The sequence below is a fragment of the Paenibacillus sp. RRE4 genome (assembly GCF_031844205.1).
Taxonomy (GTDB): domain Bacteria; phylum Bacillota; class Bacilli; order Paenibacillales; family Paenibacillaceae; genus Paenibacillus; species Paenibacillus xylanexedens_B.
The window spans coordinates 115,344-173,014 of record NZ_JAUZUT010000003.1; the positions used below are offsets into that span (position 1 = coordinate 115,344).

Here is a 57,671-nt window from a genome sequence, read left to right on the forward strand (position 1 = left end):
AAGGCGATGGCGGCGATAACGGCTATGCTACATTCTACGAAACGATTGGCAGTGTAATCATGGGACGTTCCTCGTACGAGGCAGTGCTTACCATACCAGGAGACTTCCCTTATGCAGATCGCCCGACTTATGTGCTTTCTCGCTCAGAACAGCCACCTGCACCGCATGTGCAATTCACAACCGAGAGCGTAAAAACACTCATTCCCAGGCTGAAACAGTCTTTCGAGGGAGATGTATGGATTCTAGGCGGCGGCCAGCTTGTTCAGTCTGTGATAGAACATCAGTTACTGGATGAAATTGAGGTCGCTATTATCCCGAAAGTACTGGGTGAAGGTATTCCGTTATTTCCAAACGGCACCGTCCCCACCTTGCTGAAAACGATTCGTACCCAGACGCTTGGACAGATCATTTCCATCCGTTATGAGGTGCAACGCCATCTTGCAACAGAGGCTAACCAAAATTAGTCGACCAGACTGATTAGAGTCAATAAAACAGCTCAAAAAAGACCGTACAGCGTCCCGCTGTGCGGTCTTTCGTTATTTTACGCATAGAATCATCATGGAGACTGCCATAAGAAGAATCTATATAAGCTGAACTATTCATTTACAAAAATCTGTCATCGGAGTGTTCCGTGTAAAAAATGTAGTTCAACTTGTATATTATAGAATTCGCCGAATGTACTCTGTTAAAACATCAGCCGCCCGGCGATGTGATCGTTCGCCAGGGTGTGTTCTTGCACCTATCGTTTCCTCGGTCGTATTCGGAAGCTGAAGGATTGAAACAGCAGGATCTCTTGTCTGCTTGTGATAGGTATCTACTGCTCGGTAGATTGCGGGCAGCAAAGAAGCTCCGAGCATGCCATACGCCCAGACGATATGGGCTTGCGGGTTGTTTTTCCGCAGCTTAAACAGGAACTGCTCCACGGCCCTCTCAAACTTGGCCAAGTCCTCCTCATGATATGTTCCATCTTCGTTGAGGCGTTGCTTGTACACTTGTCCTGTGATCGGATCTGTCCACGCTGGAGACTGGAATGCGCCATCATCATTGCTACCCAGATTGACTACAATAATATCAGGTTGCCAAGAGCTAAATTCATATGGCTCTAAAGCGCCAAGTTGCTCATTTCGCTCCCCCTTCAGCAGACCACACACCTGTTCATAATACTCCGGAATATTGCCATTCGGGTTGTTGTCCCAACTGCTCAATACGCCCCATCCGCTCTGAGAGATGACATGATACGCTGCATCTAATGCTTCAGCTGTCAAAAACGTATAATTGTGCAGTGCACTGAACCACATCGGTATCCAGTCCTCTTCTGTCTTTGCCCCAATCGCACCTTCTCCCGAGGTGATGCTATCTCCGATAAACTCGATTTTAAGAGCTTTCTCTTCTACAGGCAGGAACGCGCCCCCCGCCTTCACCGCGTGAAACTGCAGACTGTGCCCCGGGTCAACACTCATCGCCTGTACATCCTTGATGATACGCACATTTTTGACCGCATTAGGATTCATGCCACGAAATACACAGATCCAGGTTCTGCCCCTGATTAACATCTGACGGCTTACCGGAACACCATTGATAACAATACTGATCCAGGGCTCAAGCAGATCATAGGACGACTCGATTTCAACCCAAAATTCCGCACCCCGTACGTTAAATTCGACTGCACTGCCTGTCCAAAACAAGTTCAATGATGACCGCCCGGCCGTAGTTCTACCGTGTATTTTTACATGCTGTACATCCGAAATGGCAATGACCTCTAATTCTCCATTGGAGCTGTTACTCATAGGAACCCTCCTGTTCAATTCATGGTTATAATCTTACTTATCGGGCACTACCACCCGGAATGGCGCGTGCCCTGTTTCCGCATGAAGAAGCTGTGTGGGTTTACGCAGACGCAGACTGCAGATCAGTCTAAACACGGCCCGTTTCTGTTCCACCTCCACCAGCGTAACATCGATCCATAAAGGAACCAGCGGGGCATACCAGCATAAGAGATCCACAGCCTCATCCACTGTAAATTGTCGATGCTCTACATTCTGCGGAGCAAGCACCACCAGTCGCATCATCTCGTCTGCACCGTTCAGCGATTTGTGCAGTTCGGAAGCAGGCTCAATGAGCAAGCCAATCTCTTCATACTCCAGTTGGTCCCGCTCCCTAATCTCTTCGATGGCCTGTAGCAGATGTGCTCGGAAGATCACTTTATCCATCTGAGTTATTCGCTCCATAAACCCATGCCCTCCCTGGTCGTGATATGTACTGACGCTACTGATGAATCTATATATATGTTTAAATGGACACTCCAACTTATAAGGGCTTTTATAATTATTATGCACAACAGCAAAAATCCCCTGCAAGCAACCCTGTTCAAGTTCATCATATCAGATGTGCTCAAGTCCATGGTTTGCCCGCAAGGGATATGTTCTTTTATTTTTGACTATCGGAGAAAAAAGGTAGCCTTTTCTGGCTTCTCTTCTGCGCGTTACAGCACCTTACCCAGAAATGCCTTGGTTCGTTCATGACGCGTATTCTGAAAAAGTTCCTCCGGCGTGCCTTCTTCGACAATATAACCGCCGTCCATGAAAATCACCCGATCCGCGACCTCACGGGCAAAGCCCATCTCGTGTGTCACCACAATCATCGTGATCCCTTCATGCGCAAGATTTTTCATGACTTGCAGCACTTCCCCAACCATCTCGGGGTCCAGAGCCGAGGTTGGTTCATCAAACAACATCACACTCGGATTCATCGCGAGTGCGCGCGCAATGGCTACACGTTGCTGCTGTCCACCGGACAGCTGATCGGGATAGGCATCTTTTTTCTGAGACAGCCCTACCTTACCAAGCAGTTCCATTGCTTTTTTCTCATTTTCGGCTTTGCTCAGCTTCCGGATATGTTTGGGTGCCAGCATGATGTTCTCCAGCACGGTCAGATGAGGAAACAGATTGAACTGCTGAAATACCATGCCTACATTGGTGCGAAGCTCGTCGATGTTGGTCTTCGGAGAGGTAACCTCCACCTCGCCAATCATGACCTTGCCTGACGTGACCTCCTCCAGCAGATTGAGGCAGCGCAAGAACGTACTTTTGCCAGACCCCGAAGGGCCGATTACACATACCACTTCTTGTTCCCGAATCGTTGTGGAGATATCCTTCAGCACCTCGTTCGCACCAAACTGTTTCCTCAAGTTCTCGACAGTAATCATCGGATTGCATACCTCCTTTCAATAAATCGGGAAGCCCGGGATAACAGCACGATGATGATCAGATAGAATATGCCGACAACGCCCCAGATTTCAAATGCCCGGAAGTTGGAAGAGATAATAATTTCCCCGGTCTGCGTCAACTCTGCAATACCTATGGCTGATAACAGCGACGTATCCTTGATGGTAATGATGGACTGGTTTACAAAAGTAGGAATCATACGCCGGGTTGCCTGCGGTAGCACCACAAGCCACATCGTTTTGAAACGACTTAAGCCTAGAGATCTTGCGGCTTCATGTTGCCCTTTGCCAATAGACTCAATCCCTGCACGGAAGATTTCCGAGATGTATGCTCCAGCATTCAAGCTAACCGCAATAATTCCTGCCGTCATGGCTGGGATACGCATATCCAGAAACACCGGCAGACCGAAATAAATGAAATATACCTGCACCAGTAGAGGTGTGCCACGGATGATATCCACATAAAGCGAGGCCACCAGTCGCAATAACCGATTCAGGGAGGTGCTCATCAGGCCGGAGATCAGACCAATCACCATTGCAAAGATGAGCGAGATCACAACAATTTTCAACGTAACGACCGTTCCCTCTAACAGAAGAGGCAGTGCGTCCAGTATGACTTGCCAGGAGGAATTCATCCGTACCACCGTTCCTTTCTACTTTGCTGCTGTTCCTAGATATTTTTCAACGATCTTGTCGTATTCCCCGTTTGCCTGCAATTTTTTCAATCCGTCATTAATCTTCTGCTGCAATGCAGCATCGCCTTTAGCTACAGCAATCCCGTAGAAGTCACCGTTCAAGCGGTCGCCAACGATTTTAAGCTTGGAATTGGGGTCCACAGCGATTTTATAAGAAACCACCGGGAAGTCTTCAAGTGTCGCGTCTGCATTTTTATTCGCTACTTCCTGATACATGGATGGGCTATCATCAAAATATTTCACGGTTGCGCCATAGGTCTTCGCGTATTCATCAGCGAGATTCGCACCTGACGTTCCCTTTTTGATCGCAATCGTTTTACCTTTCAAATCCTGTGGGCTTTTAATGTCGTTGTTATCCTCATTCACGATTAAGGACAATCCGGCTTGATAATAGGGTTCTGAGAAATCTACAACTTTTTTACGTTCATCCGTGATGCTGATGCCTGCGATTGCTCCGTCCAACTGATTTGCTGTGATGGCTGGAATAATGCCTTTGAAATCCATCGGCTTGATCTCCACCTCAAAGCCTTCTTCTGCCGCGATGGCATTCATCAGGTCAATGTCGATCCCAACGTATTTTCCATCCTTCTGAAACTCAAACGGAGGATATGTTGCATCCGTACCGAAAGTATATTTTGTTACTGCCGTTCCACTTGCAGACTGGGCACTGCTGTCTTCTCCCGATTTTGCTGCGCCGCAGGCACTAAGTGCCAGAGCGAGAACTGAAGCCATAACGATGGATGCTACCTTTTTCATGGAAAAACCCCTTTTCCTGATTAGATTGGGATCGACCGAATCGATCATTTGTATTTATGTACGTATTGTATTTCTACACCTACACAAACTTACGCAATCCTACACATTTTATTAACAACATATGAAAAATAAATTAACACAATGTTGTTTTTGACTACTTTTTTGTACAAAAATCTAAATATTTATATAGAATTTGCTTATCTAATGTAATATTATATAACACAAAATAAAAAAGACCCTCGAAAAGGGCCTCTAGAATTCTGAATTGCACATACCTTGCGCTGTGATATGAATTTCATTCACTTAGTGTTTTAGCTATTGATTTTCTCTACCGTCTCCATGTAGAACACTTGCAGGAATTTCTTGATGTTCACCTTGCTCTTGTTGTCGCTCGCCTGCTCTTCTTCCATCGCCCTCATCTTCATACGCACGTCCTGAAAATCAAAATAAAGCGGCGCATAATGTTCGAATTTATGATTGCTGTAATCCGTAAGTCCGATGGACGCCAGATTTGTCAGTGCCGTCAGAACCGTTCTACGGATGCGTTGCTCCATCGCCTTGCACTCCTTCTCCACTTCCTTGGGCGTTAGCTTGTACTTTTGAGCCACAGCTTCATAGGATTCCTTCAGAGGCGGCAACTCGGAGGCCTGCTTTTGCTCAATAGCATACTCCATCAAAGCTACGATATCTTTGCTCCCACTCTCACCGATAATGCCCAGATCCATTAATATGCTTCGCGCTGAATCACGCACCGTTCGGGTCTGAGCAGGAGCCGGGGCCTCTACCAGATTGAGCCGAGCCATGGACTGTTTGATCTCCTGCACATAACGCTCATACTTCCATTGCTCATTCACTTTATTGAGCACATGTTCTACTTCGACCCGGTTGATCGGTTTGTGAATGAAGAACTCAATCCCCTTCTGGTAGGCCGCTTCCACCATCTCTTTGTTGACGACCTGTGAGATCATAATCAATTTGCCGCCATAGCCGCTCTGCTTCAGGTTCGCCACGGTTTCAATCCCGTCTTGATCTGGCATCAACAGGTCGATCAATACAACATCGGGTCTGAGATCCAGAATCATACGCTGTCCTTCCAGACCACCTTCGGCCATGCCCGCCAGCTCTAAGGTTCCACTATTCTCAATAATATCCTGTAGCATGCTGCGGCTCACCACATCATCATCCACGATCAGGATCGAAAGTGTCATGGGCATCGGCCTCCTTCATTAGATTGACCCTGGGGATCGTGACTGTGAACACAGTACCTCGTCCGGATGGAGCACCTGCTACCTGAATCTGTCCTTCTAGCGACTGAACGATATCACGTACATGGGACAGTCCAATCCCTGTGGCAGCAATGCCAACTTCGTTAAACTTGGTCGTATAACCGGGTTCAAAAATAACCCCGTGCTTCGCTTCAGGTACACCTTTTCCCGAATCGGTCACCTCAAAATGCACATCCGCATCCTGTTCAAACACCCGTACTTGAATCATGCCCTCGTGCTCAATCGCCTCAACGGCATTAGCCAGCAAGTTATTCAAGACCGTAAGTAGCGGAATATAGTACGGTGACTCGCCTTCAAACTGCTGTTCGATTTCGATCATTACCTGTTTGTGCAACATCTCACTGTATTTGCGATTGGCCTTACCTGCAAAATGCACCACTTCCGACAGACTCATATTAACCGTCTTCTCATTATCATAAAGCTTCAATAATCCGGCCAGAATGCGCTGCGAATCCTTCTTCACTTCATGAATCTGTTGAGCAATGCCCAAGGTTCGCTGGCTGTATTCGTTCATGTCCTGCTCACGCAGATCCCGATATAGCTCATAACTGTTAGCCGTGATGCCTTCAATGGTATTCATCGCTTTTTTCAGGTAAAAGACCTCACCGTACAGTCCCGAATTCACGCTTAACATCTGTTCCATCCGCTTTTCCTGTTCTGCATGCAGGAGCCTGATCTGTCTAACTGCAAAACTGTTATACAGCCCAATGACAAAGTAACTTCGCAGACCGCCCACAATTAGCAGATACAGCCATTCACGCATATAAAAAATATTTGTCCCGCTTAGCACACCTCGCACGAATAACTCGACCAGGTTAGAGGAAAAATCAATACCGGTGATAATGCCGCTGAGCAGTAGCGGAGGAATCTCATGAAAACGGCGCTTGATTTTACTCAGCCCATAGGCAAATACCACATAATACAAACCCGCTCCCAGGTTATCCCGCAAGCTTTCGAGCATGGATAAGTTGTGTATATGATGAATCAGGTCAGCCGATTGGAACGCTATGCTCGCTAGCCCCGTCAGAATCCCTGTTTTTATATAAGATAAATGGGGCATAATCATCAGCAAAAATAAAAGAATGCTGACCCCGAGGCCGATCCGGAAATAATCTTCCCGAAAGGGATTAATTTTGAACTGTGCGCCTACGGACGTAGCCAAGGCAACGGCAACCATCTGCACATTCTCGTTTTTGACCCAATTGCGCATTCCTTAATCCACCTACTATCGCAACGTTCACAAGCCCGCAATATCAAGACTCGCGCTTCTGATGTTAAATATACTAACATACGAAAGAAACATTAGGAATAATTAAAATTTGGGCAATAATATGATCTTTGATACAAAGTAACCTAAAAGAGATGGAGGGTTTACCTGATTTTAATTTTTCACAATTTAATTGTATAATGTATATAATGACAGGTCAGAGACCTGTTTTTCAGAGAGGAAGATCGCACATGTCAGATGTTAATCAAAGTTTCGGACAAGCCCTAGTGAAATCCCTGGTTGGAGAACGCGGACATATTCGTATCGCCAAGGCACTGCCGGATATTGATGTAGAGCTTGCAGGACGTACACATGAGGCCATGCCTTATACCATCTACCAATTGGTCAAACATATGCATTACTGGCAGAATTTCATGCTAGAGCATGTGGAGGGACGTAAGCCGCAAATGCCAGCGAATGTGAGCGAGAGCTGGCCCGTGGAGACAGGCCCACAAGATGAAGCGACATGGAAAGAGGATATTCAGGCGTTCCTGAGCGGTATTGATCAAGCGGTATCCATCGCAGAAACGGCCCAGTTGAATGATCCGTTGCTCTATTTCCCAGGAGAAACGAAAGGCGGATTATTGCGTAACATTGCCTCACACAACTCCTATCACCTGGGCGAAATTGTGTTGCTCCGCCGTTTCTATGGCGCATGGCCGCCTCCAGGTGGCGGTTTCCCGGCATAATCGTACAGCACAGATCAACGCTTTATCTATCCTGCATTGTAGACGAGAAGCCGCAAGGGTCCAGCCCCTGCGGCTTCTCGTCGATGTGAATTAAACTTCCGGTCGCATTAACCCTTGAATAAACGTCTCAAAGTTCGGTGCGAGGGGAGTAATTTTACGATGTTCTTTATCTACGTACACGACCTCTGGCTCACCATCATTGCCGAAAGAACGGTAGTCCAGCATGACAACCCCTGCTTCAGAAGGTGATTTGGCAATGACCACACCAATTTCGGGATACCCATCACGTTCAATCACAGCCCAGCTACCCTCTGCGCCGCATAGCGCATGGCGTTTCTCGCGGCCGATACCTAATATCCCCTCAATCTCGACATACCCGGTCTCTCCCGAATCTTCATTCGTCACCGGGAAAAAACGGTTATACGGAATGCCGCCGTTATGTTCCTTCATCATCTCAATATACGAGACAGGCAATCGGAATACCAACTGTTCCTCCACCGATTCAATCAAGCCATCACTTGGTGGATCGGACACATACTGCTCCAGAGCCAGCTCGCTATCATTCCAGAACTCACCCGATACCGGGACGGGTGGATCAACATGCACTACAGGTATCGATGAGATTACCGCAGGTGACTCTTCGGCAGCTTTCTTTTCTAACGCGTGATCTTCATACTCTTCACCCGTAACGTCCTCATCACTTTCCTCGTGTTCATCTTCCTCATCCCTGTTGCGGATCCATTCCAGAAACTCCAGTGTATCTTCATCTCCCGGTTCCAGCTCGTCGGATCGTTCAAAAGCTTGCTCTGCCTTGTCGTATTGTTCCAGATAGTAATAAGCCAGTCCAATCCGGTATTGCCAGAGCGGGTCATCTGCTCCCTCTTCGGCCACGGTCAGGAATTGCTCCACAGCTTCTTCATATCGCTCCAGATTGTTTAAGGCCCGGCCCAAGTGATTCACCAGCTCATAGTCTCTCTCTTCTGCAGGAATCTCCTGCACCGCTTCTACAATCTTCTCGTACTCATCTTGCTCATGCCAAGTTTCCAGCTGTTCCAGTAACTCTTCGTTCATCATCGTGCCTCCGTTCCTTCTTCTCATCGTTATGTATTGAAAATTATACCACTATACGGAACCGCTTCTCCAGCGAAGAAGGAAACGGTCTACACCCCTATGGCGTTTAACATTGAAAAGCATAAAAAACGTAGCCCGACCTCATGTTATCCATTCAGTCAGGCCACTCGGGCTATAGCTTCCTCAGTTAATCCTTAGATAGTTAATCATTAGATAGTTAATCCTTCGTTAATTCAGCAGTTCCACGCAATCGTACACCCAACCTGCACTTAACCAGTTGCCCAAATCGCTCGAGCCGCTGATCGGTGTAATGGTAATTGTATTGGCACCGTTAACAAAGTGTGATGCGGGAATATTCCAGCTAAAGGTAGTGTTATTGCCCCGGTATGTGCCGATGGTGAAACTACGAGAGTTTGGCTGAGCGGAAGGAGCTGGATTACTTAATGTGCGGCCATTAATAGTTACACTTGGTCGCCCATTAATGTATGCAGCCGTAATACCGATGTTCAGCACATGTGAGGAAGATGCCTGTGCTGCATTCAAGTTAAAATTCACCGTTGTAGGCGAGTTCTGACCCCGGAATTGAATAGCCGGAAAACGGTTCGTTGCACTGCCTGGAGTATACGTCACCGGCCCCCAGCTTGGGTTGCGACTGTCGGAAGGATGACGAATCGGAATCGTCTGTCCGTTCAGGAACTCCCGTGGTGTCCCATCCCAGTTCCCAATCCGCCAGATGCTGGAGGCCTTGCTCGGATCATTGTTGATGGTGCGGGTATTCACCGTTGTAGTTTGTCCCGCATTCACGTTCACATTTTCCGTGTATACGGCAAGCTCACCTTTATACACCGTCATGGTATATGTTCCCGGAATCATGCCGTACTTGGTAGCAGACCCGCTGGCCGATGCATTTGCCCAATACTGAGCGTTGCTGTTCGCAAATCCAATCGTGTAAGCGTAACCTGCCTCCATGCCCGAAAGTCCATTCAACACCACATTACCTCGACTGCTCACCCATCCTTGCAGATTTAATCCTGACATCCAGCTAAAATCAGGTGCGGCAGGTGTTCCTCCAGTTGTAAAAATAAGTGCATACGGCCCATGCAAGCCGAGACGCCAGTTCTCCGTCTGGGCATGTCCCGAGTTCATGTAATTATAGACTTCCGTTTCAGAGCCGCTTTGGAACTGAATATCACGGAAGAAAGGCCCGCCCGAGCTTTTCTCCCGGTTGCCGTACGCCATGAATACACCTACTCCGTTGCCCGTTACCCCTCGGACAGACAGATCTTTCGCCTGATCGTTACCATAATATTTGGAGGCCGATTGCCCATTCGAGAATCCGAATACATCCTGACTTTCAATCGCCCCCGTATTACCCCGGTTGTTCGAGTTCACCGGCACACCGGTCAGCACACTCCCATTGCCGCGGAAAATATAACGAAGCTCACCAATAGAAGGCTGCGCCGTAATATGGGTGGCCATATAGATGATGTTCTCACCGCCGCGCGAAGCATAATAATGCGTTAATGTACTGGTAGAAACAGTGATTAATACCGTTGAACCCGAAGGTGATTTATTCCACGTCACATTCGCGGAAGACCCCAAACCTGAACCAATATGTGATCCTCTATTACTGTTCAGCTCCGTTCCGTTCATCTTGGCCGAGATGATATCTCCATTCGTTTTGTTGACCACATACACAAGCCCGGACCCGGTATTTACCTCGATTCGGGAACCATTGTCTGTCACCTGAATCGTGGCTGCATGGCTTTTTGAAGCAGGAAAAGCAAAAACGGAAGCAACCATGGCGATGAACAGCAACATACTCGTCCACTTTTTTACCAAACGTTGATTCATGTGAATATCCCTCCTGATCACACTTTTAAATTGTGAAGCGCTTACATTTTAAAATAAAAAATGGTCCCCATCTTTTTAATAGATAGGGACTTATAGATTACCGTCTGACAGTCTATACCCGAATTATTTCTTTCAATTTTTCTTCCACATTGTCAGATTGTTCGAGGCATAAGGTGAGTAATCAGCTTGATGTTTCATTAAAGGAGCCGTTCCCCATTTTGAGATCACTTTTAAATATTTTGCACTGGCTAACGGGCCGCCAGCCTGATACACAACTCCAGAATGTTCACCATTATCATAGTATACACGCGTTCCAATTACTGCATTAATAAGACTTGTAACACTTGAATAACTACCATCTGACATATAAGCAGATGGATTATTCATCCAATAAGTATTGCTCGTAGATTCAGAATACCAAGCATATGAATGGCAATTATATTTACTTGTGGATGTTGAAACAAATGTAGCATTTGGATAAGCGTTAATATAAGAAGTATTTAATTGAGTTCTTTGAGTGGAGCTTAATTCTTCACCACGGATAATTACTGGAACAGTCGTACCCTTTGGAGTTTTTACGCTGCTATTAGTTGCAGCCAGGATCAACTCTTTTGCTGCACTTTTATTTGTCACAGAGTTCCATATTGGTCCATCTGTCAGAAGCACGCTTAACGTTAACTCTTGTAGTGATGAATCACCTTTTGACAGCTTGTTGTTTACTTGAAGTTTTTTCACCAATTCATTCCCGCCATCAGGACGGTTAAGCAACTCTTTATAGGCATCTGATTCTTCAGCTAATGCCTTGAGTCCTGCCTCATATGAATCGTACGCATAGATGTGTATAACAAGAGGATAATCAAGAACGGCATTGACAACTTCTTCTGTTGTCATTTCTTTTAGGACATCGCTTGGAATTTGAGTGGCAGCTAACATTTCCTGCTTATTTGATAATTTTGCCCAGCCCGGATTTTCAGGTGTTAGATTATATTCAAAGGATTGAGGAGAATCTGTCTGTGAGTGGTATTCATTTGCAAAAACATATCCGTTAAGTGAAAATAATAACAGAACTGCTAACAAGATGCTGACCGTCTTTTTCATGTTTGATTCCTCCTTTAATATTTATAAGACACATTCATGTTGTAACTTATTCTACCTCCTTATCAGAAATAATTAGTTGTACTCGACTACAAAATCATTATACAACCTATTTGATCCATTTAAGTGTATTTTTTGTAATAATTTTTCTTTTTCTACAATTTTTTAGAATAACCTATCAAAATAGTGTAGATCCATATTTGAAAAAAGAGAAAGTTCACGAAATGTGAACTTTCTCTCTGCTATGACGTTGATATTTTAATTCATTGATTACAATTACAGACCTGCGATCAACGATTTGATTGTGCTGTCACTTTCCAGTGCACGGATAATGATCGTTACCGCTTCAGCGCGAGTAGATTTACCATTAGGCGCGAACTCGGAAGCCGTCAATCCATTGACCAGCTTCGCGGATGAAGCAAGTTCAATCGCTTCAGCAGCCCAGTTTCCGGCTTTTACATCGCTGAATTTAGTTGGAGCATCCGTAGCCAGCGCGTTCAGATCGAGAACACGGGCAATGATAGCAATCATCTCGGCACGAGTGATCGTAGCATTCGGCTTGAAGGAGCCATCTGTGTATCCACCTATTACACCCTTATCTGCCAAAGCCCCGATATATCCGGCAGCCCAGTTAGAACCTGCATCTTTGAAGCTATTTGCTGCTTTATTCTCACTAAGTCCAAAAGCACGTGCAATCATTGCTGTAAATTCAGCCCGTGTTACAGGAGCATTCGGCTTGAACGATCCATTCTCATAACCGTTAACGACACGCAGTTTCAGGGCAATGTTAATATTTTCATTAGCCCAGTGACTCGTGATATCACGAACGGCGAATGATTGATTCTGGGTTGCCGCAATAGCATCGCTTACTGTTTTCAGCAAACTATCCGGGTTAACAACTCCAGACTTGAACGGACTTGTCGTTGTACCTGGATTAGGCTGTGTTCCCGTCGATGGCGTCGTTGTACCTGGTACAGGTTGTGTGCCTGTCGATGGTGTCGTTGTACCTGGGCTAGGCTGTGTGCCTGTTGAAGGTGCAGTCGAAGAACCGCCGCCACCATTTCCTGGTGCAGTACCTGTGTTGGTTGTATCTGTGATAACTAAAGCAATGCGATTGTTTTCATATACAACTTGTGTGCTATAATTTGACGGTAGTCCTTGGACTTTAACGGAGGTGAATTGACCCGTTCTTTGGTTCGTACCATGAGTAACTAGTGTGAACGTACCCGCACCCGGTACATAACCATTATCAAAATTCACATCCAACTCTCCAGCTGCCTGAATCGAACCTTTCACATCAAGTACATCTGAGGCTGTCGCTACATTCAGCTCCAACACCCCTGTTGATCCTTGAGTGAAGTTTCCTTCAATGTTCCATTTTCCGTATACACTTTCGGTCACTGTACCGCTGTTATTTGTAACGTTACCTGTACCAAATGCCGAAGGCGTATCGCCTTCCAATGTACCTCCGTTGATCTCTGTACCACCGGAATACGTGTTGTTACCTCTTAATTTCAGGGTACCGCTACCTTCTTTCGTCAATTTACCTGTACCGGAAATATCGTTTCTCCACACATCCTGTGCATTAAATCCACCTTTAGCAGCATCCATCGTTACTTTCACGTCATGATTGAACGCGCCGTATCCATCTGCAGCAGCAAACAGGTTAAGACGTCCCCATCCTTCTGGATCATCCAATACCGGATAACCGGAAGCAATAGCTGTTGTCGCCAGTACTGCACGACGTTGCTGATCGGACAAGTAAGGCTGTCTGGTTTCAAGCAACACTTCTGCGCCTTTAGGTACAACAACAGGTTCGTTCGTTGAATCGATCTGCGGGAATCCATATGTTAAACGTTGAGTGTATTCTTCTTTATTCTTTTGATAATCCGTGAACCGATCTTCTGCTGTTCCATTTTGTTTCAACAGGATATCATGTGCCTGCTTGTACGCATCTTGTTTCAACTGTTGATTGTCTGGATCATTCAAAGCCGAAGCTGCGAATGCCGTCGCCAATACACGTCCTCCCATAACATCAAGCGGTGAGTGCATGCCGGCTACAACCCGGTCATCTCCCATTTCAGATGCACGTGTCATTAATTCCTGAAAGCGCTCAGGAACAGAATATGCCAGTGCAATTGCTGCAAGGTAGGAGGCATTGGTGTGACCACTCGGGAATCCGCCATCAGATTCTGGAGTACTGCTTCTCACAGCTTTAAGTGTAGGTACAATAATGGATAAATCATCTTTCCAACGGAAAGGTCTCATATATTGGTAAAATTTCTTGGCTTGTTGTGTTGAGGCATAGTCCCCCCGCACTTTGCCAACCAAATCTACCATTTTCCCAAGCTCAGAATCGGAGTTTCCTCCTTTGTTGGAATCATTCGTATCTGTAAACTTCGTTGTCAACGCTTCTTGCGGAATATACGTAATAGAAGTGACCGTTCCGGACATCCCACGATATACGTCAGTTAATGCACCAAGCCCTTCAACTGCTCCATACGTCTGGTTTCTTCGATCTGTATAATAAGCTTCCTCTTCATCTTTTGCGGTACGCGTTTTAGAAAGGTTTTCCACGTAATCAATATTGTAGTCCAATACCTGTTCATTCAGCTTGGTACCGTTATTCCAAGCCGATCCCGGTGTCCATAGTTTAAGAAACTCCGAGAGAGTACCTATTGCCGGGTTGCCATCAAGAGTCATGCCAGCACCCGTGTTATTTTTGTACGTGTCTACAAAATATCCCCACTCTGGTTGAGGTGGCAATGGAATGGTTGTCTCATCTGATGCAGCGAGCACGTTGCTTGCGGCAAAGGTATTGGATAAAAGAACGACTCCCATCGCTGCGGCGAACAATCTCTTCTTGTTGCGTTTGATCACTTTCGTTTTCAAATTTGTCGACTCCCATCGTTTAATAGTTGGTCTCGGTACGGTCTCAATGTAGCATTGGGGCCGCAAAACCAGCAATAAAACAATTTCGTCATTGTATCAATTTCGACGCAATATCATAAATCCTCAACATTTTACATGAAGTTAATATAAATCGTGAACCTTGCAGAATGTGGGTAGTGTATAATTTGGGCCGGGAGGAATGTTTGATGAAAAAGTGGAGCTCTGCATGGGCGGGACTAGCCCTGTCATATGGTTCAATCGTCATCGTTATTGTGCTGCTGATCTGCTCATTTTTCTATATCTATTTCTCACGCAGTTACAATGAAGAATTAAGAAATAAGAATCAGCTGATTCTTGAAAATACAGCACGTACTATTGAAGGAACTGTACTCAAGCGGGTGCAGCAGATGTATGTTGACCTATCACTTAATAAATCAGCCAACATTCGTCTCTTTGCCGATCAGGAAGATCGAAACGGATTAAATCAGGTGGTTGATCTGCAAGAACTGCTCAAAGCCAAGGTTGCCGCCAATACCGATATTGTTCAAGGCATTCATCTCTATTATCCTGCACGTAATATCATGCTCTCCTCGCTCTATGGACTACGCTATAATGCGGATCAGAGCGAAGGGTCTGAGTATTATGCGGACTGGCTTCAGGAGATGCGCACCAGTAAACATAACAGCCTGTGGACGCCAGTACGTCATATTCCAAAGGACATTTTCTCCAGTCAGACAGGCGAGAATACCAATGGTTTGTTTACGTATGCGCACAGTTATCCTTTTCGCTCAACAGGGGAAACCAGTGATGTCATTATCGCCATAGATGTCAAAGAAGAGGCCGTGAATACCATCATTGAGAATATGATGCCTTCCCAGTATCAACATACCGTGATCGTTAACGCTACCGGGAATGCAGTGAGTCGATTGCAAGAACAAACCTCCGGACAGTCTGATATGTACACCGCAAGTCTGAAAAAGACGCTTGAGCTGGGCCATGCCAAAGGTAGCTTCGACGAGAAGATTGGAGATGCACCATATGTGGTTTCCTATCAAACGTTACCATCCACTCAGTGGATGATCTACAGTGCTACGCCATCCAGCTATTATTATGAACAGTCCATCATGATCCAGAAACTTATTCTTGGGATCTGTCTCATTGCGCTGTTGATCGGGCTGATCTTATCCGCTGTGCTTGTACGTGCCAATTATAGTCCGATCAAACGACTAGTAGGCCGCATTAAGGATCTTTCAGGAACTGCATCTCATCAGGTTACCAATGAATTTCGCCTGATCGATAATGCCTTTCTTCATCTCAAAGAACAAGTGAATCATCTCGAAGAGACTGTACATGCGAACAGTGCGGCTGTAAGGCACAAAGCTGTGCTTAACCTTTTGCAAGGTAATCCGGAACACAGGCCATGGAAAGAGGAACGTGCTGCTCTCGGTATCGCAAGGCAATACAAGGAATACTGCTGTATGCTGATGAATACCGGTTCAGCGATTGCTGAAAGTGGCTCATCCAAACAGCCTGAGACCATTGCCAAACTGATGCATGGGCTGGAGTGTCTGTCCTTGCAAGATAGCCGTCTCATTGCAGAAGAACTACCAGATAAGCGATTTGCCGTCATTCTCTGTACCGATGTGGCTTCAGAAGCATTATTGGACAAGTTCTCCCAGCTACTGCTCGCAGAGACACGTCAGCAGCTACAACCAGACATTCAGCTGTCTACAGGCTGTTGGGTCAAGGATCTAAGCGATATTCATCAGAGCTTCAACGAAGCGCAAGTCTTGATGAAATATGCTTATCTTCTGCCAGAACTGCACATTCTGAAAGACTATTCCCTGATTCAGCGCGAGCACAGTCTGGATGAAATTCCTCAGACCCTGCTTGCCAAGTTCAGAGACAAACTCCAGAGCAGGCAGCTTGATGAGGCTGTAAGCACCATCGAACAAGTGGTTGAACTTATGCGGGAAGGAGAATTCCCTGCGGATTATTGCCATTTTATCCTGTCAAATATGGTGTTTATCTACTCGGATGCAGCCAAGAACGTGCGGTATAAGCACCCGCTGCAGTTCGGACACCCTGATCTGTATCACGAATATACCAATCTGCATGATATATTGGCATACCGTAGCTGGCTGACAGCATCGATCACTACATTTATAGAAGAAACCGAGAATCGCAACAGCGATCGCGCCGTCTCCACCATCGAACTGGCCAAGCAATATATTGAAGCCAACCTTTCGGAAGACCTCTCACTTGAGGCTGTTGGAAGCAAAGTATTCCTTAGTCCCAAGTATCTGAGCAAGCTTTTTAAGGAAGAAATGGGTGTCACCTACACCGACTATGTAACATCAAGGCGGATGGAGCAGGCCAAGCTGTTGATTGAAAACAACAACATGACCATTGACCGGGTCGCAAGCTCGGTTGGTTACGGCACAACCGCCTATTTCATTAAACGTTTCAAAGAAATGTACGGCTGTACACCGGGCAATTATGTACGCAATCTCTCTTCGGCAGCAATATCCGAGGTCGGATCATAAGGATGAGGAGGATGGATCGGATGAAGGTGAAGGAACAGCAGGCAGGAGCGAAAGTTCCTTATCGCTATCGAGTGTTTCTGACTACGGCACTGCTGACGTTGGCGGGCGTTATTCTTGGCGGCTGTAATCTGCTGACCGGACCCAGTGCTGTAGTCGAATCAGAACTGAACGGCACGCCATCCTCTCCTTCGGGCAAAGCCAAATATCATATCTCGTGGACATTGCATCAGAATCTGCCCGTTCCGCAAGATGCCGAGATGTTGAAACAGGTGGAAGAGCAATTTGATGTCGACCTGGACATCTGGAATATGGAAAACAACAAATATGAGTCGCTTCTCGATATGAAGCTGGCTCAAGGTAACATTCCCGACCTCTTCCGTATCCGTCAGCCGCAGGATTTGTTGAAATATCAGCAGCAAGGGGTGCTTGCCGAGATTCCGGTAGAGACGTTGAAGCAATATGCCCCAAATCTCATGCGTATTATCCATGAACAAGCCCCGGCCTATGAACATGCAGGAGTTATCGACGGGAAGTATTACGGCATTCCTGTCATCAATCCAACGAACATCTACCGTACACCTGTGGTATATCGGCAGGATTGGCTGAACAAGCTGGGTTTGTCCGTTCCGCAGACGCTGGCGGAATTCGAGAAGGTTATCTATGCATTTACCTTTGATGATCCTGACGGCAACGGCATCCAAGACACGTATGGTTTGTCCAGCGAAGGCATGAATGTGGTATTCGGAGCCTTCGGTCAGATTGTTTTTGCAGATCAGCTATACTTCGGCACGAAGGATGGGAAGAAAGTTATTGGTGCGTTACAGCCCGAAATGAAGGAGGCACTGACCTACCTGCGGAAATGGTACGAGGACGGTGTAATTGATCCCGAGTTTGTCACTGGCGAGAATAAGGGCGGTTACAAACATCTGTCCCATGCGTTTATTAACGGTAAAATCGGGATGACCTCAATGGGTAACTACTACCACTGGATTCAGGATGGCGATTATGAGGATTGGCACGTTGAACGTGACGGTAAAGTGGTGAAGAGCCCAGTCCAAGCCACTTTTAATGTAAAAGAATTAACGGCCAAGTTCCCTGAAGCTCGGGTTACTTTAGGCCAACCCTTCATGGGACCTCACGGACAACGTGGCTCCAAAGGCAATGACATGTTAATGAGCTTCACTGCCATCGGAGCGGATGCAGTCAAGGAGCCAGGCAAGCTGGAGATGATTCTGCGTATTTTGGATGAGGTTAGTGCAAGCCCTGATCCAGATAAAGCAACAAGCATGACCTATGGCGTGCAAAATAAACACTGGGTCTGGACACCAGCCGAGCCCCGGAATGTCGTCATCATGCCGCCATATGACACCATGTTCGGGTATCAGAATACGATTGGTGCCAATATCGGTATGACGGTTCCGCTGAAAGAGACGGGAGAACGGGAGCAATGGGCTTCGACACTACACCTCGATCAGAACGGCATTTATAATGCGCTGGAGGTCGCCACACCCGCACTGTCTAAATATAGCGATTCGTTGATCCGATTGAAGAACAAAGCCTATATCTCATTTATTACAGGTGAGCGACCACTCCGTGAATTCGATGAGTTTGTACAGGAGTTCATGTCTGCAGGTGGTGCAGAAGTGGTGAAAGAAGCGAATGCGTGGAAGCAGTAGGGAATGCGAATTGGAGGGAGTTTCTCGCATGCGTGCCGGGGCGGGTGTCAAGGGAAAGTGACGCAACAGGATTGAAAGGTGAAAAAAAAACATTCAGTGAGATTTAAGACACGACTTAGGTAACACGCTCAACTCTAACGATCACCAGTAACCTTATTGGCCTGATTTTCGCACATTTAGAAATGTAACGATCACCAGCGACCCTATTCTAGCCAAAATGAATCACAGACGACAGTTTTCCGCTGAAAAAACGCAAATAGCGTCATCTGTGATCGTTAGATTTTCAAACAGGCTCAAATGCTCCAAATAACGTTATCTGTGATCGTTAGCCGCTGTCCAAAGCTACGGGGACGGGAGCTCAGCCAACTTATGCATCTCTAGACCAGCTGAGGGAGAAGAAGCAATAGACTACACAACATCACCGTCAGAATTGCAAAACAAACTCCAGCCCACATAACATATTCTTTGGGTGCCTGAGGATTAATCACTTTACACATAAAGTAAATAAAGAAATAGCTAACCAACGCAAACAACACCAGAATGACAGGGGTAATGGTCATATTTCACGCCCCTCCTTCTTAGCCACCGTCAAATATGCCCAATCTTCTCCACGCTTGATCGGACTGTTCACATTTTCTTGAAACTTGATGACGACCTCGTCATACTGCTGTTTCTGCACTTCACTTAGACTCGCAACGTATCGCTGTCTTGCCTGTTCAAATTGTGCACCTGTCCCATAACGATAGTAAAAATAAGGGCTGAAAATTCTATTTGCCTCTATCACTCCTTGAGGATCAGATATCAGTTGCTCGATTAATGGAATCTCGTGTTGCTTGATATAATCCGTCATGGATAGGAGGCTGTTCCTAAATGCCTCTTTCCCGAATAATTCACACCGCTTTAGCTCCGAATGCTCATAGTAACTCTCCAGTAGACCCGTGTATGACTTATGCTTGATATGGGTAACTTTACAATGCAACATGACTTCTATACTCGCTCCTGCTGTATTATGTCTATTGGCCTGCAAATAGAAGGATATCAACAATTCCTTCGTTTTCTTCTCAAGGGCCTTGCGGGATTTGACAATCTTGAAGCCAGCGAGTGGCAACAAGTCCTGCAATGATTTTAATGTGAACTCGATCAACTCCGTGGAAGATGACTGCTCGTTAAATGCATACTGGCCGAGAATGGAATCCACGCTTGTATTTTGACTTGAGTTATTATTCATGTAGATCAGGTCACTCCTTTGGGCAGTTCTTTGAAAAGAAAGCAACAACCCCTTATAGTCACGCCAAGGTTACTATACAATGGAACTCATCGTCAAATGAAGTCATGTTAACATGACTCTCCCATTATCTGTTCTTCTCATTTTCTGGTTAGCCCAAAAAGAGCAGCCTTATGACTGCTCCTTCTTCTCCAGTTGCGATAGTTGTGCTTGCACATACATACTCATAGACTCTCAACACAACATATCTCTTCAAAATGCCATTTCACTCCAGCCCATGTTGGGTCTGCAGATCAAGCCAGATACTCCGCCATAATCTGCTCGATATCATACGGTGTCACACCTTCATCGACCGCATAGATCGTATCGGCCTGCTCCTTCGTATCCACCAGTTCACCTCTCGCCTTGGCATGCATCATGAACAAGTCATACAGGTGAGGTTTGCGTAATGAAGTCATCGCCTTCCCCATCAGTACGATGCCTCCCCGATTGCCTTCCACATTGTTGTAATAGTCCGGGTACCTCGTCAGCGCCAGATCCGTCCAGATGATCGTACGGTCGACCAGATCCAGAATGACGGGAATTGCAATCTGCGTATCAGCCGTAATATCGATCTTGTTCTCCACCGTGGAAGGCTCATAGATTTCGCCCGATCCGGGTTTCTTGCGCATCATCCAGCCTGCAAAACATTCCGGCAAATTACAGTACGGATGGCTGGTAAAGGAGTGAAGTGTGGTCACCACATACCTTCCGCCATAATTCACAATCGAAGCGATATGCAGATCAATAAACTCACTCGCCCCATAAGGTGCAGTCACAATATCCCCGCTGTGGACAGCCTTATATTTAACAGACTTCAGATTCGTATATGAGATATGTTCAACATAGTTCCAGTCCTTGTCATACATGATCGCAGACAGGTCAATATCCACACGCCCTGTAGGCGTGCCGTCGACCTCGCCCTCTTTCCACCAGCTGAAGAAACGAATCGTGTCGCCCTCCCCCATCGGAATACGGCTTCCTCTCACAATCGTACGTAAGGCTTTGCTCGCGGAACGCTGTGAAAAAGGCACCAGATAATGCTGCAGCCGCTCATCGACATACGTCTTCCCGAGCGAAGGGAACGTGGCGAATCGTGTGATCAGAGCCTGCTCGCATAATTGCACCACTTCCTGACAGACAGCTTTGTCAAGCTCCGGTAGCTCATTCGGGATGCCAACCGCCTTGGCCACATTGCCTTTCGGAAAAAAGACCCGCATTTTTGACGCTTCATTCCGCTGTGCAAAATGCTGTCTCACCTGCAATAACACCGGCGTGGACACCTGAGCAGCCACCTCTTCAAAAGCAAGCAGCACATATTCTTCATTGTCTGTAATGCGTAGCATATGATCCAGCTTCCGTGCAAATTCACCCGGACGCTGAGACAACAGGTCGATCAGGCTCCAGATATTGCGATACTGGAGTGCCAGTTCAACGCTACCGTTAAAGGTTGAGAACGGCTTGTTATTTCGCAATACATCGAAGGCGGCCTGGCTACGCGGATACCGTAGCTTGTATTCGGATGGATGCAAAATTTCGCCCAGCCGAATCCAGCGATCCTTGTAGCGCAGCATATCCTCCGTGATGGAGCCGCATTGCTCCAGCAGGCTGAGGAGCAGGCGGCGCTCACGACGTTTAAATTTACGAAAAGGCGTGGCGGTTGCCAGACTGACGTCCCCCTCCGACCAGGATACAGCCAGTCGGAGCACATCGCTTGCCGTTTTAAAATAAGACCCGATACGTTCCATGCTTGCCAGTTCATATTTCAGCAACACCGCAACGACAAATCCCACATTCTCCTTATATGGAATCTCCGCAGGCAGTATGGTCTCGACCTCACTCGGATCAGCGTATTTCAATGCTTGTTGGATATCTTTTTTGTCGGTATCCGAGATGGAGCCTTTCGCTTCGATTAACTGACGGATCAGCTTCTGGAACGCTTGCTTGCTCCCCAGATCAATGATTTTCAGCTTCGTTTGCTCCACGAAAGGAGACCGCACACCAGCAGCCATAGCCGAAGGTTCGAAATCACCCAGCGTATGATGTGTCAGGTAATAAAAAACGGCGTTCAAGTACAGCTCCGCTTCGTCCGCTTCCATCACCTGCTCCGGGAATCCCGCATACATTGGTTTGTACTGCACATGGGCACCGACCATCACTTTCAGGTCTTTGACCAGCTGATCGACCATTGCTGCAAATTGTTCTTCGGACAGCGTCCGTAGTGCCTGCATCAGCTCAGTGGAGAAGGTAAACCCCAGTGATTCTATATTTTTGAGCACAGTCGCGAGAACTTTCTTGGGCAATGGCTGTTGCCGCTGTTCGCTCGGTTGAATCATCAATTTGCGCGCTCTGCGCACATAGATACTATTCATTTTTATATTGCTGTAATCTACGGAATTATTATTCATGATCAAAGAGTCCAGGAGAGCCATATCCCTAATTAACATTTGGTGGTTAGCTTGAGAAGGAAGGAATATGATAGCCTGGACGCCTCCTCTCTGATTTGAAATCTTCAGGAGAGCGGCGACCCTAGAATCTCCAATGATGTGTAGAAGGAAGGACCGCCATAGCCTGAAGGCCAAGAGTTCGAAGTGCCGAAGTTCGTCACCCGAACCTTTGGTGAACTCATCATCTCAGATTTTGGCATCCATGAGCAGGGCGAAAGTATTACGACATGATTTATGTGGAAGGAGTATTCAAATAGCTGTCGAATAGGGTTCAATACTTATTTTTGAAATGAGGTTATCTGAAAATGAAACTCCACACTTTATATAATGATTATATTCGTATGAAGTTCTCTCTCCCTTTGGAACCCGTAGATGGTGACATGATAATGGCATTTGGTCAATATGAGGATGACAGTGCAGCTTTATTCTTTAATGATCACCCGGAGGAAACCTTCTCAGGCTGGATCGTCCGATTACGCCCGAAAGACCCCTACTATGGATCAAAGCCGGACTGGAAGCCCGTATTAGCTGAAACGTTTGAGCAACTTAATGTATATGATGAGATGATTCTATACTACCTGTTGTTCACGATTAATAGCACACTATCCATCAACACACACAACACCTACAGCGAGATGAATGATGTGATGAAAAAATATAGCTTCCTCCAGCTGTCCCATCTGCATGACACAACTTGTTTAAACGTTGCACAGAAGCAGTCGCTGCGCGATTTTTTCTTCTTTATCTATCTCTACGCTCATCCGGTGAATGATGAGACTTTATACGCTTGCTCATGGGATCAACAACGTTTGATTCATAGCAAAACGGGCATTCCACTCAAGGATTATTTCGCTACTTATTACGATCACTACACCACACATCGCGACAAATACGCGGATCAAATCATGATCTCAGCAGAAGAGATTCAAGCCTGCAAAGCATTAACTCTGGAACTGTTACAGGTTATCGAGGGCCGTTCCTCCAAGTTAATCATCCCTTCTGTAAAAGGTTTGGAGCCAGTCATTGAACTCATTAACGACGTGGATGGAATGCTCAAGCTATACAAGGATGACCCTTCGGCATTTTGCCAGATCATTAGAGATCTGCTCGCTGATGCCATGATGGATATGACGCTTGAAACCAATGCAGGTGCTGGTGCTAAAGCGAATAGCGGTACCGACACCGATAACAATGCGGATTCACTTCAATTGGCTACTGAGGGTGATTCGGAGCACTTCAGATTATATCGCGATTACTGTTTTACAGTGTTGCTTCAAAATTACGCTTCATATATCCTGTTTTTTGATTTTAATGAGATTCGGGTACTCATAGACGCTTTCAAGGATAACCCTAAAGAATGCAGTATTATCATCAGCAAAATGTTCACAGATACCATCTTTCTACAGAAGATCATACGCCAGCAAAATATTGATCTGAACGAGTATCCCGAGGTGACCCGATTCTTTGATGAAAAGGCTAGGGAATGGTTCCTGTAGTATCCATACAACGAGATACAATGGGTAACAAATGCTCTTGGCCGTGTTATTGGTATAAAAAACAGCCTCGTTCATGAGGCTGTCAGAAGGTGTAACACGTTTATATTTTTCATACGCCAAATATCCTAGGTGAGCAGATGCTCACATATTTCTGGTTTTCCATTCCTGATACCATGCTTCCACTTCGGGGCCAGGGTCAACTCCTGCCTCTTGTTGTAATGCTGCTGCCAACTGATGATACTGAGCAACCACCGGGTCTTTATTGCCTAATCGATCATACAACTTCATCAAAGAAAGGCTGACCTCCTCCATCATCGGATCAAATTGCTGCATCTGGTGGTACAACATTAGAGCTTCATTGGGGTGTCCCGATTCAATGTAGTATTGCGCCAGCTTCAACGCATGATTCTGCCAGAGCGCATGCAATCGCTGACGTTCCAGCTCCGCCCATGCGTAATCATCCTCACCGAAATACTTGCCTTCATATTGATCCGAAACATATCGATACTCAGCAAGTGTAGAGGACGATAATAAAGGTAATCGGTTAAGACGACTCTCCCACTCTTCCGCATCAATCCGGAGTTCACCCGTTTCCAATAGATAACCGAATTGTTGATAGCGTACCGAAATCCGGCCCTCACCCACGAATTCGTTCAGCATACCACGTAAGCGATGAATACCACTGTGCAGGTTCGTTATACCTCTCTTCTCATCGAGCTCTGGCCATAACAGCTCAAGCAGGGTGTCACGCTTGATCGGTTTATTGCGATGATGGAGCAAATACGCGAATAGTTCTCTGATTTTGGTCGTTCTAAACTTCAGGTGTTTGGGCGCTTCATTCGGATGCAACTGCACCTGAAGCATGCCTAAGCAACGGATTAACAGTCCTCGCTCTACTGTGTCTTCAATCACGTCCATCTGTGCCGGTATAGCTCTGCGCTGGTACATCTTCATCGTTTTATCCAAACGATTCCGTGTTACGGGTTTCATAATATAATCCAGCACTTCAAGCCCGTAAGCCGTCAGTGCATGTTCGTTATAGGCCGTTGTGAAAATAACTTCCGTTCTTGGAGATACCTCATGAATTCGCTCAGTTGCTTCGATTCCATTCATCCCCGGCATCTCAATGTCCATGAAAACGAGATCAGGCAGATGTTGCTTGATTTGCTCTATCGCTTCTTCTGCCTTCAAAAAAGTACCGATGACCTCGCAATCCTCTCTCTCGACTAACAATTTATTTAACCTGCTCAGAGCGAGATTTTCATCATCTACCAAAATCACTCTCATATGCACAGCCCTCCGACTCACTTGATGATCCATTAATCAATAATTTTACCATAAACTTTGGATTGCGAACGCTATCAATTTGGTAATACGTCTAAAATTCCAAATAAAAAAAGGACTCTCATCAAACCCGACGGTGCAGGAGTTAGACGAAACGTGTCGAAATTAAAATCTGCCATGAAACCAATAACGAAGTTTAAAATACCTAGATATGTCGTATTGTCCCTTGTCTTTTTAACCATTTTACTTAGCTTTCGCTGGATATGGTCCGCCTCTTTTGCTATACCGGATCATCCAGAACCTGTTCGAGGCGTGTTGGATCTTCGCGGTTGGGATCTTGCTGACGCTTCCCCGATTTCTCTGGATGGAGAATGGGGATTCACACCCCATGCATTGATTTCTGGCGGAGAGGAACCAAACACGGGATCGGATATGGGGGCGGGCATAGGGTCGGGCACGCCTTCCACATGGATCCAAGTGCCGGGCGACTGGCGTAATGCATTACAATCACGCTCTACATCGTCGTTCGGATATGGAACGTACCAGCTTCGCATACTGTTAGACCCTTCGGTGAAGGATATATCCCTCTGGGCTCAGAAAATTCAAACCTCATCCATCATCGAGATCAACGGAACGATTGTTGCCCAGTTTGGTCAACCTGCTAGCAATGCCCAAAGCTATAAACCAGAAAGGACTGCATTTGTAACTTCCTATGCACTCGACAAGACAAGCGAACTTACTCTACTTGTGCAGACAGCCAATTTCGATGACCCATTCAGTGGGGGAATTACACGTTCTCTGTATTTAGGTTCTCCTGCAGCCATTGGAAGTGAGCGAGGTTTATCGATTGATTTGCAGAAAATCACGTTCGCCGTACTGCTTCTGCACAGCCTGTATGCCTTTGTCATGTTTATGTTTATCCGGAAGCAGCGGGCATTGCTCACGTTCTCTTTGTTAATACTGTCCACGGCCTTAACGGTGGTCTCTGACCATGACAATCTGTTGTTAAGCTGGCTGCCCTTAAATTTTACCTGGATGGTTAAAGCCAAAGCTATTTCATATGTTTCATTTGCGCTTTTCCTTCTTATGCTGGCCAGAAGTTTTGCGAATCCGAATCATGGGCGAAAGCTCTTTCTTGCATATGCCGGCGTTGTAGGAGGATATCTATTATTTTTGCTCATTGCTCCCGTAACGCTTGTGTACCAAGCACTTCATACTCAGATCCCTGATTTCCTGTATTTGTTCGCTATTGGCTGGTCCGTGTTCCTGTTCTTCAAGATGGCCGCAGCCAAACAAAGCGACGCAAGCTTTCTGCTCTTTGCAGCAATGAGCAGTATGTCCAGTGTGCTGTGGGGAATTGTAAACTCACATAACGAAATCACCAATGTGTATTATCCGATCGATGTTATTGCTGCCATATTTGGCTTTGCGGCCTACTGGTTCAGAAAATATTTCCGCAATGCCACTGAAATTGAAAAACTGTATGAACAGCTCAAAGTGGAAGACCAGCAAAAAGATCAATTCCTGGTGAACACCGCGCATGAATTGCGCACTCCCCTGCATGGGATTATTAACATTGCCGAAAGTATTGCGGTGAGCGAACAGCGTCACTCCGGAGGACAGCATACAGAAGACATGAAGCTGTTAGTGAACATCGGAAGACAGATGTCGCAATTGATTGATGACCTTCTGGATGTCATTCGTCTGCGAGAAAAACGCATCATGTTGCAGAAAAAACCGTTATCCCTCGCCTCTGTCATATCCGGCGTCATTGGTATGTTCCGATTTATGGCGGAGGGCAAGCGAGTACAGATCATCGTAGATACACCCGAGGGATTACCGCATGTTCAGGCAGATGAGAGAAGACTTGTTCAGATCCTGTACAATCTGCTGCATAATGCGCTCAAATTCACGGATGAGGGTACCATTACCGTATCGGTCAGGGCAGATGAACATAGCGTCATTATGCAAGTTTCGGATACGGGCACGGGAATCAGCGAGGAGCTGCAAGAACGAATATTTGAAGCTTACGAGCAAGGTACCGCTCAAGCACGTTTGAGTGGTGGGATTGGGCTCGGGTTAAGCATCAGCAAACAGCTCACAGAGCTTCATGGTGGTGAACTTACCGTGCAGTCCGTGCTGGGACAAGGATCTACTTTTCAAGTTTCGTTGCCACGAAAAGATACACCTGCCTTAATCGAACAGACCGATCAGACGGAGCATTCGCGATGGGGTGTCCAGCATCTGAGTGAGGTCGCTTTGAGCCTAGATGAAGAGCAACATCCTGTGAACCCCGTCATACCTGGGAAAACTACTGCTCGCATTCTCGCTGTCGATGATGATCCGGTCAACTTACGTGTACTCATCTCGATGCTGTCGAATGAACCCTATGATATACAACCTGCCACTTCAGCGTTAGAAGCCCTGGAATTACTAAATACGCAGTCATGGGATTTATTAATTGCCGATGTGATGATGCCTCATATGTCCGGTTATGAACTGACAGAGAGCGTGCGTAAACGTTATTCCGTATCGGAGCTTCCTATTCTGTTGTTAACGGCCCGAAACGAACCTGCTGATATTTATGCCGGATTCATGGCGGGTGCTACTGATTATGTGACCAAGCCTGTTGACGCTGTAGAGTTGAGACATCGCATTGGTTCATTGATTGTGTTGAAACAATCAATTGATGAGAGATTGCGGATGGAAGCCGCTTATTTGCAGGCACAGATCCAGCCTCACTTCCTGTTTAACACACTCAACTCCATTATGATGCTCAGTGAGATCGATACAGATCGAATGCAGCGTCTGGGGGATGCTTTTATTGAATATTTGCAGACCAGCTTCCACTTTGTGAATTCGGAGAAAATGGTGGAGATCAACCACGAGATAGACCTTTCGAAAGCCTATCTCTACATTGAGAAGGAACGATTCGCAGAACGATTAAACGTAGTCTGGGACATTCCAGAAGACATCGATGTGATTCTTCCTCCGCTCACCATCCAGCCGCTGATTGAAAATGCCGTTCGCCATGGTGTACTCAGCCAAGTGGACGGTGGGACGGTATGGATTCGCATCGTCACCCAAACCACGGGCACACTGATCGAGATTGAAGATAACGGCTCAGGCATGCAGCCGGAACAGATCGAACAAGCACTCGCATGGCCTAAACCGAATCCGCTAAAGCCTGGAGGCATCGGGTTGACCAATACGCATCGGCGCTTGAATCAGCTCTATGGACAAGGATTGACGATCGTCAGCTCTCCTGGGCAAGGGACGAAGGTTTCCTTTTTTATTCCTGATCAAGCAGAGTTGAATTCGTTTTAAGTTCATTTTCGGGAAAACCAAACCACAAAAAGCTGAGCCTGGACTTGATCCGGACTCAGCTTTTTTGATTCATTTCCTGGCTTCATGAAGCACTTTATCCATTACACATGCAATGCTTGCTTCTCATCCGACAATCCCAGCGATTTCGCCGTAGACAGATTCACCTCGCGTAATAGATCGAGATTCTCTGCAAGCGAGATGCCATAAGACGGGATCATCTCTTTGATCTTTGGTTCCCATTCCTTGATATGCTGCGGGAAACAACGCTCCAGAATCTCCAGCATAACTTGAACCGCCGTCGAAGCACCCGGCGATGCGCCTAGCAGTGCCGCAATGGAGCCATCTGCCGCAGTTACAACTTCGGTTCCAAATTGCAGTGTGCCTTTACCGCCCTGAACGGTGTCCTTGATGACCTGCACACGTTGACCGGCCAGCACCATATCCCAATCCTCGCTCTTCGCACTCGGCACGAAATCACGCAATTCCTTCATGCGCTGTTCCTTCGTTAACATGAGCTGTTGAATAAGGTATTTGGTGAGTGAGAGCTCCTTCACACCCGCCGCAAGCATCGTTAAGAGGTTATGCAGCTTCACCGAAGCAATCAGGTCTGCATTCGATCCGGTTTTCAAGAACTTCGGCGAGAAACCGGCGAATGGCCCAAACAGCAGCGACTTCTGGTTGTCGATGTAACGTGTATCCAGATGTGGTACTGACATTGGTGGAGCACCTACGGAAGCTTTGCCATATACTTTGGCATGATGCTGTTCCACGACTTTTGGATTTTTGCACACCATGAAGATCCCGCTTACCGGGAATCCTCCGATATGTTTACCTTCCGGAATGCCGGACTTCTGGAGCAGATGCAGACTTCCGCCGCCCGCACCGATGAAGACAAATTTCGCCCGATGGCGTTCAACGGCTCCGCTTGTCAGATTTTTCACAGTCAATTCCCATGACTTATCACTCTTGCGTTTAATGTTCTTCACGCTATGTTTATAGTGGACTTCCACCTTTTGTTCCTGTAGATGTTTCAGTAGCATACGCGTTAAAGCACCAAAGTTAACGTCCGTACCGGAGTCAATCTTGGTCGCCGCTACCGGCTCGCTACTTGTGCGGTCTTTCATCATTAGCGGCATCCACTTCGCCAGCTCTTCCCGGTTGTCCGAGAAATCCATGCCTGCGAACAGCGGATGGTTTGACAATGTGTCGTACCGTCTTTTCAGAAACTGCACATTACTCTCGCCATGCACGTAACTGAGGTGAGGAATCGGCATAATGAAGTCCCTCGGATTCCGAATCAGACGACTGTTCACCAGATAGGACCAAAATTGCTTGGAAACCTGGAATTGCTCGTTCACCTTAATGGCTTTGCTAATATCTACGGTTTTGTCTGGTCGTTCAACAGTATAGTTAAGTTCGCACAGCGCAGCATGCCCGGTTCCGGCATTATTCCACTCATTCGAGCTTTCTTCTCCTGCCGTGGCAAGCTTCTCAAAAACCTTAATATTCCAGTCTGGTGCCAATTCTTTCAGCAAAGTTCCCAAAGTTGCACTCATAATTCCGGCACCGATCAAGATTACATCTGTACTCGTTTGTCCCTGGCTCATGTCTACCGTCCTTATATCCTATATTTGCCAAAAGGATGTAAGCGTTATCGATTTGGCATTGGCCGCAAGCCCACTCTTCGAGGGTTCACGCCTTGTCTGAATGAATATAACCTTGAACTAGTGTATCAATAATATGGAGCAATTTAAATATGCAATTTCAAGATATTTGCTATTCCCTCAGTATACGCTAGTTTGCCGCGGTTCGTTAGCCCGGTTATAGGCCTGAAAGATTTATTTGTTCAAAGCAAAGAAGGAACTTTGCATTCGCTAGGCAAACGGCCTGTTTTTAAAACATATGATTCGTTATGAAAAAGAGTGCATAAAGAGCCGCATGCATCATAACCTTCGCATAACGGCTCTTATTATAGAAAGAAGTCAGTCCACACGCTCATACATGCTGCGTCATCAGAATATCGAGATCAGTTCCTTCGTATACGGGTGGCGTTCCTCAGCGAACAACGCATCCGTGCCAAATTGGTCTACGATCTGCCCGGATTGCATGACGATAATCTGCTGGCTCATCCGGTGCACCGCTGCCAAATCATGTGAGATGAACACGTAGGAAAGGCCGAGCGATATACGAAGGTCGGTGAGTAGTTGCAAAATCGCTCCCTGTGAGATGACGTCCAGACTGGCAGTCGGCTCATCCAGGACAACGACATCCGGCTCTATGCCGATGGCCCGCGCAATCGTAACACGCTGTCGTTGCCCGCCGCTCAGCTCATGCGGATAGCGGTTCGCCAATTCACTCGGAAGCTCTACGGCCTCTAACAGCTGGCGGATGTAAGCTTCCTTCGATGTATAAGTGAAGTGCGCGAGGCTGGCATCCCGGCCTAGCTGCTCATAGGGGTCGACCAAGGATGTGCCAATGGTAAGCTTCGGATTCAATGCAGCCGAAGGATTCTGGAAAACAATCTGAATTTTGCGACGGTGTGGTCGCAAACGGCGTCCATCCAGCCGGACGATATCCTGCCCGCCAAGCTGGATCGAGCCACGATCCGCATCCTCAATGCGAAGTAGACAGCGGGCCAGCGTGCTTTTGCCACAGCCGCTCTCTCCGACAAGACCCAGGCATTCGCCGCGATTCAGCGTAAACGAGATATCGTTGATGGCTGGGTGTTCTGCACCAGCATAGGTGCGGGTGAGCTGTTCCACACGTAACACGACTTGGCTGGCTTGGCTTATCACTCCACGCCCACCTCCTTCAAACCAGACTTCAATTCATGACTCAATACAGGCGCTGCTTCAATCAATTGGCGTGTATATTCATGCTGGGGATGATCCAGAATCCGGTGTTTGCCGCCCGATTCTACGATCTGCCCTTCTTTCATGACAGACAAGCGATTCGCATATCGGCGCACATGCCGCCAATCATGCGTAATGAACAGGATTGCACAGCCCGTCTCGGCTTGCTTGCGTGCGAGCAGCTCCAATACGCGATGCGCGGACATGCTATCCAGCGCTGTCGTTGCTTCATCGGCAATGAGCAACCGTGGTGAGAGCATAAGTGATGTAGCAATGGAGGCACGCTGTAGCTGACCCCCGCTCAGTTGAAACGGATAGCGGCGAAGTAGCTCCGGGCTGAGTCCAACGGACTCCAGCGCTTCTGCGGCACGCTTTTTGCGAATGGCAGCAGACTTCTCTCCATGCACCTTCTGGTATTCATCAAAGTGTCCGCCAATGCTGCGAAAAGGGGTAAACGCCCCCTGATAGTCCTGGAAAATATACGAGATATCTCGCCCGCGCAGTGCACGCATCTCCTTCGGCTTCCGTTCGAGCAGGTTATTGCCTTCGAACAGCACGCGTCCAGATACGCGTAGATTAGGCGGCAGTAGCTGTCCGATCGCCTGCGAGAGCAGGCTTTTGCCACTGCCGCTCTGTCCCACGAGCGCCATGAATTCCCCTTCGCGGACGGCAAGGGACACGCTGTCCACAATCGTCCGCTCCCGGCTGAAGATACTCAGCTCCTCGATAGAGAGAATCATGACTGCACCTCCTTTTTCACATCAAACCGGTCTCGCAAGTAGTCTCCCAGCATATTCGCCAGTAGCACAACCGAGACAATTGCCAGGCCCGGAAAGACCATTAGCTCAGGTCTGGATTGGAAATAAGGACGCGAGTCATTCAGCATCGCTCCCCATTCAGGTGTCGGCGGCTGTGCGCCTAGTCCAATGTAGGATAAGGATGAGATCAGCAGGATGATTTTGCCGAGATCCAGACTCGCCAGTACCAGCACATGACCTGCAATATGCGGTAGCAGATGTTTGGTCATGATTCGTGCATCGGACAGACCGTTGGTTCGGGCTACACGGATGTAATCCTTTTGCGACTCGGATAGGACAGTGCTTCGAACCAGACGCGCGTAACTCACCCATTTCACAATAACAATCGCCAGCACCAGATTGCCGATGCCTGCACCAAGCAGACCGCTCAGTACAATCGCCACGATGGTGTCCGGAAAAGCCAGAAATGCATCCGCGATACGCATGAATAACTTGTCGATCCAGCCGCGTTTGTAGCCTGCGATCAAGCCAAACGGAATGCCGATTAGCAACGCCGCACCGAGTGCAAGCAGGCTGTAACCAAGCGTCTGACCACCGCCGAGAAGCAGACGTGTCAGCACATCACGGCCCAAGTGGTCGGTCCCGAGCGGATGAAGCACACTCATACCTTGCAACCTGCTACGCAGGTCGGTGAGGGTATGATCATGTTTAAGGTATAGAAAGGCATACAGGGAGGCCGCGATAACGAGCAGTGCAAACAGCATGCCGATGATGGCCTGCCAGCTGTGCTTTTTTGTTTTGGTTGACGGCAAGCGCAGGGGCATGGTTTTCATCGGTGGGCCTCCCTTTCCTTCAATTTCATCTCTGGATTTAAATAACGGTAAGACAAATCTACAGCCGTATTCACCAGGAACACGACAACCGCCATGATCAGGATGTATCCCTGAATCAATGGATAATCGCGCTGGCGAATGGCATCCACAACCAACTTGCCGATCCCCGGATAAGCAAATAGCACTTCAATTACCACAACGCCGCCAATCAGACTGCCCAGACTAACTCCAAATACGGTGATCACCGGAGGCAGACTGTGTCTGAAGGCATGCAGGAAGAAGATACGCCCCTCCGAAAGCCCTCTGGCCCGGGCAGATCGCACAAACTCCTGGCTCAGAGAGTCCAGCAAGCTGGAACGCAAAAGACGCACATAAACGCTGGAGATGGCAAGTCCCAGCGTCAGTGATGGCAGAATAAGTGAGGTAAATCCGTCCCGTCCCATCGTGGGCAGACTGCTGAATCGCACACCGAACAGGTCAATCAGGATCAGTCCCAGCCAGAAGCTGGGTACAGCTGCACCCAGAATCGACAAGATGCGGCTGCCTTGGTCAATCCAACTACCCCGATAGAGTGCTGACAGAGAGCCGAGCGGAATGGCCACGATCAGCATAACCAGCAGTGATCCGATTGTCAGCTCGGCTGTTGCCGGAAGTGAGCGCATCAGTGTCTGCATGACCGGCTGACCTGTTGAATAGGACACACCGAAGTCCATCCGTACAAAATCAAGCAGCCAGCGACCAAATTGCACGGGAAGCGAGTCATTAAAGCCCATCTCCTCACGCAGTGCTTCGACTTGTTCTTTACTCACCGATAATTCCTCAACATTCAGGATGGTTAGCACCGGATCGCCGGGGGCAAGCCGGATGAACAGGAAACTCACGAACATAATGAAGAGCAGAAATACAAATACCTCCAGGAACTTACGAAGCAAAATGCGAAACATTACATCACATCCAGCTTGTTTGTGATCATATAATATTCACTGCGCGTGGTGACCCAGTTCTTCACTTTCTTGCCGTTGTAGGCCACAATCGTTGCCGGATGCAGTACAAAGGAGTTCAGCACATTATCATGTACATAATTGGCTGCTTTCTCTGCCAGCTCCGCGCGTCTCTGCGGTTCTACGGTAAGGTTCAGTTCGTCGATGATCTTGGTCAGTGCCGGGTCTTCCGATCCGCTAAAGTTCAGCGCCCCTTTCGGATGGTATGTCGCATTCAGATAGTAACCCGCATCACCGCGTGGAGCGGTCAGATTACTGTATGTAGCGATGTCCCAGTCCCGGTTGGAAGCCATGTACTCTTCCGGTGCATCAATCTGACGGATCTGCACATCGATTCCGATCTTTTTCGCATCCGACTGGAATACTTGTGCAATCAGAGGCAGATCGGCGCGTGAAGAATAAGTAAGCAGCGTCAGCTTGAGTGGTTTGCCGTCTTTGCTCATTACGCCGTTCTGCTGCGTGTAACCAGCTTCGCCAAGATATTTTACAGCCACATCCGAGCCGGCCTCCGTTGTTGCATGTGTATATTTAGGCGCAAAAGGTAGCGATGGCAGGAATGGGCCAATTGCCGGCTCCCCGTAGCCAAGCAGGATTGTATCAACAATGCCTTTACGGTCAATTAGCGCATCGAGCGCACGACGGACATTCACATCCTTGATGCTCTCCCGTTGCATATTCATCGTCAACTGGTGCACGCGGAACGTGGATGTGGACTCAACTTTCAACCCGTCGATGGCTTTGAGGGATTCCAGACTTTCCACTTCCGGGCGGTAGACGATGTCTACTTGACCGGACTTCAGTGCAAGTGAACGGGCGTTAGCATCTTCATTAAACGAAAATGTTAAGGAATCCAGAGGCGAAGCCCCGTCCCAATATCCGTCATATCGGCTCAGCTCCAGCTTGCTGCCTGCCGTGAAGGAAGTCAGCTTGAACGGGCCTGTTCCGACAGGCTTGTTCACAATATCCGTCTCACTGACATCAATGATCGCCGTGTTCGGGTTAACCAGCTCGGATGCGAATTCCGGGAATGGCTGGGTTGTTGTGATCTCCAGCTGGTTCCCCTCGGCTTTGATCGTATCCACCTTCAATGTATTTTGGATGGCTACGTTCTCCTTCAACGCCCGCTCCAGAGATGCTTTAACCGCTTCACCTGTCATTGGTTTGCCGTTCTGGAACGTCACATTGTCGCGCAACGTAATCGTCCAATGCTGACCATCTTTACTCTCCCAGCTCTCCGCAAGCCACGGTGCTACCGTCAGATTGTCCTCATCCAGACGCAGCAGCGTTTCCGTAATGCCCGCACGCAGCGGCACATAACTGGAATCCACATGTGGATCAAGTGAACTGGTGGAGAAGTTATATAGGAAGTGAACGTTCTTATTCCCTTGGGTATTGGTATCGCCTTGCGCTGCCGGACTAGATGTAGATGCTCCGCAAGCGGTAAGTAATACTGCCGCACTCAGGGCCAAGGAGATTAGCGCCAGCAAAGGCTTCTTTTTCGTAAACAAGGTCATGCCCCTCTCTTATTCTGTTTCATATGATCTTTAATCGTAATCATTATCATCTAAACAATGAGTATTATCTTATCGTAATGATTACGTTTTGACAAGATATTTTTGGTTCGTTGGACGTAAAAAAATCCGTCTCTCGAATGAGAGCGGATTGGGTATGTTTTTTGTTTCATATTATACTGCATTAGTTTTCTTAAACTTTCTCAACTCCACTGACTTGGTTGATCGGTGATTAATCATCCGTAAATTGCATAGCGTGGATTGGTGTACCTTTAGTGACTTGACCTGTCACTGTGTTGATTTCTAATGGCTCTACTAAAACCTTCCATCCACTACCACTTTTGAATACTTTAAATGGCAGTGGTGGTGATTGCTCATAGCTTTGTCCTGAAAACTTTTGAACTACATAAAGTAGGACTTCATTATTGTTAATTTGCTTGCTTTCCACAATTTCATAACCAGTAGTAGGATTTGTTTTAAAATCATTTAGATATCCTTCTTCGCGACTTTTCTCATCCAAATAGTTTGTATCTATTGAATAAAAAATCATTCCCTCTGCATCCTTATCAATGTAAGCATCAAAGTAGTTAGTTGCTGCTTCCATCGGAGTTTGGGCAATTCCTCTTTCTGCGGTTATAGTGGAGACCACTAAGATTGAGCCAGCAACAATTCCTTCCATTAACAGTGATACTATTTTTTTCCTCTTTATAATTCAACGCTCCTTTTAAAGGTTAAATCCCCTAAATTTCCTTTATATCCAGTAAGTATAACGTAACAAGTTACTGAAATGTTATACGATTCCTAAATTTTTCTTTATCTGAATGGGGGAGAAATAATAGGAGGCGCTACTAATAAAAGAGCATTGCTCGTATACTGAATGATAGAAACAATGTGACTAAAGACTATGTATCCAGGAATCCTATCTCATCATGGATATCGAACAATCTCAACCAATCATAGAACGATGATTCAGACATGAGTTCACCTCTCCTTGAGATCTTTCTCGAAGAAACCCCACTACTGACCTTATGATCTGACATCCAAGATAGTATTCTCTTCTCAAAATTTTGCTATAAACCGTTGCACTAAGTCAGCGTACTCTTCTTGTTCCTCTCGATGAGTCCATTCGAATTGTGGAAGACTAGCATGAATATGCTGGAGTAATATTTTCAACTGTTCCAAATCTTGATAATCACCCAGTTCGATACCATACAATAGCTCTAGCAAATGACCGTCGTACATCTCCCCAGCAAGAGGATCATCGGACAGAATTTCCATCGCCTTTTCTATACCCAGCTCCAAAAACACACGCTGACCCAGCATTCGACTTACATCTTCTAAGTTAAGATTATCTACTTTTTTGTTAAGCAGCCTACCGTACCACTGCTCCAAAGCCACAGAATTACTTTTGCCCAGCTGGCTATTATAATCTATACAGTAAATGTCCATAATCCGTTTACTCAGGTGCACCCCTCCGAATCTGGCCAGATTATTAAACCTCTGAGAAAATCCTCCAGTACCCTTCGTTCCGCAATTCCTGCACCAGACAGTACAGTAGCCACACGCTCTAGTAACAGAGGTTCATGTATTAATCTTTGTTTATACTCAGGAGATGTGTAGCTCCTTAGTGTGTCTATACATATTTCAAATAACTCTCTATCCCCAACAGTCAGTAAAGATATCAATAATTCAAATCCATGTATCTGTTGAGTACTATCCAAGCAGTACGCAAGCTTCTTCTGCCAGTTGAGGGGTTTGCTCCATGCTGCTCTAGATAAAAAATCCCAATCATCTGGATTAAAATCCCCCAGAATTTCTATCGCTATTACACAACCGTCATCGTACCAGGAATCAACTGTTGTCTCGGCGGATAAAAGATTATCAAGTTCTTTGTACATTTCGTTTCTTATCCCATCATCTTAGGATTTTTGTAACACCAGTCGGAATCGTAGGACATGGAGTGTAGTTTATTAATATCTTCCCAAGTGTAGACCCAATCGTAATCTGCTACCCAAAAGTAGTCCGATTGGTTAAGCTTCAAATATTCATAAACAAATTGAAAAATAACCTCTTCTGCACCAAATACCTCTTCTATTGTACCTACCCGAATGAGGTCCTGTTTAGGGTCTAGATTTAGATCCTCATAATCATGAAATAAAACACTTTTATTTTCTTTTGCCTTTACATATAGAATAAATTGGTGGTTATTCTCTCCACTATTGTACGAATGACTTAGAACATTCAAGGTTGTTGAAGAAAACCTCCCATTTTCAATATGTTTATGATTATCAAAAATTAGTCTATGATCTGATTGAAACACAGCAATTATAGTGTCAGATAAAAACTTCTCTGGTGAATACTTCTCACGCTCCGTTAGAAAAAAAGCTGTTGTTCCCATGTTATTTTATTGCCTCTTTTCATGATTCCAGAGAAATTTAAAACCTGATAGATTACTTTCTTTCTTCGGCCTTCATGCGAAGCCAGTTCCTTGCTTCCTGCCCTTTGAGAATTTGAGGTTTATCGGCTGAACCAATATGAATGCTGTGAAAATTGGCCTCTTCTATTCCTTTGATGTTTCTTAACGTTACTCCATAAAACAAAACCTCTTCAAACCTTGCCTCACTCAAGTCTACATCTGTTAATGAGGCATGACTAAAATCAGTTAAAGAGAGGTTGCAGGCTGAGAAATTACAGTTTTTAATTGTTGCATTATCAAATCGTGTTTCCCATAGATCGCCTCTTGAAAATCGAACTGTATCCAAATTGGAGTTAGAGAATTCTACATATGACAAGTCTGATTTGTAAAAATCACAATGGATCACGTTGCTATTTTTATATAATGACGAACTTAAAACAGAGGCATGAAAATCTATGTTGTTCAGACTCAGACCCTCAAACGTACAACTCGCCATAAATGACTGCTCTAAACAAATATCAGAGATATCAAATTCACGAAAATCAACATCCTGCAATCGAAGTTGCTCACCTTCTTGACCGCTAGTATCAACCCATTTTGTATGAAGTTCGAATCTGTTATACATATCGTTTCTCATCCGTCCCTCGTCCTCTAATCCATGTAAGAAACAGCTGTGTTAATAACATTAGTCAATTTTAATTCGGGGTATTTTTTGTTAATATCCTTGAGCGTGTTAATATATTCAACACTTTGAAGATTATAAGAAATTTCTTCGAACACCTCACTGATCCAAAGAATTTCTTCTTTACTACACTTTTTTAGAAATGCGATTGTTTCGTTTTCATTTTGACTTAAGAGGTTAATTAATTCCTCTCTGTAATGCTCTATTGCGGGATCATTCATATGAAGATCTGCTCTTTTCCGTATTACTTCCTTGGCTTCTTTGAACATCTATAAATTCCTCCTATGATTATGGTTGTTTTTCAGCATCAGGAAAGATAGTTCCAATCTCTCCATTCGTCTTTATAACCCCTACTCTAACACCTTTGTATTCACCATAAATAACTACACCATCTGGCTTAGATGCATTTTGTGGTATATCTACGACACTCTTTCCTGCCTCAACAATATCTGACTCTGACCAGTTTTTTGGAAACCAAGCCTGATTACTCCCTTCTCTTTTTGCTGGAGTTTTATGCTCAGGCACATTACCTACTCTTACGCCATTAGGATAGGTTTTTTCAATATTATATTCAAATCCGTTAGTTCTAAGAAAATCAATATTGGACTGTCCATGTCCTCCACCTCTCATCTTAGATATCTTTCCATTCTTCGGGTTAACAGTGAAGTCACCTTTAGAAGAATGTTCTATTACTTTCGGACTTACTTTTAAATCTACACTATTTCCCCCAGTTGATCTTGCATCAGACTTGTTCTCTTTCCTAGCCTTATGATCCTCTAAATTCTTCTTCAACTTCGCCACCGCCGGATGAGAAGAAGGCAATCTAAACGGCCCTTTGCGCCCAGGCATACTTCCTCGAACCATCTGAAAAGCCATAAAAATCTGGCTGAACTTCAGAGAAGTCACCATCATCTGTGCATATCGATCATTCACTGGCTCGCCTGTGAAGGGATGAACTCCATTTTCAAAGGCTTCAATCTGCAAGGCATTAAGATCTTCCCCCAGATCTTCTGCATGACCTGCTTGCATCCGATTGATATCCACATGCCCTTGATCCTTCTGATACGCCTGCAAAGAAGCTTGATCTGGAACACCATTCTCGTTCACTGGCATCCACATCAGCCTGCCGTACACATTCACTTGTGCCATCCGGTAGCCCTTATCCTCCGAACCCGCATCATTCCCCGAACTCTTCATCATCGCTGCCGCACCCACAGCGCCAATAACGCCACCCAGACTGCCCTTCTCGGCATCTGCCTGCTCAAACCGCGTAGCAATCTCCGTTAACTCTTTTGAAGTATACAACATGCTCTCCAGTGCTTTCTGTAATACGGGGCGTGACCGTGCAAAATCACCATAAAATCGCTCCTGCGTCACACCCAGCCATACGGCCTGAAGAAACATGATCTGCCGTGAGAGATTATCCTGGATATGCTCCAACTGCTGTCTCGCCTGATCCACTTGATTCGATACGTGATGTAATTGTTCAGGGGTAACTTTGATTGTACTCATACGCTTTCTCCGCTCATTTGAAATAGGATTATCCTATGTTAGCAGAAGTATAATATGTAAAACTATCCTGCTAACATCCTGAATTTACCTATAACCCGACATCTGACACACCACTCATCGGTGCTATAGTCCTATATGCATATACCCACATCCAAGCATATCCTACCATTTTTAGTAAACCCAATAACGCCCCTACTTTATCCCCGCCAAAAACACCCGATACCGCTCAATCTGCTCCTCCGTCGCCATTTCCCGCAATGATTCCAAAACCGCTGTACACTTGATCATATGCCTCTCCATCCCCAGTCTGTCCGCTATACACATCGCCTTTAAAATAAATTCCACCGCCTCCTGCGGCCTTCCCATCCACTGTTCATATAAAGCTCTTTTGTAAAAATAATGATACATATCATCGTTGTTTAACGAATCCATCCCCACTCCTGACCCATCAACCTTCTCCTCAAGCATCTGTATGATAAAATCAATCCGCCACCCATGCCGCACCGCGGCCTCTGTGATCACCTTCAACCCACACAAACGTTCCTCCGGATACTCCAGCAACAGGTTCACATAGCCTTCCAGTAACTCAACCTGCCCTGCTTCAATCTCTAGTGCATACCGATGGATTTCGGCTTTACGTTTGAACTCCTGCACAACTTGCAACTCTGCCTCATCCGTTCCTTCCATACACCCCAATGTTGCATACTGCCGGATACAAGCTCGCGCCTGATCGATCTGCCCCAACTTCTGATAAGCCATACCTCGCATCATATGACTCCATCCCATGTAATAAACCAATGGATGTTCCGTATGGATATGAAGTTTAGACCCACCTTCCTCCTGACGCTCCATCTGTTCTTCATATATACACTGCGCGCACTGGTACAATACGTCCGCTGTCTCCAGCACCTTGTTCCAATTTTCAAAAGCCACAGCCATATCCAGCATATCAACAATAATGTCCGGTTTGAGGGATTTCAGGATCGATGATCGCAAAAAGGAAGCCTCCTTTAATTAGCTCATTTGAAATTATTGTATAGATAAACAAAAAGAAGATCAATATAAATTGTACTAATAAGTACTATTATAACTAAATTTATTTTACACTCGTTAGTCTGTCGTGACTTTATATCCTCTTCTAACCTTAAGTGGAGGTGATCAAATGAGTTTACCAGAAGCTGTTGGTAATCGAATTCGTGAATTAAGAAAGGCCAAAGGCTGGACTCAGGAGCAACTGGCTGAAGCCGCGGGTCTTCATTACAGTTATATTGGTGGAGTTGAACGAGGAGATCGCAATATTTCTTTGGAGACACTTGAGAAGATCATGAATGGCTTTCAGGTTCCTGCCGAGCAACTTTTTAAATTCAAAGAAGACTCTTCGTACAGAAGAGCCTTGGATGAGCATATGACTTTAGTTAGCGGTCAAGATGCGGAACAAATCGAATCTTTAACCAGAATTAACAAGGAAATCTTGATCTCGATTGAGAATGCAAAAAAACTCTCAGATAATTGTTAATTTGAACATGTATATCATACATACTCTTTCCAAGAGCGGAGTCTTTGTCTCCACTCTTTTTTCACCTTACCCTTCTCACACCACGCCCCGCGCCAGCACCCCATACTCCACCCGGTTCCGGCCCTTTTGCTTCGCCTGATACAGCGCCTTGTCCACTGCATCAAATAGCTGAATTAAATAGCGCTCGCCATCCTCCGGCACGTCTTCATCCTCATACGCAAAATCATCAATCGATAGAATACCGACGCTAATGGTAATCGCTATTTCCCCCAACCCATAATTCAATGCAATACGGTTGGACTCCACGGCCTGTCTTACACGCTCTGCAATATCAATCGCTAGATCATGCTCGGTATGTGGCAGGTAGATCATGAATTCCTCTCCGCCGTAGCGGGTCAAAATATCCGTACTGCGCACCGATTGACGAAGTGCCTCTGCCGTGCGCACCAGTACTTCGTCCCCAACCACATGACCATAGTGGTCGTTAATAGCTTTGAAGTGGTCGATATCGAGCAACATGAGGGAAAACGGCATTTTATATTGAAGGTTCGTGAGTACTTCATGATTCAGATGTTGCGTCAGGTAACGGCGGTTATAACACTGCGTCAGACTGTCCGTCAGCACCAGCTCTTCCAGCTTGCGGTTGGCATCGGATAACTCCTGCCGAATCAGATCCAGTGCCTCATTGCGCTCTTGCAGCGTCTTATACTGCTGATTCATCGCCTTGGCATAGAAGCGCTCCTGCGAGACATCCTGGAACGTCAGCAGATGCCCTAGCGGTGCAAGCGCCGAGTCCACGATCGGAGACGATTGCAGAATGTAGTGACAGAGCTGATGATCCTTCTCCACGATCACTTCGATCTGGCACAGCTCCATTTTTTTCAAACGATACTTGTTCAGAAACGTCCGGGCATCCCCCTCCACAGACACCCCTGCGAGAAATGCATCCATGTCCCAGGCATCCCCCACATGTTGTTCTATGAAAAAACGAGAGGCTTTGTTCACCTCCACAATCACTTCGTTCTCATCCAGCACCATTATGCCATACGGGATCGTATTAATGACGTCCTCGTGGGCGATGGAGACCAGATTGAATACGTTGTACCTTTTGATCACATACACGAAGAACAGGTCGGACAGGAAAATCCCCAGCGAGGTCAGACCCGGAATAATCGGCAACCAGCGGCTCAGCAGTACATTAAGAATCGCATCCAGCGTCGCGAACATGGCCAGCACAAAAATACCCCAAAGGGTGATTTTGACCTGCTTTTGAATCATCGCAGGGGTCTTGGAGGAAAATACCGCACGAAACATAATGACGAGAGAAGTCACGAAGTAGCTCACCAAAATGAACATGACCACCCAGAACCACGGGCCATAGGCACGCTCGATATAACCGCCCTCCAGAGGTATCACAAAATCATGCCAAGGGTTCGCAACAACCCCAATCGCTCCGATCACAGCAGGCACAAACAGCAACACCAGCCGCTTTTGGCTTAATCGTTCCGCATAACCGGTAATAAATAACGTCAGCAGCAGCCACCCGCTCCCCAGCAGCGAGACCGCTACAAAGGACAGCAAAACATAGAATAATTGCAGGCCCGGATCATCGGTGAGCGTACTCGCAAATTGACAGAAAGGCCACATCATCATCAAACCGTGAAACAAAAAATATACCTTATGTAAATTCGTAATTCTAACGGTAGCAAACACATACACGCCCACACCAAACAATAACACGAATAACGAAAGATCATACCACACTAATGGGTTCACGAATCTTCTCCTTCTTGGAAGTGACACTGTTCCATAGTTATCAGGGGAATTCTGATAAGTTGATATACTTTTGAATTTTAGTACTAATCTACTTCTGTCATTTTGTTATTTATGATATTTCTAAAAGCACTTATATGGGATGTGCGCTTCAGATTTTGCACTTCTTCATAACCCCTACTTTACGCTGGTTAAATTACCCATATCGTACCACACCCCTGATACGCTGAGTAGCCCATTCACTGGAAGTCTGCCCAACCTCTGATTGAAATCGTATTCATTTTTTGCACTTTTGTGAACGTTTTATTTGAAGACTCCACGGCAAAAAAACGCCCAGCTTTCAACTGAGCGTCTTCCAGCCGGTAGCGGGATACGTAATCTATTTTATTGAAAAGAAAGCTTCACTACTTGTAACTCTCCTACGTCCATGCTATTTCTATTTTTCTTTTCAATCTGTCCATAACTTGCTCATGATCCATCAAAGGTTCTTTAGTAGCAATCTGCTTCTCTGCAACAATTAAACGAAGTTGAAGCTCGTATCTCGCCTCAGTTAGTCCGTTGTTTCCATCCAACTGATTAGAGGACCGCTTGCTTTCCATAAAAATCAGACTCCCTTTTCGCACCTGATATCGACGCTTCAATTCCACTTACTTCACATCTGCCAAAGGCTCATTGTCCGAGAACAGATCCGGATTTTCCTTCAGCATCTCCGTAAGCACCTCGGTTGTTCTCTCAGCATCACAGACACTTGCGACGGCATCTCCAAAACTTCCTTTGTGCATCGCGCCTGCTTGAACTAGCACCTCATCCACCTTCCAGAAGTGCTCTGACCAAGATAGTCCGCAATGTCTGCGCGAAGGCACGGAAATCTTGGTTCCATCTGACAAAACGGTATACAGCATCTCATGTTCATCGGTCATTCTGCCCGGAATGTCCACCCACTCCTCGATTCCATGAATAAACGTGTTTCGTTTCAAGTCCACCCCCACCAGCAGAATTGTCGCTTTGCGATCAAGTAGCTTGCCCCATGCAGAACCTCGTGCACATGGCGTATCGAAGAGATGATCGTCCTGTGTAAACGTCTGTGCGTCCTTACCCAATGCCGCTACAGAGTGTGTAGGATGCCAGGAACGGACAACGTTAGGACGTTTACGGAACAACTCCGGCAGAATGCCTACACAACAGGAAGACGTTTCCACGTGGAACAATGGATTGCTTTTGTTAATGGTAGACCACGTATGCGTAGGCAAAACGAGCAACCCATCCTTCATATAATCACTCAGCGCATCCAGTACGGTATCTGCTCCGCCTTCCACCTCCCCCATACTCTTCATCGAAGAATGCATCAGCAACGTGCCGTGCCGATCTATGCCTAATTCCTCTAGCTGTGCGATAAGACTTTCGTATGTATGTGTCATCTTGGTAACCTCCTTGGGATCGAATGATGATCGAAAAATAAAAACAAAGAGCCGAGATATACTCTCGGCCTCTGTAATTCCACTTTTATACGGCAAGCAGATGCTCGCTTTAACGTTGAATACGCTTATGAATTTGATCTCTGATACTCCGATCATACTTCAGGCATGATCGGATTACAACCGATATTCATTGGTTGCAGTTAGAATTACGTTAATAATCAATGAACTATAAAATGATGATTCCATGTTAGTGAGTATGACTATTTAATCACAACGTACTCCAAGTTCACCAGCTTCGCATACGTGATGATCTGATCTGTCGTCAGGTTCAGAGATACCACCGTGTGGTGTCCGCCGCCATTCTCAATCCAAGCTTTAACGCCGTCTTGGAAGTTCGGCTTTACCGTCCACAACACACGAGCGACTGGCAGATTTGGCGCCGGAACGGTTGGTTCGAAGGCAGATACTTCGTTGATGAGCAATTTATAGTGTGTACCGAAGTCAGCCATGGACACCACGACACCTTCGCCAGCTTTGCCGTCAAAGACGAGACGAGCCGGGTCTTCACGATCGCCAATTCCCAGTGGAGATACGATGATTCTTGGTTTAGTGCTCGCCAGTGTCGGATCAACCTCAAGCATGTGAGATTGCAGAATGGCTTCTTGACCCGATGCCATTTCATACGTGTAATCTTCCATGAAGCCTGTGTTTTCGTTGTGAGCCATAATTTTGAGCAAACGATCCAGCGCCGCTGTTTTCCAATCCCCTTCACCCGCAAATCCGTAGCCTTGAGCCATTAGGCGTTGTACGGCCAGACCCGGAAGTTGCTTCATACCATGCAGGTCTTCAAAGTTCGTTGTGAAGGCCGTATAACCGCCGTTATCCAGGAACTTTTTGATCGCAATTTCATAGCTTGCTTGCACACGTACACTAGCTTCCCATGCTTCTTTGCTGTTGGTGCCATAATCGAATTCATACAGATCCGCATATTGAGTGATCAATTCATCAATCTCTTGCTCAGTTACAGCGTTTACGTACTCGACGAGGTCACCAATGCCATAGTAGTCTACTGTCCAGCCAAACTGGATTTGAGCTTCGACTTTATCCCCTTCTGTTACCCCTACGTTACGCATGTTATCGCCGAAACGGGCAACTTTGATGTTAAAGCTTTCGTTGTATGCCACCGCTACGTCCATCCAGTCTGCAACCTGCTGTTGCACTTCCGGACGCTCCCAGTAACCCACAACAATTTTATTTTGTTTTCTTAGACGTGCATTGATGAAGCCATATTCACGGTCACCGTGTGCCGCTTGGTTCAGGTTCATGAAGTCCATGTCGATGGTTGCCCATGGAATGCTCTCGTTATATTGCGTTGCGAGATGAAGCAATGGCTTTTGCAACAATTTCGTACCGCGAATCCACATTTTTGCTGGAGAGAAGGTATGCATCCAAGTGATGACACCCGCTACTTCGTCGCGGTAGTTCACTTCTTTCATGATGCTGGTGATTTTGTCTGCGGTTACAGCCAGATCTTGCAGTACGAGTGGATAAGGGAGTACGCCGCTAGCGTTAAGGGCATCTGTAATTTTCTGTGCGTTTGCTTTAACCTCACCGAGTGCTTCTTCACCGTACAAATGTTGTGAACCGACAACGAACCAAAACTCTTTTGCTGCTGTTGCTGACATGGAATCATCCTCATTTCGTTAGTTTATAGTTGGATAGGGTGGGTTTACACCGGGTCACTCCGATTGCAGTACCATCTTTCGATCGCTGGTTATCCTCGGATTTCTTTTCCTTCCCCTCTTAAGGGGGAAATCCGATGATAAACGCCAAGCATATCCTTCCGAAGTAGCTTTCGTGCCGAAAGCTTTTAGCTTCGCTTCTTCAGATTGGTTCTGCACTCTCCGTTAATCGGTGTAAAAAGGTTATTCAACTGCGGGTCGGGCAGGGTAGTTACACCGGGTCACTGCGATTGCAGTACCATCTTCCGATCGCTGGTTATCCTCAGATTTCTTTTCCTCCCCTTCTTAAGGGAGAAATCCGATGATAAACGCGAGCGCTTCGCTTCTTCAGATTGGTTCTGCACTCTCTGTTAATGGTGTAAAAAAAGTTCTATTCAACTGCGGGTTGGGCAGGGTAGTTACACCGGGACACTCCGATTGCAGTACCCATCTTTTGTCATTAAGATTAAGAATTACTTCTGGCCGTAGTATGCATCCTTGCCGTGTTTACGCAGGTAGTGTTTATCCAAAATGCCTTGTGGTAGCTCTTTGGCAAAGTTGTTCAGCTGGCGGGCGTACAGGTTCATTTTGCACACTTCTTCCAGCACAACGCTGTTCACCACAGCCGACTTGGCGTCTTTGCCCCATGTAAACGGTGCATGACCATGCAGGAGCACTGCTGGAATCGCCATTACATCCAGTCCGCGTTGTTCGAACGTTTCAATGATTACACGGCCCGTCTCTGCTTCGTATCCGCGATCAATCTCATCCTGGTTCAGGAAACGTGCACATGGCACGGCTCCGTAGAACGTATCGGCGTGAGTCGTTCCCATGACAGGTACGTCCAGGCCTGCTTGCGCCCAGATGGTTGCCCAGGTGGAGTGTGTATGCACGATGCCGCCAATTTCCTTGTAGTGTTTGTATAGAACCGCATGCGTAGCGGTGTCTGAAGAAGGTCTCATCTCCCCTTCAACCACGTTACCGTCGAGATCGACGACAACCATGTCGCTGGCTTTCATTTTTTCATAATCGACTCCGCTTGGTTTAATGACGAACAGACCGCTTTCCCGATCAATCGCGCTCACATTACCCCAAGTGAACTTCACCAGTCCGTGCTTCGGCAGCTCCAGATTGGCCTCAAATACCTCTTGTTTCAGTTGCTCCAACATGTTTAGTTTCCTCCGTTCTCTACCAGATGCTCCACAGCGGCATGTTCAATGGCAAGTCCGCTCCGGTAGCGTTCGATAAATGCTTCAAATCCCTTCACATCGGCGGCTTCCGGTGCCACTTCGACCCCTTCGACATCCTTGAACACCTTCTGCTCCAGGAAAACATCCAGCGTTTCTTGCTCACCCTGATTAATCAGGTACGAAGCCAGCAAAGCCATACCCCACGCGCCGCCTTCACCAGCGGTAGACATTACCGATACCGGAACGTTCATGGCCGCTGCTACGATCCGCTGTCCCACCACAGGCGTTTTAAACAGACCGCCGTGCGCCAAAATGCTGTCAATGGCCACCTGCTCCTTCTCCGTCAGGATATCCATACCCATCTTGAGCGCGCCGAAGGCACTGAACAGATGCGTACGCATGAAATTCGCCAGGTTAAACTTGCTTTCCGGAGAGCGAACGAACAACGGACGTCCATGCTCCAGCCCTGTAATATTTTCACCGGAGTAGTACCCGTAGCTAAGCAATCCGCCCCCATCCGGGTCGGCTTCAAGCGCCTTGTTAAACAACACGCTGAACAGCTTGCCGGAATCGGCCTCGATGCCCATCGCCTGAGCGAACTCGCGGAACAATCCGATCCATGCGTTCAAATCACTGGAGCAGTTGTTGGCATGTACCATACCGACCGGACTGCCATCCGGCGTGGTCACCATGTCAATCTCGGGATATACGCTGGACAATTCCTTCTCCAGAACGATCATTGCAAAGACTGACGTGCCCACGGAGATGTTCCCCGTCCGTTTGCGTACACTGTTCGTGGCAACCATACCTGTTCCCGCATCGCCCTCTGGAGCACAGAGCGGAATCCCCGCTACCAGTTCTCCTGACGGATCAAGCAGCTTTGCTCCAGCTTCCGTCAATGCACCTGCATGTTCACCTGCGAGGTACACTTTAGGTAGCAAATCCTCAACCTTCCACGGATAACCTTTGTCAGCAATATGCTCATTGAACTGGTTGATCATTGCCGGGTGGTAATTATGCGTTGTCTCGTCAATCGGGAACATCCCCGATGCATCGCCGATCCCAATTGCCTTATTGCCAGTCAGCAACCAGTGGATGTAACCCGCCAGCGTAGTCAGGTAATCAATCTGAGGCACATGCTGCTCTCCGTTCAGAATCGCCTGATACAGATGGGCAATGCTCCAGCGTTCAGGGATGTTGAACTGCAACAGCTCGGTCAGCTCGCGTGCAGCCGCACCCGTCGTAGAGTTACGCCACGTACGGAACGGTACGAGCATTTCCCCTGCCTGATCCAGCGCGATATATCCGTGCATCATGGCAGAGAAGCCGATTGAACCTACAGTCGTCAGCGGTACACTATACTTCTGCTGCACATCCTGCTTCAACTCGCGGTACGCTGTCTGCAAACCCGTGATGATATCCTCCTGATTGTACGTCCAATAACCGTCTTTCAGCAGGTTCTCCCATTCATAACTGCCGGAGGCAATCGTCTCAAAATGCTCATCAATCAATACAGCTTTGATGCGCGTTGATCCAAGCTCAATCCCAAGTGAGGTTGCGCCCTTAGCAATAGCTTCTTTCACATCCACATGACTCGTCACTTCCGCATATCCCCTCTCTGCTCGCCATCTACGTCCGTGGAACGGCATCTATTACAACTGCACCCTCGTCAGGTGCAATCCACCACCTACGTTCGTGGCTATAATCTATTTCAGCATTCCAAGAATGCGCTTTCCTATTCTGACAGCCTTAGTATATTTTTTGTACGTACATTTGTCAATGAAATATCAAAGTTATACTCACAAAGAAAAACTTTTTCAAAATATTCAGTAATATCAACGTATTTTCAATCGTTTTACTTTTAAAATGTAAGGTTCAATTTGACAAAATCGAAGTCGGTTGTACGTAACATTCAACAGAATGTACGGTTTCGCTTGCAAGCAAGGCGATTCATGCTAGAATATGTACGTACAACTTAAGCACTGATTTAATAACCTATATATTGAAATACTATGGATTGAATAATATAGAAGGTTATTCTGTCATCGAATTGCAATGCACGAACAACCTGTAATTCAGTTTTTATATAGACGTTACAACGAAAGAAGTGGACGAATTGAAACCTAAATACCAAGTGATTATTGATGATATAAAGAGTCATATCCTGTCCGGGACTTACAGCATCGGCGAGCAGATTCCTACTGAATCAGCCTTGCAGGAAAGTTATAACGTGAGCCGTCAGACCGTTCGTAAGGCCATCTTGGAGTTGTCTAACGAAGGTTTTTTACGCAGCGAAAAGGGTTCGGGCACCTACGTCAGCAATCTGTACCGATCGCGAGCAGGTGGCAACACTTCCAAGAAGACGATCGGGGTCATTACCACCTATATCTCGGACTATATTTTCCCTTCCATTATTCGCGGTATCGAGCGTCGTCTGAATGAGGACAACTACTCGCTTCTGCTCGCCAGTACGAATAATGATGTAGCACAAGAGAAAAAGGCACTTGAGATGATGTTATCTTACGGCGTAGATGGTCTGATTGTTGAACCGACGAAAAGCAATCTGTACAACCCGAATATTGCGTACTATCTGTCTTTTAAGGAGCAGGATGTGCCGTTTGCGATGATCAATGCATTTTATGAGGAGTTAGAGGTCCCCTTTTTCTGTCTGGATGATGTACAGTCCAGTTATCTCGCCACGAAGGAATTAATCTCCAAAGGCCACACCCAGATCGGGATCATTGCCAAAATGGACGATCTGCAGGGCAAGTACCGGATGAAGGGATACATCAAGGCACTAGGGGAAGCAAAACTGAGGTTCCATCCCGAGCATGTGCTCTCGTTTGATACCGCATCGAAAGCGGATCTGTCCGCAAACGTGACAGCATATCTGCAAGAAAATCGGGAAGCACTCACCGCGATTGTTTGTTACAACGATGAAGTTGGGCTGGAAGTGGTGCACTCTTGCCGCCAGCTCGGTATTTCGATCCCGGATGAGCTGTCCATTATTGGTCAGGACAATTCATATATCGCCAAAAATGCCAACATAAGGCTCACCACGCTCACGCATCCCCAAGAGCAGATGGGTCGTGATGCTGCCGATTGGGTTATCCGCAAGTTGCAGGGAAAGAAAGACCTTCCCGATCAAACCTACTATCAGCCTGAGCTGGTGGAAGGCGAGACGGTGAAGGAGATGGAGATTGAATAAACATCCTCATGCTCGCAACGTAAGCCAGTAGCAAGTGATATACTAGATGGGTCACGGAGTAATATATATCGTAAGGATAGCGTAGAGTTCCATACGATTTACGTTTATTTACGTTATCATCAGCAATACAATTTTGGATAAAAAGAGTTCAGGAGGTGATCTCGTCATGGTTGAAATGAACGGCCTATCACAACCAGCACATCTGTCACCTGTGGACTTGAACAGCATGCGTGCCAAAACGTTGGGAGATTATCTGAAATCACGACGCGCCCGGCTTCAACCGGAGCAAGCAGGACTCGCTAAGACTCATGGTCAACGCCGGACACCTGGGTTACGCCGAGAAGAAGTCGCCATACTGGCAGGGGTTAGCGCAACCTATTATACGTTTCTGGAACAGGGCCGAGAGGTAGCCGTCTCCCGAGAAGTTATCGAGAGTATCGGCCGGGCACTTCAATTGTCTCCCGATGAGCACACCCATCTGCTCGGCCTATGGAATGGCAATGAACCTGAGATGGCCCTGCCAATTACCTCGGAGATCACTCAACCTTGGCGGGATATTGTGAATCAGATGGCGTTTCCTGCGTTCATCACGAATGATCGTGCCGAGCTGCTTGCCTGGAACACAGCTGTCGACAAGTACGTATTGGACTACACTTCACGTGCTCCAGAACAACGGAACATGATGTCTAGCTTATTTACAGATCCGGAAATGCGCGCTCGACTTATCAATTGGGAGGAGATGGCGGCACATTCCGTTGCGATATTCCGTACCTCTTATGATAGATATACACATGATCCGTGGTTTCCCAAGTTTGTAGATGATCTTTCCAAAGAAAGTTCTGAATTTGCATCGTTATGGGAGCTGCACCACGTAGAGGCAAAGAGGGTTACGCGCGTTTACTACCAACTGCCCGACCAAGAACAAGCTATCGCATATGACATTAATTCGTTATCATTCACGCTGGATCACCCGGATCTGCATCTGTGCATCTATTCTCCAGTCAAGGAACAGAAATCTTAAACAGCGCTTGCCCCTCTTCTATCACAGATCGATTGATCTACACTTCATTTACCACCGTAGTCCTATACAAGACAACCAGAATAATGCCATCCTGGTACTGCCGTTACTAGCATAAGCATGCTGTGGTTGGGGTAGTAACTGCGAATTAGAATGGAATCATGCCTTAAGCATAACGATGAAGGTACTATATTCTTTAATTTGCGGAAAAGAGGGATGATCGGATGGAGTTTAATAATAATGGAGTGGTAAAAAGAAAGTTAGGTTCACTTGGACTTGAGGTATCCGCACTGGGACTTGGTACCATGATGATGCCTGACAACGAGGATTCTATACGTACGATTCATGGTGCACTGGATCACGGAGTTACCTTGTTCGACACAGCTGATATATACGGGGAACATTTCATGCAACAAGGACGGTTCGGAGGTAACGAGCAGCTGGTTGGCCGAGCTCTGAGAGGCCGGCGTGATCAAGCCGTTATGGCGACCAAATTCGGCATTGTATCTCCAAACATGAAGGTACTCGGACACCCGGCGTATATCAAAAAATCAATCGATTCCAGCCTGCTTCAACTGGGCACCGATTACATCGACCTGTACTATCAGCATCGCGTTGATCCGGATGTCCCCATTGAAGAGACTGTCGGCGCTATGGCTCAACTTGTGCAGGAAGGTAAAGTCCGCTTCCTTGGTCTCTCGGAAGCAACGGCGGATCAGATCCGGCGGGCACATGCCATTCACCCCATCACGGCGGTAGAAACAGAATACTCGCTATGGAGCCGCGAAGTGGAGGATGAGGTGCTACCTGTGCTGGATGAACTGGGGATCGGTTTTGTACCCTATAGTCCCTTGGGACGCGGATTCCTGACTGGACAGATTCGGACGTTTGATGATCTGCCTGCGGATGATTACCGCCGCTTCTTCCCTCGTTTCCAAGGAGATAATTTCAATAAAAATCTGGAGGTCGTTCGGCTGATTGAGCAGCTTGCCGCACGAAAAGGCTGTACTACACCTCAACTGGCTCTAGCCTGGCTGCTGGCGCAGGGGGAGCAAATTGTACCTATACCCGGTACGAAACGTCTGGATCGGTTGCAGGAGAACCTTGGTGCATTGCAGGTCACGATCACACCGGAAGAATTGGCCGAGATCGAACAAATCTCGCCAAAGGGGTTTGCAGCCGGCGAGCGCTATCCTTCGTTTTCCTGAGGTCAGAGTTGAATAAGAGTAAGAACAGGAACAGAAAAAGGCTGCCATTCGGCAGCCTTTCTTGACTCACTTTTTAAATCTATTTATGCTCGGACTCTTCTTTTATTTACTCCTCTTAACAGGGAATCTCCCACTCTTCATTCCCTTCAGCCGCGGTCTGTTGCCGGAAACGTCAGGATCACCGTCGTACCTACTCCCTTCTCACTCTCATACTTAATCGTTCCGTTAACCTTCTCTACGATGTTGAAGCAGATCATCAGCCCGAGTCCCGTACCATTCGTTTTCAGCGAGTAAAACGGGGTACCCAAAGCTTTAACTTCCTCCTCCGTCATCCCGCACCCCTGATCCACAATCTTGATCTCCACCTTCTGCTTCACAAGTCTTGCTGTTACATGAACCATGGCTCCCGTATCCGAGGCTTCCAGAGCATTCTTGATCAGATTAATGATCACCTGCTTAAACTCAACGGCATTCATGAAGATCGTGCAGCCCTCTTCAATCTCGATATCGATATGTTTATTGGACAACATGGCGTAGGAGCCCAATAGGCTAGCTACCCCCTCAAGCACCTCTTGCACACGTACTTTCTCATCAATCAATATTTCTCGGTTCGGTTTGGCAATGGACAAAAATTGGGAGGTCACCTGTTCCACCGTATTCAGCTCATCGATCATCAGCGCGAACTTCGAGCGATCTGCATCGTTGAAGGCTGCATTTTGTTGATACAACTGCAGGAATCCTCGTACCACCGTTACCGGGTTACGGATTTCATGAGCAACGGCTGCAGTGAGATGCGCAACCATCTTGAGTCGTTCGGATTGTTGTACCTGTTCCAGATATAGCTCCTGCTTTCGAATCCGATCAAAGGTTAAATAGAAAATGAGGAACAGGAGCAGCTGACTCGCCATAATATTAATCAGATTGCCAGCCAAATCTATATGTATATATTTGTAAACATTATCTTGCATGTGAATATACGTCGTCACAACCACCAGCATAACTGTATTCAAGCTGAGCGAGATATAAAACAGTTTGAAATCATAGAACAGAATCGCGAGTGCCGGAAGCAAACAGATCATAATGTATGTTGTCCACGTCTGAGGATAGATCAATGCAAGCGTGTAAAAATAGACAAACCCGAGCAAAATGATGCTCAATCGAAATGCAAATGTTTCATATCTAGGGTAAATGAGAAGACATACAGGTATCGTCACAACACATAACAGATGAATGACATATCCAATGGTAATACCCTGAAGCTCTGCGGTAGATACTGCTAATCCGGCTACCATTAGAAGGATCATTAAAAACATAGATATGTAATAGGTCTTCCGGTTCATTGGACTATGCAATTCCTTCATCTATTCACCACCTTGTTCGTAAACTTCATATATATAGTATTGTATCTTATTTCCTGTATTACCTTCCATGGATGAGTAATAATTTATTTTTTGACTCCTGACACCAACCAAAATAAGCTGCATGGACAATTAGCCCATGCAGCTTATTTCAATTCATACATTTTAGTTTAGATCTATAATACCCCTAGACAATAAACTTCTATTTCTACAATACATGCTCGATGAAGCGTTCAAGCATTGCCGCCACTTCGGCCCGTGAAGCGATATTTTCGGGAGCAAAGTTTGCCCCTGCACGCCCAGTCATTATACCAGTTTCCTGCATATACCATGCAGCTTGCTGTGCCCAGACAGCGATATTTCCTGCATCCGTATACGTCAGTTGACCTGGACTGGACACGTCTCCCCCAGACAACTTCAAGAAGTTGGAGAAACGATATAACATTGCCGCAAGCTCTTGTCTGGTCACGGTGCGATCCGGCTCGAATTTACCGCCGCCAACCCCTTGAATGATTCCATTTTCATAAGCCCAATCGATATAAGAGCCATACCAGCTATCATACTTAGCATCCGTGAATATCCGCGTTCCTTGAGTCTCCAGCGGACCGTAACTGCGTTCATACATCCGACCGATGACCGTCGCCAGCATCGCTCGTGTCATACCGCCGTTTGGCGAGAATTGTTCTTTGCCTGTGCCTAAAAAGATTTCACGTTCGGTCACGAACTGAATTGAAGATACACCCCAGTGTCCAGCAATGTCCGTGAACATCTTAGGGTTAGGCTGGAACAGCACTTTAGCCCATGATGGTGCAATATATTTCATCGTTCCCGAGTCGTCAGAAGCCAAACCGATGAACAGCTTCTGACCATTTGAGGTGTAGTAATACGGCAAACCAGCGTCGGATACGGTCTGGGTATCATTTTGTTTTTTGGCAAAAACAACCTGAACGCTGTGTGCAGCCTTCACTTGGTTGAACGTATAGCTCGAAACAGCTCCCACACTCACGCCATCAATCAGAACATCGGCTACGATGTAACCTTCTTGAGGTGCGAACAGGAAAGTCTGTGAAGCACCTTGTGCTACATTCACAGTTCCGTTTGGAGAGATCGCTCCACCCTGAGAGCCGGTCACGGTCAATGTGTAGCTAACACCGCTTGATGTTGCTCCTCCAGCACTGCCACCGTTGCTCCCCCCGGTACCTCCGCCTGTATTACCTCCAGTATTGCCTCCGTTGTTACCGCTGTTACTTCCATTGCTATACGCAATAGCGTACGTCGAGAAGTTCTGTGAGAAGATGGTGAGCTCTTGGCCTGTAGGATCAATCATAAATCCTTCTTGTGTTGGCATCGAAGTAGAATAAGCCAATGAATTCATCTTCTCGGCTACACCGGCATGATAGCGATACAATACGACATCACTTTTACCAGCAAGATTCACCGGAACGATGATTTTCAGCAACTTACCAAGCGTCGGCAACGTAACTGTTGTATCCGTCTGAGTTACACTATCCGTTAATGTTTTAAACAAGGTCATGTCCAGATACATGTCAATGACCCGACTGCCTGCAATCGCCTGAATAGCCGAGGCGCCACCCGCAGTAGTTTCGTTCTGTTTCTCTACCGTCAGCTTGAATTTCACTGCTCCACCCTGATCCACCTGACTCTTATCTTCTGCAGTGAATGAAGTTGGATCGTTAAACAGGTCATTCAGCCTGTCTACCACAACGTTAGGTGTATCTGTTCCTTTCACTTCAAGAGCCGTGTTCTTTTTGCCTTCTGGCAGAATAATATACTGATCTCCAAAATCAAAGTTGCCATCCTTCACCACAACAAGCATCGTAACCAATTGCTCACCCTTGGTAACAACCAGGTTGTATGTGCCGTTTGGCACGCCCGTAACCATAAAGTTCCCATTTGTATCTGTCACAGCTGTGGTGCCAAACTGCACATTTCCCTGCATGACCTGTACCTGTGCACCGGCAACCTTTACAAACGGAGTAGCATCATTAATGACTGTACCTTCAATGCTATATACATGTTTATCCCAACGTGCGTAGAGCTTCGTATCAGCAGATACCTGCTCATTTATCTGCCACGGTTTTGTCAGCCCAGCATCCTTGTACCAGCCGACAAAAGTGTATCCGTCACGCGTCGGTGGCTCTGGCATTGCCAAAGTCCCCCCGTGAAGCACTTCATCTTGTACGGTGTACACATTACGGTCACCATCGTTGTAGTAGAAGGTAAACATATTCGTCCACTTGGCATACAATCGAACTGTACCTTCTTCTCCAGACCCAATAACCGTTACAGGATTACCTGAAAAGTTACTGTTCCTGTACCAGCCTGCAAATCTTGCCCCACTCAGGGAAACATCTGTAGGTAACGTCAGATCAACCCCTGGGTGATATCCGTTCACATTACCACTTACAATCGTTCCGCCATTCAGGAAGAACTTGATAGCATAAAGTGGATTAATGAATACCTTGGCACTGTGTGAGCTAAAAGAGTTTGCTGTAGCTTTTACCCGTACTTCATATTGATCCGGGAAAAGCCCCGTAACCGTATTTCCTGTAATCTCTCCCCACTCGACTGCGTACTTGATTTTGTATTCCATTGTGTTATTCACTTGTGTTATTGCGCCGTCACTTCCGTTTAGTGTAGCTTCATCCGTGTGACCGATCGATGGCGCATCTGGTCTTGCTGGAATGGTCAGAAGTTGTGGATCACTATCTACTGTACTTCCTGAAATCCCTTTTTTTACAATAGTCAGATCTGAATTAAACCAGCTATCTTCAATCGCAATCTCACCAGATGCATCTGCAACGACT

General features: G+C 46.6%; 47 protein-coding genes (2 of these 47 cut by a window edge). 10 read left to right on the forward strand and 37 right to left on the reverse strand.

The genetic code is table 11. The annotated features are described in order from the left end of the window. Positions 1–464, forward strand: partial view of a dihydrofolate reductase family protein gene (locus Q9R46_RS19280; protein WP_311281374.1) — the 3' portion only. 100 nt of this gene lie to the left of the window's left edge; the window shows 464 of its 564 coding nt (coding positions 101–564); its start codon lies off the left edge, out of view; its stop codon occupies positions 462–464. Positions 465–659: 195 nt separating this feature from the next. On the opposite strand, the gene Q9R46_RS19285 is transcribed toward Q9R46_RS19280, so the two are convergent. The 7 genes from Q9R46_RS19285 to Q9R46_RS19315 all read right to left on the reverse strand — a co-directional run bounded on the left by Q9R46_RS19285 (position 660) and on the right by Q9R46_RS19315 (position 7,170). Continuing rightward, positions 660–1,787 (reverse strand): SGNH/GDSL hydrolase family protein, encoded by a 1,128-nt coding sequence (locus Q9R46_RS19285; protein ID WP_311281375.1) that lies wholly within the window; start codon positions 1,785–1,787, stop codon positions 660–662. A 33-nt stretch (positions 1,788–1,820) separates the two neighbouring features. Then, the gene (locus Q9R46_RS19290; protein WP_311281376.1) at positions 1,821–2,228 is read right to left on the reverse strand and encodes a hypothetical protein; all 408 of its coding nucleotides are present in this window, start codon (positions 2,226–2,228) and stop codon (positions 1,821–1,823) included. 254 nt (positions 2,229–2,482) lie between these two features. Next, on the reverse strand, positions 2,483–3,205 hold the full coding sequence (locus Q9R46_RS19295) for an amino acid ABC transporter ATP-binding protein (RefSeq protein ID WP_145335189.1): 723 nt from the start codon (positions 3,203–3,205) through the stop codon (positions 2,483–2,485). After that, a complete protein-coding gene (locus tag Q9R46_RS19300; RefSeq protein ID WP_145414577.1) occupies positions 3,202–3,858 on the reverse strand; it encodes an amino acid ABC transporter permease in 657 nt (218 codons plus the stop codon). Before Q9R46_RS19300 ends, Q9R46_RS19295 begins: the two co-directional genes overlap by 4 nt. A gap of 18 nt (positions 3,859–3,876) precedes the next feature. After that, positions 3,877–4,674: a transporter substrate-binding domain-containing protein gene (locus tag Q9R46_RS19305; protein WP_311281377.1), complete on the reverse strand. Its 798-nt coding sequence runs from the start codon at positions 4,672–4,674 to the stop codon at positions 3,877–3,879. A gap of 311 nt (positions 4,675–4,985) precedes the next feature. Next, positions 4,986–5,882 (reverse strand): response regulator, encoded by an 897-nt coding sequence (locus tag Q9R46_RS19310; protein WP_311281378.1) that lies wholly within the window; start codon positions 5,880–5,882, stop codon positions 4,986–4,988. After that, positions 5,854–7,170 (reverse strand): sensor histidine kinase, encoded by a 1,317-nt coding sequence (locus Q9R46_RS19315; protein WP_311281379.1) that lies wholly within the window; start codon positions 7,168–7,170, stop codon positions 5,854–5,856. Before Q9R46_RS19315 ends, Q9R46_RS19310 begins: the two co-directional genes overlap by 29 nt. A gap of 248 nt (positions 7,171–7,418) precedes the next feature. On the opposite strand from Q9R46_RS19315, the gene Q9R46_RS19320 reads away from it, so the two are divergent. Continuing rightward, positions 7,419–7,916, forward strand: a complete 498-nt coding sequence (locus Q9R46_RS19320) for a DinB family protein (RefSeq protein WP_311281380.1) — start codon at positions 7,419–7,421, stop codon at positions 7,914–7,916. Positions 7,917–8,006: 90 nt separating this feature from the next. Here Q9R46_RS19320 and Q9R46_RS19325 read toward each other — a convergent pair whose 3' ends face one another. The 4 genes from Q9R46_RS19325 to Q9R46_RS19340 all read right to left on the reverse strand — a co-directional run bounded on the left by Q9R46_RS19325 (position 8,007) and on the right by Q9R46_RS19340 (position 14,813). Beyond that, positions 8,007–8,987: an SMI1/KNR4 family protein gene (locus Q9R46_RS19325; protein ID WP_311281487.1), complete on the reverse strand. Its 981-nt coding sequence runs from the start codon at positions 8,985–8,987 to the stop codon at positions 8,007–8,009. 228 nt (positions 8,988–9,215) lie between these two features. After that, entirely contained in the window at positions 9,216–10,841 is a 1,626-nt protein-coding gene (locus Q9R46_RS19330; protein WP_311281381.1) for a rhamnogalacturonan lyase B N-terminal domain-containing protein, read from the reverse strand. A gap of 132 nt (positions 10,842–10,973) precedes the next feature. Next, positions 10,974–11,939, reverse strand: coding sequence for a hypothetical protein (locus Q9R46_RS19335; RefSeq protein ID WP_311281382.1), 966 nt, complete (start codon positions 11,937–11,939; stop codon positions 10,974–10,976). 273 nt (positions 11,940–12,212) lie between these two features. Continuing rightward, positions 12,213–14,813 (reverse strand): S-layer homology domain-containing protein, encoded by a 2,601-nt coding sequence (locus tag Q9R46_RS19340; protein ID WP_483874823.1) that lies wholly within the window; start codon positions 14,811–14,813, stop codon positions 12,213–12,215. A gap of 221 nt (positions 14,814–15,034) precedes the next feature. Between Q9R46_RS19340 and Q9R46_RS19345 the strand changes: the two genes are divergently transcribed. Then, a complete protein-coding gene (locus Q9R46_RS19345) occupies positions 15,035–17,374 on the forward strand; it encodes a helix-turn-helix domain-containing protein (RefSeq protein ID WP_311281384.1) in 2,340 nt (779 codons plus the stop codon). A 20-nt stretch (positions 17,375–17,394) separates the two neighbouring features. Further along, entirely contained in the window at positions 17,395–19,050 is a 1,656-nt protein-coding gene (locus Q9R46_RS19350) for an extracellular solute-binding protein (RefSeq protein ID WP_311281385.1), read from the forward strand. Positions 19,051–19,427: 377 nt separating this feature from the next. Here Q9R46_RS19350 and Q9R46_RS19355 read toward each other — a convergent pair whose 3' ends face one another. From Q9R46_RS19355 to Q9R46_RS19365, 3 genes are all read right to left on the reverse strand, one after another. Next, positions 19,428–19,610, reverse strand: a complete 183-nt coding sequence (locus Q9R46_RS19355) for a hypothetical protein (protein ID WP_311281386.1) — start codon at positions 19,608–19,610, stop codon at positions 19,428–19,430. Beyond that, the gene (locus Q9R46_RS19360) at positions 19,607–20,278 is read right to left on the reverse strand and encodes a hypothetical protein (protein ID WP_311281387.1); all 672 of its coding nucleotides are present in this window, start codon (positions 20,276–20,278) and stop codon (positions 19,607–19,609) included. Before Q9R46_RS19360 ends, Q9R46_RS19355 begins: the two co-directional genes overlap by 4 nt. A 290-nt stretch (positions 20,279–20,568) precedes the next feature. Beyond that, complete coding sequence (locus Q9R46_RS19365) at positions 20,569–22,722, reverse strand: TerD family protein (protein WP_311281388.1); 2,154 nt, start codon at positions 22,720–22,722, stop codon at positions 20,569–20,571. A gap of 425 nt (positions 22,723–23,147) precedes the next feature. Between Q9R46_RS19365 and Q9R46_RS19370 the strand changes: the two genes are divergently transcribed. Then, a complete protein-coding gene (locus Q9R46_RS19370; protein WP_311281389.1) occupies positions 23,148–24,257 on the forward strand; it encodes a hypothetical protein in 1,110 nt (369 codons plus the stop codon). 141 nt (positions 24,258–24,398) lie between these two features. Here Q9R46_RS19370 and Q9R46_RS19375 read toward each other — a convergent pair whose 3' ends face one another. Then, positions 24,399–25,544 carry a response regulator gene (locus Q9R46_RS19375; protein ID WP_311281390.1) on the reverse strand — a complete coding sequence of 382 codons (1,146 nt, stop codon included), beginning with the start codon at positions 25,542–25,544 and terminating at the stop codon, positions 24,399–24,401. 153 nt (positions 25,545–25,697) lie between these two features. Here Q9R46_RS19375 and Q9R46_RS19380 point away from each other — a divergent pair, with 153 nt between their 5' ends. Beyond that, positions 25,698–28,868 (forward strand): hybrid sensor histidine kinase/response regulator, encoded by a 3,171-nt coding sequence (locus Q9R46_RS19380; RefSeq protein WP_311281391.1) that lies wholly within the window; start codon positions 25,698–25,700, stop codon positions 28,866–28,868. Between the two features lie 101 nt (positions 28,869–28,969). Here Q9R46_RS19380 and Q9R46_RS19385 read toward each other — a convergent pair whose 3' ends face one another. The 14 genes from Q9R46_RS19385 to Q9R46_RS19450 all read right to left on the reverse strand — a co-directional run bounded on the left by Q9R46_RS19385 (position 28,970) and on the right by Q9R46_RS19450 (position 41,429). Beyond that, positions 28,970–30,475 carry a malate:quinone oxidoreductase gene (locus Q9R46_RS19385; protein WP_311281392.1) on the reverse strand — a complete coding sequence of 502 codons (1,506 nt, stop codon included), beginning with the start codon at positions 30,473–30,475 and terminating at the stop codon, positions 28,970–28,972. Positions 30,476–30,880: 405 nt separating this feature from the next. Beyond that, positions 30,881–31,660: an ABC transporter ATP-binding protein gene (locus tag Q9R46_RS19390; protein WP_311281488.1), complete on the reverse strand. Its 780-nt coding sequence runs from the start codon at positions 31,658–31,660 to the stop codon at positions 30,881–30,883. Continuing rightward, positions 31,660–32,460: an ABC transporter ATP-binding protein gene (locus Q9R46_RS19395; RefSeq protein ID WP_311281393.1), complete on the reverse strand. Its 801-nt coding sequence runs from the start codon at positions 32,458–32,460 to the stop codon at positions 31,660–31,662. The genes Q9R46_RS19390 and Q9R46_RS19395 overlap by 1 nt, the downstream gene beginning before the upstream one ends. Further along, complete coding sequence (nikC, locus tag Q9R46_RS19400) at positions 32,457–33,311, reverse strand: nickel transporter permease (RefSeq protein WP_311281394.1); 855 nt, start codon at positions 33,309–33,311, stop codon at positions 32,457–32,459. The genes Q9R46_RS19395 and nikC overlap by 4 nt, the downstream gene beginning before the upstream one ends. Beyond that, on the reverse strand, positions 33,308–34,255 hold the full coding sequence (gene nikB / locus Q9R46_RS19405; RefSeq protein WP_311281395.1) for a nickel ABC transporter permease: 948 nt from the start codon (positions 34,253–34,255) through the stop codon (positions 33,308–33,310). The genes nikC and nikB overlap by 4 nt, the downstream gene beginning before the upstream one ends. After that, positions 34,255–35,820 carry a nickel ABC transporter substrate-binding protein gene (nikA, locus tag Q9R46_RS19410; RefSeq protein ID WP_397386391.1) on the reverse strand — a complete coding sequence of 522 codons (1,566 nt, stop codon included), beginning with the start codon at positions 35,818–35,820 and terminating at the stop codon, positions 34,255–34,257. Before nikA ends, nikB begins: the two co-directional genes overlap by 1 nt. A gap of 235 nt (positions 35,821–36,055) precedes the next feature. Next, complete coding sequence (locus tag Q9R46_RS19415) at positions 36,056–36,502, reverse strand: hypothetical protein (RefSeq protein ID WP_311281397.1); 447 nt, start codon at positions 36,500–36,502, stop codon at positions 36,056–36,058. A gap of 380 nt (positions 36,503–36,882) precedes the next feature. Continuing rightward, positions 36,883–37,272 (reverse strand): contact-dependent growth inhibition system immunity protein, encoded by a 390-nt coding sequence (locus tag Q9R46_RS19420; RefSeq protein ID WP_311281489.1) that lies wholly within the window; start codon positions 37,270–37,272, stop codon positions 36,883–36,885. An 11-nt stretch (positions 37,273–37,283) separates the two neighbouring features. Beyond that, positions 37,284–37,721, reverse strand: coding sequence for a hypothetical protein (locus tag Q9R46_RS19425; RefSeq protein ID WP_311281398.1), 438 nt, complete (start codon positions 37,719–37,721; stop codon positions 37,284–37,286). Positions 37,722–37,729: 8 nt separating this feature from the next. Continuing rightward, the gene (locus tag Q9R46_RS19430; RefSeq protein ID WP_311281399.1) at positions 37,730–38,221 is read right to left on the reverse strand and encodes a hypothetical protein; all 492 of its coding nucleotides are present in this window, start codon (positions 38,219–38,221) and stop codon (positions 37,730–37,732) included. Between the two features lie 52 nt (positions 38,222–38,273). After that, positions 38,274–38,876 carry a pentapeptide repeat-containing protein gene (locus tag Q9R46_RS19435; protein ID WP_311281400.1) on the reverse strand — a complete coding sequence of 201 codons (603 nt, stop codon included), beginning with the start codon at positions 38,874–38,876 and terminating at the stop codon, positions 38,274–38,276. A gap of 14 nt (positions 38,877–38,890) precedes the next feature. Then, positions 38,891–39,190 (reverse strand): hypothetical protein, encoded by a 300-nt coding sequence (locus Q9R46_RS19440; RefSeq protein ID WP_123063862.1) that lies wholly within the window; start codon positions 39,188–39,190, stop codon positions 38,891–38,893. A 19-nt stretch (positions 39,191–39,209) separates the two neighbouring features. Beyond that, the gene (locus Q9R46_RS19445) at positions 39,210–40,433 is read right to left on the reverse strand and encodes a WXG100 family type VII secretion target (protein ID WP_311281401.1); all 1,224 of its coding nucleotides are present in this window, start codon (positions 40,431–40,433) and stop codon (positions 39,210–39,212) included. Positions 40,434–40,625: 192 nt separating this feature from the next. Next, a complete protein-coding gene (locus tag Q9R46_RS19450; RefSeq protein ID WP_311281402.1) occupies positions 40,626–41,429 on the reverse strand; it encodes a DNA-binding protein in 804 nt (267 codons plus the stop codon). A 166-nt stretch (positions 41,430–41,595) separates the two neighbouring features. Between Q9R46_RS19450 and Q9R46_RS19455 the strand changes: the two genes are divergently transcribed. Beyond that, on the forward strand, positions 41,596–41,949 hold the full coding sequence (locus tag Q9R46_RS19455; protein ID WP_311281403.1) for a helix-turn-helix domain-containing protein: 354 nt from the start codon (positions 41,596–41,598) through the stop codon (positions 41,947–41,949). A 75-nt stretch (positions 41,950–42,024) separates the two neighbouring features. On the opposite strand, the gene Q9R46_RS19460 is transcribed toward Q9R46_RS19455, so the two are convergent. From Q9R46_RS19460 to Q9R46_RS19485, 6 genes are all read right to left on the reverse strand, one after another. Continuing rightward, on the reverse strand, positions 42,025–43,725 hold the full coding sequence (locus Q9R46_RS19460; protein ID WP_311281404.1) for a histidine kinase N-terminal 7TM domain-containing diguanylate cyclase: 1,701 nt from the start codon (positions 43,723–43,725) through the stop codon (positions 42,025–42,027). Positions 43,726–44,141: 416 nt separating this feature from the next. After that, the gene (locus Q9R46_RS19465) at positions 44,142–44,321 is read right to left on the reverse strand and encodes a hypothetical protein (protein WP_311281405.1); all 180 of its coding nucleotides are present in this window, start codon (positions 44,319–44,321) and stop codon (positions 44,142–44,144) included. Positions 44,322–44,369: 48 nt separating this feature from the next. Beyond that, positions 44,370–45,140 carry an AAC(3) family N-acetyltransferase gene (locus Q9R46_RS19470; RefSeq protein ID WP_311281406.1) on the reverse strand — a complete coding sequence of 257 codons (771 nt, stop codon included), beginning with the start codon at positions 45,138–45,140 and terminating at the stop codon, positions 44,370–44,372. Between the two features lie 260 nt (positions 45,141–45,400). Next, the gene (araA, locus tag Q9R46_RS19475; RefSeq protein ID WP_123063856.1) at positions 45,401–46,825 is read right to left on the reverse strand and encodes an L-arabinose isomerase; all 1,425 of its coding nucleotides are present in this window, start codon (positions 46,823–46,825) and stop codon (positions 45,401–45,403) included. A 509-nt stretch (positions 46,826–47,334) separates the two neighbouring features. Beyond that, positions 47,335–48,030, reverse strand: a complete 696-nt coding sequence (locus tag Q9R46_RS19480) for an L-ribulose-5-phosphate 4-epimerase (RefSeq protein WP_090923505.1) — start codon at positions 48,028–48,030, stop codon at positions 47,335–47,337. 2 nt (positions 48,031–48,032) lie between these two features. Further along, positions 48,033–49,652, reverse strand: coding sequence for a xylulokinase (locus Q9R46_RS19485; protein ID WP_311281407.1), 1,620 nt, complete (start codon positions 49,650–49,652; stop codon positions 48,033–48,035). Positions 49,653–50,167: 515 nt separating this feature from the next. Here Q9R46_RS19485 and Q9R46_RS19490 point away from each other — a divergent pair. The 3 genes from Q9R46_RS19490 (at position 50,168) to Q9R46_RS19500 (ending at position 53,485) form a co-directional block, all read left to right on the forward strand. After that, the gene (locus tag Q9R46_RS19490; RefSeq protein WP_311281408.1) at positions 50,168–51,259 is read left to right on the forward strand and encodes a GntR family transcriptional regulator; all 1,092 of its coding nucleotides are present in this window, start codon (positions 50,168–50,170) and stop codon (positions 51,257–51,259) included. A 166-nt stretch (positions 51,260–51,425) separates the two neighbouring features. After that, positions 51,426–52,280, forward strand: coding sequence for a helix-turn-helix transcriptional regulator (locus tag Q9R46_RS19495; RefSeq protein WP_311281409.1), 855 nt, complete (start codon positions 51,426–51,428; stop codon positions 52,278–52,280). A gap of 242 nt (positions 52,281–52,522) precedes the next feature. After that, on the forward strand, positions 52,523–53,485 hold the full coding sequence (locus tag Q9R46_RS19500; RefSeq protein ID WP_397386393.1) for an aldo/keto reductase: 963 nt from the start codon (positions 52,523–52,525) through the stop codon (positions 53,483–53,485). Between the two features lie 146 nt (positions 53,486–53,631). Here Q9R46_RS19500 and Q9R46_RS19505 read toward each other — a convergent pair whose 3' ends face one another. Together Q9R46_RS19505 and Q9R46_RS19510 are read right to left on the reverse strand one after the other, a co-directional pair. Continuing rightward, positions 53,632–54,846, reverse strand: coding sequence for a HAMP domain-containing sensor histidine kinase (locus Q9R46_RS19505; protein WP_311281411.1), 1,215 nt, complete (start codon positions 54,844–54,846; stop codon positions 53,632–53,634). 205 nt (positions 54,847–55,051) lie between these two features. Further along, positions 55,052–57,671: the 3' portion of an InlB B-repeat-containing protein gene (locus Q9R46_RS19510; protein ID WP_311281490.1), read on the reverse strand. Its footprint extends 1,142 nt past the window's final position; 2,620 of the gene's 3,762 nt are visible here — the last part of the coding sequence; its start codon lies beyond the right edge, outside the window — the gene reads right to left on this strand; it ends in the stop codon at positions 55,052–55,054.

Excerpts from the sequence above, each read along its gene's own strand:
- Q9R46_RS19285 (WP_311281375.1), bottom strand. The coding sequence starts at position 1,787 with ATGAGTAACAGCTCCAATGGAGAATTAGAGGTCATTGCCATTTCGGAT.
- Q9R46_RS19290 (WP_311281376.1), bottom strand. The coding sequence starts at position 2,228 with ATGGAGCGAATAACTCAGATGGATAAAGTGATCTTCCGAGCACATCTG.
- Q9R46_RS19295 (WP_145335189.1), bottom strand. The coding sequence starts at position 3,205 with ATGATTACTGTCGAGAACTTGAGGAAACAGTTTGGTGCGAACGAGGTG.
- Q9R46_RS19300 (WP_145414577.1), bottom strand. The coding sequence starts at position 3,858 with ATGAATTCCTCCTGGCAAGTCATACTGGACGCACTGCCTCTTCTGTTA.
- Q9R46_RS19305 (WP_311281377.1), bottom strand. The coding sequence starts at position 4,674 with ATGAAAAAGGTAGCATCCATCGTTATGGCTTCAGTTCTCGCTCTGGCA.
- Q9R46_RS19310 (WP_311281378.1), bottom strand. The coding sequence starts at position 5,882 with ATGACACTTTCGATCCTGATCGTGGATGATGATGTGGTGAGCCGCAGC.
- Q9R46_RS19315 (WP_311281379.1), bottom strand. The coding sequence starts at position 7,170 with ATGCGCAATTGGGTCAAAAACGAGAATGTGCAGATGGTTGCCGTTGCC.
- Q9R46_RS19320 (WP_311281380.1), top strand. The coding sequence starts at position 7,419 with ATGTCAGATGTTAATCAAAGTTTCGGACAAGCCCTAGTGAAATCCCTG.
- Q9R46_RS19325 (WP_311281487.1), bottom strand. The coding sequence starts at position 8,987 with ATGAACGAAGAGTTACTGGAACAGCTGGAAACTTGGCATGAGCAAGAT.
- Q9R46_RS19330 (WP_311281381.1), bottom strand. The coding sequence starts at position 10,841 with ATGAATCAACGTTTGGTAAAAAAGTGGACGAGTATGTTGCTGTTCATC.
- Q9R46_RS19335 (WP_311281382.1), bottom strand. The coding sequence starts at position 11,939 with ATGAAAAAGACGGTCAGCATCTTGTTAGCAGTTCTGTTATTATTTTCA.
- Q9R46_RS19345 (WP_311281384.1), top strand. The coding sequence starts at position 15,035 with ATGAAAAAGTGGAGCTCTGCATGGGCGGGACTAGCCCTGTCATATGGT.
- Q9R46_RS19350 (WP_311281385.1), top strand. The coding sequence starts at position 17,395 with ATGAAGGTGAAGGAACAGCAGGCAGGAGCGAAAGTTCCTTATCGCTAT.
- Q9R46_RS19355 (WP_311281386.1), bottom strand. The coding sequence starts at position 19,610 with ATGACCATTACCCCTGTCATTCTGGTGTTGTTTGCGTTGGTTAGCTAT.
- Q9R46_RS19360 (WP_311281387.1), bottom strand. The coding sequence starts at position 20,278 with ATGAATAATAACTCAAGTCAAAATACAAGCGTGGATTCCATTCTCGGC.
- Q9R46_RS19365 (WP_311281388.1), bottom strand. The coding sequence starts at position 22,722 with ATGAATAATAATTCCGTAGATTACAGCAATATAAAAATGAATAGTATC.
- Q9R46_RS19370 (WP_311281389.1), top strand. The coding sequence starts at position 23,148 with ATGGCATTTGGTCAATATGAGGATGACAGTGCAGCTTTATTCTTTAAT.
- Q9R46_RS19375 (WP_311281390.1), bottom strand. The coding sequence starts at position 25,544 with ATGAGAGTGATTTTGGTAGATGATGAAAATCTCGCTCTGAGCAGGTTA.
- Q9R46_RS19385 (WP_311281392.1), bottom strand. The coding sequence starts at position 30,475 with ATGAGCCAGGGACAAACGAGTACAGATGTAATCTTGATCGGTGCCGGA.
- Q9R46_RS19395 (WP_311281393.1), bottom strand. The coding sequence starts at position 32,460 with ATGATTCTCTCTATCGAGGAGCTGAGTATCTTCAGCCGGGAGCGGACG.
- nikC (WP_311281394.1), bottom strand. The coding sequence starts at position 33,311 with ATGAAAACCATGCCCCTGCGCTTGCCGTCAACCAAAACAAAAAAGCAC.
- nikB (WP_311281395.1), bottom strand. The coding sequence starts at position 34,255 with ATGTTTCGCATTTTGCTTCGTAAGTTCCTGGAGGTATTTGTATTTCTG.
- Q9R46_RS19415 (WP_311281397.1), bottom strand. The coding sequence starts at position 36,502 with ATGGAAGGAATTGTTGCTGGCTCAATCTTAGTGGTCTCCACTATAACC.
- Q9R46_RS19420 (WP_311281489.1), bottom strand. The coding sequence starts at position 37,272 with ATGGACATTTACTGTATAGATTATAATAGCCAGCTGGGCAAAAGTAAT.
- Q9R46_RS19425 (WP_311281398.1), bottom strand. The coding sequence starts at position 37,721 with ATGTACAAAGAACTTGATAATCTTTTATCCGCCGAGACAACAGTTGAT.
- Q9R46_RS19430 (WP_311281399.1), bottom strand. The coding sequence starts at position 38,221 with ATGGGAACAACAGCTTTTTTTCTAACGGAGCGTGAGAAGTATTCACCA.
- Q9R46_RS19435 (WP_311281400.1), bottom strand. The coding sequence starts at position 38,876 with ATGAGAAACGATATGTATAACAGATTCGAACTTCATACAAAATGGGTT.
- Q9R46_RS19440 (WP_123063862.1), bottom strand. The coding sequence starts at position 39,190 with ATGTTCAAAGAAGCCAAGGAAGTAATACGGAAAAGAGCAGATCTTCAT.
- Q9R46_RS19445 (WP_311281401.1), bottom strand. The coding sequence starts at position 40,433 with ATGAGTACAATCAAAGTTACCCCTGAACAATTACATCACGTATCGAAT.
- Q9R46_RS19455 (WP_311281403.1), top strand. The coding sequence starts at position 41,596 with ATGAGTTTACCAGAAGCTGTTGGTAATCGAATTCGTGAATTAAGAAAG.
- Q9R46_RS19465 (WP_311281405.1), bottom strand. The coding sequence starts at position 44,321 with ATGGAAAGCAAGCGGTCCTCTAATCAGTTGGATGGAAACAACGGACTA.
- Q9R46_RS19470 (WP_311281406.1), bottom strand. The coding sequence starts at position 45,140 with ATGACACATACATACGAAAGTCTTATCGCACAGCTAGAGGAATTAGGC.
- araA (WP_123063856.1), bottom strand. The coding sequence starts at position 46,825 with ATGTCAGCAACAGCAGCAAAAGAGTTTTGGTTCGTTGTCGGTTCACAA.
- Q9R46_RS19480 (WP_090923505.1), bottom strand. The coding sequence starts at position 48,030 with ATGTTGGAGCAACTGAAACAAGAGGTATTTGAGGCCAATCTGGAGCTG.
- Q9R46_RS19495 (WP_311281409.1), top strand. The coding sequence starts at position 51,426 with ATGGTTGAAATGAACGGCCTATCACAACCAGCACATCTGTCACCTGTG.
- Q9R46_RS19505 (WP_311281411.1), bottom strand. The coding sequence starts at position 54,846 with ATGAAGGAATTGCATAGTCCAATGAACCGGAAGACCTATTACATATCT.